The sequence below is a fragment of the Streptomyces sp. 3MP-14 genome (assembly GCF_006334905.2).
Classification (GTDB): Bacteria; Actinomycetota; Actinomycetes; order Streptomycetales; family Streptomycetaceae; genus Streptomyces; species Streptomyces triticirhizae.
Genome location: NZ_VDLZ02000015.1, coordinates 114,594 through 171,321, shown reverse-complemented (window position 1 = coordinate 171,321; position 56,728 = coordinate 114,594). Strand labels below are relative to the sequence as shown.

Genomic DNA, 56,728 nt, shown 5'->3' with positions numbered 1-56,728 from the left:
GGTGGTGGCGGCGAACTCCTCGGCGTTCCCGGTCTGCGAGGCCCACAGCACCACGACGCGGCGCGCCCGTTCCTCGGCCGGCAGGGGCCCGGCCGGCGCGCGGTCGGCGGCCGGCGCGCGGTCGGCGGCCGGATCGGGAATGGCCGGCGGTGCCGGGACGCGGGAGAACATGCCGGCCAGGACGCCGTTGAGCCACAGCGCCCGCTCGGGCGCGACGGCCGCGTCCGGCGGCAGCACCGGCACGGTGCCGTCGGGCGGGGCGAGGGCGAGGCCCGAGAGATAGCCGGCGAGATAGCGGCGCTCCCGCTCGGTCGGCTGCTCGGGCGCCAGCTCGGCGATGCCGCAGAGCGTGGCCAGGGCGTGAACGGCGGCCTCGGTCCGTTCCGTTGGCGCGGTCCGGGCCGCGCCCGCCGTCGTCGGGCGCGTGTCCGGCCGGGCGGGCGGAACGGGCGCGGTGGTCGGGGTGAGGGTGACGGCGCAGACCTTGAACTCCGGCTGGAAGGAGACCGGGTCGACGGCGTCGCTGGTGACGGCGTTGACGCTGAGGTACTCGCCGAACAGGTCGTTCCAGTGGAACGGCGCGAAGCAGGTGCCGGGCAGCACCCGGTCGGTCACCACGGCCGGCAGCACCGCGCGGCCCCGGCGGGAGGCGACCTCGACGTGGTCGTCGGCCGCGACGCCCAGCGCCGCCGCATCCTCGGGGTGGATCTCGACGAACGGGCCGGGGTTGAGCCGGTTCAGCTTCCCTATCTTTCCGGTCTTGGTGAGGGTGTGCCACTGGTGCTGGAGGCGGCCGGTGTTGAGGACGAACGGGTAGTCGTCGTCGGGGAGTTCGGCCGGCGGCAGATGGGGCCTGGCGTAGAACCTGGCGCGCCCGCTCGGGGTCGGGAAGGCCAGCCGGGGTCGGCTGCCGTCCGCGCGTTCGAGCGGGGCCTGGCTGGTCCCGTCGTTGAGGTAGCGGATCGGGTTGCGGTCCGGCCCCTCGGCGGTCGCGGCCGGCCACTGGACGGGCGTGGCGCGCAGCCGCTCGTAGCTGATGCCGCGCAGGTCCCAGCCGGTCGCCGGGTTCCACGCCCGTTTGATCTCCTCGAAGACCTCCTCGGACGAGGCGTAGCTGAACCCCTCGACGAAGCCCATCGCGCGGGCCACCCGGGCGATCAGCTCCCAGTCGGGCAGCGCCTGCCCGGGCGGGTCGACGACGCCCTGGACGAGGGTGAGGTTCCGCTCGGAGTTGACCATCACGCCGTCGGACTCCGCCCACAGCGTCGCCGGCAGCACGACGTCGGCGTAGGCGTTGGTCTCGGTCTCGGCGAACACGTCCTGGGTGACGACGAGTTCGGCGGCCTCCAGGCCCGCGATGACGGTCCTGCGGTTGGCGACGGAGGCGACCGGGTTGGTGCAGATGATCCAGCACGCCCGGATCTCGCCGGCGGCCATCCGTTCGAACATCTCGACCGTGCCGCGCCCGGCCTCGGTGCGCAGCGAGCCCTCGGGGATGTTCCACAGCCGCTCGACGAAGGCGCGTTCGGCGTCGACCAGGACCGAGCGCTGGCCCGGCAGACCGGGACCCATGTAGCCCATCTCCCGGCCGCCCATGGCGTTGGGCTGGCCGGTGAGGGAGAACGGGCCGGCGCCCGGACGGCAGATGGCGCCGGTGGCGAGGTGCAGGTTGATCAGGGCGTTGGTGTTCCACGTGCCGTGGGTCGACTGGTTGAGGCCCATCGTCCAGCAGCTCGTCCACGCGCCGGCCTCGCCGATCCAGCGCGCGGCCCGCCGGATGTCATCCTCGGCGAGGCCGGTGATCTCCGCGACGCGCGACGGCGGATAGTCGGCGAGGAGGGCGGGCATCTCCTCCCAGCCCTCGGTGAACTCGGCGATGAACTCCTCGTCGGTGTGGCCGTTCTCGACCAGCTGGTGGAGCAGGCCGTTGAGGAGGGCGAGATCGGTGCCGGGCCGGATCGGGAGGTGCAGGTCGGCCCGTTCGGCGGTCGCGGTGCGACGGGGATCGACCACGATCAGTCGGGCGCCGGCCTTGACCCGTTCCATCATGCGCAGAAACAGGATCGGGTGGCAGTCGGCCATGTTGGAACCGATGACGAGGAACGTGTCCGCGTGGTCGAGGTCCTGGTAGGAGCCGGGCGGGCCGTCCGCGCCGAGGGACAGCTTGTAGCCGGAGCCGGCGGAGGCCATGCACAGCCGGGAGTTGGACTCGATGTGCTGGGTGCGGACGAAGCCCTTGGCGAGCTTGTTCGCCAGGTACTGCGCCTCAAGGGACATCTGCCCTGAGACGTAGAAGGCGAGGGCGTCGGGGCCGTGTTCGTCGAGGATCGCCCGCAGCCGGCCGGCGACCTCGGCGACGGCCCGGTCCACGTCGGTCTCGGCCGGCTGGGCGCCGCGCTCGGCGCGGACCAGGGCGGTGGCCAGCCGGCCGGGCGCGGCCAGCATGTCGGCGCTGGTGGCGCCCTTGGTGCAGAGGCGGCCGAAGTTGGCGGGGTGCGCCCGGTCGCCGGTCGCCCGGGTCGCGCGGCGGCGGCCGTCCGCGCCGTCGCGGGTCACGTCGAGCACGATCCCGCAGCCGACGCCGCAGTACGAGCAGACGGTGCGCACCCCGCCGTCCTTCGCGCCAGCCGCCACCGAACCTCCCTCCCCGGCCCGTCCGTTGCCGGGCCGCCCGGCTGTCTGTCGGGCCGCCCCACCTGCTTGGGCGGCCCACCCGCCGGGGCGGCCCGTGATCAGGAACGGTAGGAAGCGCGCATTACCGGCCCGTCACGCGGCGGGCGCGCCGGGGATTACGTCTCCCGCACGGGGCGGGGGCGCGGACTGTGAGCGGGGCGGGAGACGGGCGCGGCCGCGCGTTCGGCCTGTTGGGTGATCCGATCACCATCCGGTCCCCGGTTGGCCCCCCTACGGGGGCAGCGGCTCGTCACAGAGAGCGCAGAAGAAGTACGCATCGCGCACGATGTTCTGGTGTCCGCCAGATGCCCGGCAGGCCCGACGTACGGATAGGTCCTCACCCGTCTCCACCGGGTGGCTGCCGACGCGTCATCTCGTCGAGCGACGAGGCCCCTGCTTCCCTGACGAAGTCGCCCGCGGTCCGAGGTAGCAGAGGCGCCGGGTTTCCCGGTCCCCAGTACTCCCAGCCATCGAAGAAGTTGTGCCCGGCGACAATCGTGCGCACGTCTCCCGACACGTCCCGTTGTTCGCGGAGTTCCAACGTCTCGGTCAGTTGACGCAGCAGGTGGCCGACGTCGGCGTCGACCGCTGGGCTGTGGCTGCTCCAGATCCGGGTCCACGACTTCGGCCGGCTGTCGGGGCAGTCGGCCAGCCCCACCCAGGCCCGGTCCCCGGCGGTGAACACGTAGGCGGTGAGGGGGTGCTCCATGAAGAGCCTGACGCTTCGGCAGGTAGTCATTCGCGTATGAGGAACTCGATCAGGACATCTGGCGACATCTCGCCCCGGCCGACCCTATCGGCGCTATCGGCATCTTCCGTGATGGTGCTGCCCCCACGGGGTCGCGCTTCGCTGCCAGGCGATCGTCCCATTCTCGTCGACCACGGTCGAACATCTCGACCCCGCCGGGCCCGCCTCCGTGCGGAGCGCGGGAACCGGCGGGGCCGGGGGTCAGGGCGTGACGATGGGGAAGTCGCGGTCGCCGGGGTCGAGGACGGCCGCGAGGCGGTGGAGTACCGAGGCGTCGCCGTCGATCCGGATGCCGGCGTCGGCCAGCCGCTCCGGCGTCTGGTCGCCGAGGGCGAGCGCCGGCAGGGCCCGGGCGGTGGCGGTCAACGTGACGTCGGCGGGCTCCCGTTGGGGCGCGGTGGTGTGGGTGAGCACGCCGTTGGCCAGCCGCAGCCGGTACCGCTCGGCGGAGTCGGTGAGGACGACGTCGATGTCGAGCCGCTCGTCCCAGGCGTTGGGCCCGTCGATCTGGATGGCGAGGGCGTCGAACAGGAGCCCGGGGGTGAGGTTTCCGACCATGTCGACCGAGGCCGCGACGGTGGGGGTGCCGAGCCGGCCCTCGCGCAGTTCGGTGGCGCCGGAGAGGTAGACGTTGCGCCAGGTGCCGTTCTCCGCTCCGTAGCCGAGCTGCTCGTAGGTGTCGGCGAGGAGTTCGCGCGCGGCGGCGTGGTCGGGCTGGGCGAGGACGACGTGGTTGAGGACCTCGGCCGCCCAGCGGAGGTCGCCCGCCTCGAACGAGCCCCGGGCCCGCTCGACCACGGCGTCGGCGCCGCCCATGAACGCGACGTAGCGCCGGCCGGCCTCGACCGGGGTGTGCTGCCACAGGTGGGCCGGGTTGCCGTCGAACCAGCCCAGGTAGCGCTGGTAGATCGCCTTCAGGTTGTGGCTGAAGGACCCGTAGTAGCCGCGCGTGGACCACGCCTTCTCCAGGGCGGGCGGCAGCGGGAGGTGTTCGGCGATCTCGCTGCCGGTCCAGCCCTTGTTGATCAGGCGCAGCGCCTGGTCGTGGAGGTAGCCGTAGAGGTCGCGTTGGAGGGTGAGGAACCGCCGGACGCGTTCCCGTCCCCAGGTGGGCCAGTGGTGCGAGGCGAACGCCACGTCGGTGGCGTCGCCGAACAGGTCGATGGTCTCGGTGAGGCACCGCGACCAGACGTGCGGGTCGCGGACCAGGGCGCCGCGCAGCGTCAGCAGGTTGTGCAGGGTGTGGGTGGCGTCCTCGGCGAGGCACAGGGCCGCGAAGTCCGGGAGGTGGATGAGCATCTCGGCGGGCGCCTCGGTGCCGGCCGCCATCTGGAAGACCATCCGGACGCCGTCGACGGTCTCCTCCTGCCCGGTGGTCGTGACGGTCACGGTCGGCCGGATGAGGCTGATGGTGCCGGTGGAGGTGGTCTGGCCGAGGCCGGCGCCGACCTGCCCGCGCGGGCCACGGGCGAGCGCCGCCCCGTACATGTAGGCGGCGCGGCGGGCCATGGCGGTGCCCGCGTACACGTTCTCGGCGACGGCGTGTTCGGTGAACCCCTCGGGCGCGAGCACGGGCACGCGGCCGGCGTCGACGTCCTCCTGGGTGGTGACGCCCTTGACGCCGCCGAAGTGGTCGACGTGGGAGTGGGTGTAGACGACGCCGGTGACGGGCCGCTCGCCCCGGTGCTCGCGGTAGAGCGCGAGGGCGGCCTCGGCGGTCTCGGTCGACAGGAGCGGGTCGATCACGACGACGCCGGCGGTGCCCTCGACGAACGTGACGTTCGACAGGTCGAGGCCGCGCACCTGGTAGACGCCCTTGACGACCTCGAAGAGGCCCTGCTGGGCGACGAGTTGGGACTGCCGCCACAGGCTCGGGTTGACGGTGTCGGGGGCCTCGCCGGTCAGGAAGGCGTAGGCGTCGTTGTCCCACAGGACCCGGCCGTCCTCGGCGGTGACGGTGCCCGGCTCGCGGCGCGCGATCAGCCCACGCGTCGCGTCCTCGAAGTCCTGGGTGTCGGAGAACGGCAGTCGTCCCCGTAGCTCCGACGCCGCTCGGGCGAGGAACGGCTGGGCGGGCTTGGCGGGAGCAGCGGGCTGGGCGGCAGAGGCGGGCTCGGCGGGCTCGGATGCTGGGGTCATGCCGCCATGGAAGTGCCTGGGGGGCTCCTGGCCGCTCGCACCACACCTCGTGACCACCCGTCTGCCGGATCGGACTGGTGCCGCTCGGCCCCGTGTGGGGTTCAGTCCCGGCCGGCGGCCGGGCGGGTGGCGCGCCAGGACAGGAGTGCTCCGGTGGCGCCGTAGGCGAGGAGCAGGGTGCCGTCCCTGACGCCGCGCCGCCGCTCCAGGGACTGGACCTGCCGCTGCTGCTCGTAGCTGCGCGTTCCCACGGCGACGGCCCCGTCCAGCACCGCGCACTCGGCGTCTCCCGGCCGCATCGGTCCTGGGTGTTCCTCGCCGTCCTCGCCCACGTTCTCGCCGGGGCACACGACCTCGCTCGACGCGGTGAGGGCGCCGACCAGGTCGGTCGCTCCCCAGAGCGCCGGCACGAGGAAGAACGCGAGGAGGGCGACTCTCCACCGCACGGAACCCCCACACCACCCCAACGAGCAACCGGAACGGGGGCGTTCGGCCCGTACGCGGAACCCCCCGGCCCACCGTATACCGGCCCCGCCACCGCGTGACCGCCACCGCGTGACCGCCGCCACGTGACCGGCGTCACACCCGCGTGGTGTCAGGGATCGGGCCGGTGTCTCGTTCAGGGGGCACGCGAACGAGACAGGAGCAACGCCATGAAGCACCGCATCGTTGTCCTCGGGGCCGGGTATGCCGGGGCCTTCGCCGCCGGGAACCTGGCCCGCCGACTCTCCCCCGCCGATGTCGAGGTCACCGTCGTCAACGCCGATCCCGTCTTCGTCGAGCGGATGCGGCTTCACCAGTTCGCGGCCGGCCGGGATGTCGCGTTCCGCCCGCTCACCGAGGTGTTCGCCGGCAGCGGGGTGCGGCTGCGCGTCGCGCGGGTCACCGCCGTCGATCCCGAGCGCGCGACCGTCGCCGTGACCGACGAGCAGGGGGGCGGCGCGAACGGGGAGGGCGAGATCGGGTACGACACGCTGCTCTACGCGCTCGGCAGCTCCGTCGCCGACCACGGCGTGCCCGGCGTGGCCGAGCACGCCTTCGACGTGACCGGCCGGGCCTCGGCGCGGCGGCTGCGCGAGCGGCTGGCCGGGCTGGGCGCCTCGGGCACGGTGCTGGTCGTGGGCGAGGGGCTGACCGGCATCGAGACCGTGACCGAGGTGGCCGAACGCCGGCCCGACCTCTCCGTCGCGCTGGCCGCCCGGGGCGAGTTGGCCGCCTGGCTCTCGCCGAAGGCGCGCCGCCATGTGCGGCGCGCCTTCGACCGGCTCGGCATCGCCGTCCACGAGCACACCTCGATCGCGGCGGTCGAGCCGACGCAGGCGATCGCCGCCGACGGCACGGCGCTGCCGGCCGAAGTGACCGTGTGGACGGCCGGGTTCGCCGTGCACCCGCTCGCCGCCGCCAGCGGCCTGGCGGTCGCGGAGACCGGCCAGATCCTCGTCGACCGCACCATGCGCTCGGTCTCGCACCCGGACGTCTACGCCGCCGGCGACGCGGTGCACGCGATCGGCGAACACGGCCAGCCGCTGCCGATGTCCTGCGCCTCGGCGGGCGTGACCAACATGCAGGCGACCGGCGCGATCATCGCGCGCCTGACGGGCCGCGAGGTGCCGACCGTCGACCTGAAGTACTTCGGCAACCACATCAGCCTCGGCAGGTGGGACGCGGTCTTCCAGATGGTGGACGGCGAGGCGCGGGCCAGGTCCTGGTCGCTGCGCGGCCGTGCGACCTCGCGGCTGAAGGCGGGCGTGCTCCTGGGCGCCGGCTGGGGCGTCGCGCACCCGACGTTCGGGATGCCGAAGCGCAGGCGCCGCGTGGTGGCGGTCCCCGAGCGGGCCGGGGTGCGGGGTGCCGCCTAGGCTCGTGCGCATGGACAGCGTGGCCGTCGAACGCTTCGAGGCCAGCCGGGGCCGGCTGGCCTCGCTGGCGTACCGTCTGCTCGGCTCGGCCGTCGACGCGGAGGACGCGGTGCAGGACGCGTTCCTGCGCTGGCAGGCGGCGGATCGGGAACGGATCGAGGTGCCGGAGGCGTGGCTGACCAAGGTGGTCACCAACCTGTGCCTGGACCGGCTCCGTTCGGCGCGGGCGCGCCACGAGCGCCCGGCCGGGGACTGGCTGCCCGAGCCGCTGCTCGACGGGGACCCGATGCTCGGCCCGGCCGACACCTTCGAACAGCGCGAGTCGGTGTCGCTGGCCGTGCTGACGCTCCTGGAGCGCCTGGCGCCGGTCGAGCGCGCCGTCTATGTGCTGCGGGAGGCGTTCGCGTACAGCCACGCGGAGATCGCGGGGATTCTCGACATCACCGAGTCGGGGAGCCAGCAGCACGCGCACCGGGCCAGGGTCCGGATCGCCGCCGAACGCCGCCAGGACCGCGAGGCCGATCCGGCGTCGGCGCGCCGGGTCGTCGAGGAGTTCCTGGCCGCCGCCGTGTCGGGCCGCACCGAACGCCTGGTCGCGCTGCTCACCGACGATGTCACGGCGGTCTCGGACGGCGCCGGTCTCGGCGGCCGGCTGCTGCGGCGCAGCACGCCGGAGCGGGTGGCGTCCTTCGTGCGGGCCGGCTTCCAACCGACGGACGCGAAGCGGCGGTTGGCGGGCGGCTCGCCCACGTTCCACTTCGTGACGGTCAACGGCTCGCCGGCGGTGCTGGCCGTGGTCGGCGAACGGGTCGTCGGCAGCGTGGCGTTCGAGGTCAGCGGCGGCCGGGTCGCGGCCCTGCACGGCATGGCCGGCGCCCGCCGGCTCGCGCGCGTCAACGCGACCTGGCGGGAGCACGCGGCCGGGGCGCCGGCCGTCGCGACGTGGTGAGGGCCCCGGCCTCCGGCCCCCGGCCCTCGGCTCGGGAACGGCGTAACGGTCGCGCGACAGTCCCGCCGGGGCCCTGGAGTGGACATTCACCGCACTCTTAGGTTCGGTGCATGACCACCAAGGACGAGCGAGGCGAACGGGGCCGCCGGAGCGAACGGGGCCAACGGAACGGCCGGGCCGGCCGGCGGGGCTACCCGTACCGGTTCGGGCCCGCCTTCATCGCGCGCTGGGAGAAGCGGCTGAGCCGGACCATCCTGATCGGCCTCGCGGCCGGCGTGGCGCTGGTGTTGGTGGGCCTGGCGCTGGGCGGCAGCTTCGACGGCAGCGTGCCCGAGGACGACCCGAGGTGGAACCTGGTCTGGGCCGTGCTGATCGCCGGCGTCGCGGTGGGCGGACTGGCCGTCCTGGGGCCGCTGTTCCTCGCGTTCGTGCTCGGCGGCCTGGCGATCCACCGGTTCGGCTGGATACCGGGCCTGGTCACCTACCTCGGGATGCTGGCGGCGGCCACCGGCGGCGGGCTTGACGAGGACGTGCTCGGGGCGTGGCTCGACGGCTGGCTCACCGAGGCCGGCGTCGCCGCGCTGGTGGTGGGCGTGCTCGGCTTCTTCCTGGTGGGCCACCTGGCGCGGGTGCCGATGACCGTCGCCGGCGTCCGGGTGGACCGGCCACACCCGGGGGACCGCGACTGAACGACCCCACGGCGCCGGCTCGTCGGCCGGCGCCACGGGGCCTGAGTCCGAAGGTCAGATGAACGCCGCGTCGGGGCGGTCGGCGTTGACGAGGAGGGGGAGGCGGCGGCGCTGGCCGGCGGCGATGATGGCGTACTGGTAGAGCGCCGGCGGCTCGTGCAGCTCGCGCATCGGCACCCAACTCGCGCCCTCGGCCGGGTCGTTGGACGGCAGCTCCGGGATCACCCCGCCGTCCAGGACATAGGAGAAGCCGGTGAGCGCCCCGTCGTCATCCGTGGTCGGCGTGACGGCCAGCACCTCGGAGAGCGAACGGTCAAGCCCCGTCGTCTCGTTGAGGACCTCCCGCGCGGCGAGGATCGCGCAGCGCCCCTGCGGGACGGTGCCGTGCGGCAGCACCCAGCCGTCGTCCATCCCCTCCCGCTTCCCCCGCACCATCAGCACGTGGTTGGTCGCGGTGGTGGCCAGGATGTGGAAGGTGAACGGAACGGGCGAGGTACGGATGGTCGTGCGCATGAGGGTTCCTTGTTCCTTGCTGTGAACGGGTTGAACGGACAGGTCGGGTCGGATGGCTAGTAGGTGAGGGCGGGCAGCAGCCCGGACAGCGCCGTCAGCAGGCACATCAGGCCGACGAACGCCGGTCCCAGGACCCGCGCGGTCCGGTCGTCGGCCGGGGCCGGGGTCTCGTCCGGCCGGGGCACCACCCGCCAGTGCTTCTCGGTGCGGGCGAGATAGAGCGTGTGGTCCGGGTGCTCCTGGGTGTGCTGCACACACCACACCGCGATGGGCGTCGGGTCGTTGTCGAAGAGCGGCGAACGCGCGTCGCAGGTCATGCACTCCGCGCCGTGGATGCCCTCCGGCACCCCCGGCCCGCGCTCCTCGCACAGCACCCAGTCGGCCGCCCTGATGATGATCTCGGTCATCCCCCGTCGTTTCCTTTCGTTGGTTGGTAGGCGTCGGCAAGTCGTCGCAGGCGCCGCCCGAACGAGGTGCGCGGCCGCCGGTAGCGCGCCTTCCACCCCGACTCGGTGAAGTCCCAGGCCATCGCGTGGAGTTGGTCGAGGCAGCCGCCGCAGGCGTAGAGCGGCGCGTTGGCCCCCACGGTGGTGACCGCCCCGATCCACACCACGGCCGTCACCTGGTGACCGCAGAAGAACCAGCACGGACCGATGACCCAACCGCCGGCGCCCGGACGCCCCGGCAGCGGGAGGAGAAAATTCCACTCCCTGTTCATCAGTTCGCATCCTCCGCACAGCCGGCGGCGCAGGAGAAGGCGCAGGTGAACCAGACGACCTTGCCCTCGGCCGGCCCGGCCGGCGTCGCGTACCCCCTCGGGTAGCACCCGACCGCGTCGACCATCTCCCGCAGCAGCCACAGCCCGCGCCCCGACTCCGCGTCCCAGTCCGGCTCGCGGACCACCGGCATCTCCGGCGACCCGTCCGCCACGGCCACCGTGACCTGCCGCCCGTCGCAGACGACCCACAGGCGGCAACGGGGAACGGGAACGTGGCGGACGACGTTCGCGAGGAGTTCGGAGAGTCCCATCCGGGCGACCTCCACCGCCGCGTCCGACGCCCCCCACGACCGCATCACCTGAGTCACCGTCCGGCGCCATGTCTCGATCCCCCGCGCGTCCGCGAGGACCTCGCAGCTGAAGAGAGCGGACGGTGGTTCCTGAAGGGTGCTCGGGTGCGCGGACATCGGGCTTCCTCTTGCTTCCTGTGACGATTCGACTACAAGCCTCGGCCGATGGCGCTACGCTGACCAGGGGTTTCGCGATGCCCCTTGACAGGACAACAACCATCACTCAGTAAGGGGGAGTTGATGGCTAAGGAACGGCCGGTCCTCAAACAGCTCACGCCGGCCCGCATGAGGTACGCGGAGGAGTTGGCCAGACTCCGAGAGGAGGCCGGCCTGTCGCTCGGGGAACTGTCGGAGCAGGTCAGATTCGATCGCTCGTACCTGAACCGCCTGGAGCGCGGGGAACGGCTCGGCGACCTGGACACGGCCCGGCGCCTCGACAAGTTCTACGGCACCGGCCGTGGCTTGCAGAACCTGTGGTGGCTCGCCAAGGACGAGGCGTATCCCGGGCGTTACCAGCGGTTCATGGAGCTGGAGGACCGGGCCCGGATCATCCAGGAGTACACCTCCCAGACGATCCCGGGAAAGCTTCAGACCGAGGAGTATGCGCGGGAGTTGCTGTGGTCGACCCCGCACCGGCCGGACGAGGAGGAGGCGCTTGAGGAGCAACTGGCGCTGCGTATCGCCCGTCAACTGCTGCTGCGCCGGGATGCCGCGCCGGCACATGTGCGCTTCGTGCTGGACGAGGCGGTCTTCGCGCGGCCGTTGCGTGATCGCCAGGCGTGGAGGCAACAGCTGCAAAGGCTGATCGACGACGCGGCGTTGCCCAATGTGACGCTCCAGGTGTTGCCGTTCAGCACCGGGGTGCACGATCTGCTGGGCGGCTCGCTCGCCCTGCTCTGGCTGCCGGACGGGTCCTCGGCCGCCTATCAGGAGCACTCCAAGGGCGGCGAGGTCGTCGAGGAGCCGGAGGAGGTCAGCCAGTTGAAACTCTCCTACGATGAGGTCTGCGCACGCGCGCTTTCCCAGGAGGACTCCCTGGAGTTCATCCGCACCCTGATGAAGGAAATCTAGAGATCATGCGAGCCTCGCACCCCGACCTGAGCGCCGCTCGCTGGCGCAAGTCCAGCTACAGCAACGGCGGGAACAACAACTGCGTGGAGGTGGCCGACGGCTACCCCGGCATCGTCCCGGTCCGCGACTCCAAGACCCCCGACCACACCCCCCTGGTCGTCTCCACCCACGCCTGGCAGACCTTCATCGGCCTCGTCACGCGCTGAACCAGCAGAGGAAGGCTGAGAGAACTTGCCGATCTCCCAACCCGACCTGAGCGCCGCCCCCTGGCGCAAGTCCAGCTACAGCAACGGGGGAGACAGCAACTGCGTGGAGGTGGCCCACGGCTACCCCGGCATCGTCCCCGTCCGCGACTCCAAGACTCCCGACCACACCCCCCTGGTCGTCTCCACCCACGCCTGGCAGACCTTCATCGGCCTCGTCACGCGCTGAGGAGACGTTCCCCCTCCCGGAAGGGCCCCGGCCGCGCGGCCGGGGCCCTTTTCGTTGTCGGCCTTCGACGCTTTAGAGAGCGCAAAGCGCGGCGAACTAGGGTCCTGGACCTCGACCGTTCGCGGATGTGCACACTCCGCCCGCCTTCCAGGGGTGCCCATGCTCTCGGCCAACCCACCGCTCCCCTACGAGCCCGCCGGCGGGCTCACCGGCTGGTCGGCCGATGTCGTCGACACCATCGGCGCGCCGGGGGCCGGACTCATCGTCGCGCTGGAGAACTTCTTCGGGCCGCTGCCGAGCGAGATCCTGCTGCCGATGGGCGGGTACGCCGCCGCCCAGGGCACGATGAACCTGTGGTCGTTGATCTTCTGGACCACGCTGGGATCGGTGGTGGGTTCGCTCGGGCTGTACTGGGCGGGTGCCAAGCTCGGCCGGGACCGGCTGTACCGGATCTGGGACCGGACTCCGCTGCTGCGGACGTCCGACCTGGAACGCGCGGAGGTGTGGTTCGCCAAGCACGGCCGAAGTGCCGTGGCCTACGGGCGTGTTCTGCCGTTGTTGCGCGCGCTGATCTCCGTGCCGGCGGGTGTGGAACGGATGCCGTTGACCATCTTCGTGGCAATGACCGCGCTCGGCAGCCTGGTGTGGAACTCGCTGCTGATCATGACGGGCTACTGGATGGGCGACCAGTGGTACCGGATCGAGGAGTACGTCGGGACGTTCAGCCGGGTGTTCGTTCTCCTCCTGCTGCTGTGCGTCGTCGCCCTCGTCGTGCGGCGGGTGCTCAGGAACCGCGCCAAGCGGCGCCAGGACGCGACTCCCTGAAGTCACCTGCGGTCGGCGAGTCGCGGGGGGTGGGGCGGGCGCGCGGAATGGCATGTCGCGGCGTCGGGGAGCGGGGTAGCCTCGGGGGCCCGAGGAGAGACCGCCCGCGAGGATGGAGTCGTATGGCCGTCGGAGACCGGCACGAGACGGATCTGGACCCCTGGCGCGGGCACTACGCGGAACGGGCGGCGGGGATGGTCGCCTCGGAGGTGCGGGCGCTGTTCGCGGTGGCGTCGCGGCCGGAGATCGTGTCGCTGGCCGGCGGGATGCCGAACGTGGACGCGCTGCCGCTGGAGACGTTGGGCGAGCTGATGGCCGAGCTGACGCGGGAGCGCGGCGGCACCGCGCTCCAGTACGGCTCGGCGCAGGGCGACCCGGGGCTGCGGGAGTCGGTCTGCGGGGTGATGTCCCTGGAGGGCATCGACGCGCACCCGGACGACGTGGTGGTGACGGTCGGCTCCCAGCAGGCGCTCGACCTGATCGCCCGCGTCTTCCTCGACCCGGGCGACACGGTGGTGGCCGAAGGCCCCACCTATGTCACGGCGTTGGGCGTGTTCGCGGCCTGCCAGGCGCGGGTGGCGCAGGTGGCGATGGACGAGGAGGGCGTCGATCCGGGCGCGTTGGCGGAGACGTTCGGGCGGCTGGCCGCCGAGGGGCGGCCGGCGAAGCTGTTCTACACGGTGCCGACGTTCCAGAACCCGGCCGGCGTGACGCTCTCCGCCGAGCGGCGCGCGGCGGTGCTTGAGGTGTGCCGGCGGGCGGGCGTGCTGGTGGTCGAGGACAACCCGTACGGGCTGCTGCACTACGACCAGGGCGAGCCGATGCGGGCGCTGCGCGCGGACGACCCGGCGGGCGTGGTCTATCTGGGCTCGTTCTCCAAGACGTTGGCGCCGGGGCTGCGGGTGGGGTGGGCGCTGGCGCCTTCGGCGGTGCGGGACAAGCTGGTGCTGGCCGCCGAGTCGGCGATGCTCTCGCACTCGGTCTTCTCGCAGCTGGTCGTGGACCGCTATCTGCGGACCCAGCCGTGGGCGGAGCAGCTGAAGGAGTTCCGGGAGATGTACCGGGAGCGCCGGGACGCGATGCTGGGCGCGCTGGCGGCGCACATGCCTCGGGGCGTGCGCTGGACGTCGCCGGGCGGCGGGTTCTTCGTGTGGGCGTCGCTGCCGGAGGGCCTGGACAGCAAGGCGATGCTGCCGAGGGCGGTGGGCGCGCGGGTCGCGTACGTTCCGGGCACGGGCTTCTACGCCGACGGCGGCGGTCGTTCGCACCTGCGGCTGTCGTTCTGCTATCCGCCGACCGAGCGGATCGAGGAGGGCGTGCAGCGGCTTGCCTCGGTGATCGGCGAGGAGTTGACGCTCCGCGACACGCTGGGGCTGTCGCCCGGCGCGGAGCGGTGAGCAGCGCGACGGGGCCTGTTGAACGTGGTGAACGTGGCGGCCCTGGTGGACGTGGTGGCCCTGGCGGCCCCGGTGGACGTGGTGAGGGAGAGATGAGCGATCTGGAGCGGGTGGTGGTGCTCGCCGGCGGGCTGAGCAACGAGCGTGAGGTGTCGCTGCGTTCGGGCACGCGGGTGAGCGCGGCGCTGCGGGCGGCCGGCGTCGAGGCGGCGGTGTGGGACGTGGACGCGTCCCTGATCGACGAGTTGGCCGCCGATCCCCCGCAGGTGGTCTTCCCGCTGCTGCACGGGGTCGCGGGCGAGGACGGCACCGTCAAGGAGATCCTGGAACTCCTGGGCGTTCCCTATGTGGGCGCCGCGCCGGGGGCGTGCCGGACCGCGTTCGACAAGGCGGTGGCCAAGGAGGTCCTGTCCCGCGCCGGGGTCGCCACGCCGGCCTCGGTGACGCTGCCGAAGGCGGCGTTCCACGACCTGGGGGCGACGGCGGTGATGGCCAGGGTCGTCGAACGGCTGGGGCTGCCGCTGTTCGTCAAGCCCAGGGCGGGCGGCTCGGCGTTCGGCGTCACGCGAGTGGAGCGGGCGGAGGAACTGCCGGGCGCGCTGATGACGTGCTTCGGGCACCACGACGAGGCGCTGGTCGAACGGGCGGTCGCCGGAACGGAGATCGCCGTCGCCGTCGCCGACCTCGGCGAGGGACCGCGCGCGCTGCCGGCGGTGGAGATCGCGGCCGACGGGCTCTACGACTACGCGGCCCGCTACACGGCGGGGGCGGTGCGGTTCCATATCCCGGCGCGGGTGCCGGCGGCGGTGGCCGAGGAGGCGGCGCGGGTCGCGGTGCGCGCGCACCAAGCGCTGGGGCTGCGGCACCTGTCGCGCACCGACGCCATCGTCGACGCGGCGGGCGGGGTGTGGGTGCTGGAGACCAACGTGGCGCCGGGGTTGACGGAGACCAGCACGTTTCCCCTGGCCGTGGAGGCGGCGGGCCTCGACTTCGGCCTGTTCTGCCGCGAGTTGGCGGCGAGTGCGGTGCCCTCGGCGCTGGGGGCGCCGGGGGCGGGGGCGCGGTAGGGGGTGGGTGGCCGGTTTCGTTTGCGGGCCGGTGGCCGGTGCGGGGCAGCCCGACTGGTCGTTTCGTTGGTCGACGAGGCTTGTTGTGTGTGGTTGGGGTTCTGGCGCGGGCTACTAGGCCGGGCCTAGATGGCGCACGTTCGGCCGGGTGCGGGCGTAACGAATGCCGGCAGGAGGCTGGCTGGGAGGGGGGGCGCGGCTTCCGGGAGGTGGAGTTCGTTGCCGCCGAGGTGGTCGGGAGTGCGGTGCGTGCCCTCCGGGCGCGGGGACCGCGCCTTTCGGGAGGGACGGTTGGCCGCTGGGGGCGTGCGTGGCGCGCACCGGCTTCGCCGGCCTGCCCCGGCATGTCGCCCGTCTCGGACGTGGCCGATCGTCGGACGACTGAAGGGGGACGGGCCGCCGCCTCACCCCTGCTGGCATGACGGGGCGGCGGTTAACGACCACGCTGCCGCGCGAACATCGCCTGCCGGTGGGGTAGTCCGCACCTTGTCGGCTTCCGGGCAGGGGGGGTGGGGGCCTCTTTCTGTAGGTGCCCGTCTAGAGTTGAACGATCTGTTCACTTCCAAACGGGCACCTATAAAAAAGGTCCCCCCACCCCCCGGCGCCCGCCTTCGGGAGTCGACGGCGCGCGGACTACCAAGACGGCAGACGATGTTCGCGCGGCAGCGTGGTCGTTGACCGAAGCCACCCATGACCGTCCGCTCCAACCAAACAACCGGCACCGTCCCCTTCAGTCGCCCGACGATCGGTCACGTCCGAGACGGACGACATGCCGGGGCAGGCCGGCGAAGCCGGTGCGCGCCACGCACGCCCCCAGCCGCCGGCCGTCCCCCGAACAAGGCGCGGTCCCCGCGCCCGGAAGGCACGGTCGCCAGAGCTGATCCCCGCTCGGCAACGAACTCCACCTCCCGGAAGCCGCGCCCCCCTTCCCAGCCAGCCTCCTGCCGGCATTCGTTACGCCCGCACCCGGCCGATCGTGCGCCATCTAGGCCCAGCGTCGTGGTCCGCGCCAGAGCCTTCCACCCCCGTGGCGCGTCTCGTCGACTAACAGAACGACCAGTCGGGCTGACCCGCACCGGCCACCGACCCGCAGACAAACTCCGCACCCAACACACCACCCCGTTCACCCCGCTAGGGCGGGCCCCCTCCGCTGAGTGCCGGAGGGCTGGCCGAATGGATCGTCGAGAACGCCCGGCGGTCCGCCGGAAGCACCCGCTGAGAGGCGCGGCGGACGGGTCCGGGCCGAAGTGACCCACCCGCCCCGTCGCGTCAGCCGAACCACACAGGAGCCATGGGTGAAGGATCAGGAGTTCATCGCGCACTTCGACGGGTCTCCCGAAGTCACGGTGTGGGCCCGTCTTCGCATCGGCCCTCTCATGGCCATCGCGCACGAGTTCGGTTACGAACTGGCCTCGTACCGGCCGGGACTGCGGGGCGCACCGAGTTCCTTCACCTTCACCCGGGACGACAGCGAGCTGGCGCGGCGGCGCGCGGCCTGGGCGCACTACCACTACCGCATCAACGGCGCATGGTGGGCAACGACCACTCCCGGACCGTCGTTGACGGCGATCTCGCCCATGCGGGCCGGGGAAGCACGCTTTGGGCTCTTCCTCTACGAGCTGTGGCCACCGCGCAGATATCTGGTGAGGATCGCCGCCGTCGCCGGGGCGGCCTCGGTGCTGGGCGTGGTCCTGCTGTTCGTCGCCTGGCCGGGGGCGTTGGCCTGCCTCGCCGTCGTCCTGCTGTGCGTCGGGCTCCTGATCTGGGGACCGGGCTGGCGGGCGCGCAAGGAGGCCGAGTACCGCAGGACGCTGGAGGACTTCGAGCGGCAGCGGGTCTACTGGAGCTACCAGCAGCACGGGGATGCGGCCGACAGCGGCTGACGGCGCCGGATCGGAGCCCTGCGCTACGGCGCCCCGCGCAGCGAGGTGACCAGGAGGGCGAAGAGCACGATGCCGGTCAGGGTGAGCGTGCCGGAGCCGACGTAGCGCCAGTACCAGCGGCGCAGCGGGGAGGCGTCGGCGGGCAGGGCGCGCAGCGTCTCCGCCGGGGACGCGGCGAACGCCGCGCCGAGGCGGCGCCACAGCGGGCCGCCGAAGATCAGCCACAGGCGTTGGGTGTGGAACGCGGGATGCCGCCACGGCGGCACCCCGGCCGCCGCGAGCCGGGCCCGGCGGTAGGCCAACTCGGCGCGCCAAGCCCGGCGTTGGGTACGGGTCACGCGGCGCGGCGTCAGGAAAGCGCGCAGCGCGCAGATCCGCAGCGCCGGCGCCCAGCCGACCAGCAGCACCGCACCGGGCAGCAGCATCGGCCACAGCCAGGGCTCCGTCAGCGTCCCGGCCGCGACGCCCGCCACCACCAGGGTCTCGGCCACCACCAGCGCCAACGCGCCGATCGCCCAGGCCAGATGGCGGCCGAGGTTGCGGAACGCGGCCGAGCCGTCGGCGCCGTCGACGAAGCCGGCCGCCGCGTCGGCGGCGCGCACCGCGCCGTAGACCTCGCGCACGGCCGCCCACTCCTCCTCGACGCCGCCGCCGGCCGCCGGCGGCAGCGCGTAGAGCGCGTCCCACGCCTCGTCCCGGCGTCGCGTCGCCGCGCGGTGCGCGGCGGCGACCGACCCGTGGTGCGCGGTCAACGGCCGCAGCACCCGCCATGTCCACCGGCCGGCGACGCCGGCCAGCGGCAGCCCGGGCAGCAGCAGCCACCACAGCTGGTCGACGTCGGCGAGCGGCAGGACCAGCGCGGGAACGGCGACCGCCGCCGCGCCGACCGTCGCCGCGACGCCCGCCAGCACCCGGCCGGCCGGCACCTCGTTCACATGGCGGGCCTCCAGCTCCACCAACTCCGCGACGGCGCCCCGCAGTTGGGTCACCAGCTGGTCGTGGGTGCTCACCGCGCCCCGTCCTCGTCGGCGCGGGGTGGCGGCACCGGAGCGTCGGTGGCCTCGGTCTCCGGCGGGCGGCCGGCCGCCGCCGCCCGGTCGGCGGCGGTGTCGAACGCCAGGGTGCGGCCGATCCGCGCGAGGTGGCCGCCGAAGAGTTCCAGGTGGTCCAGGGTCGGCGTGAACAGCGAGACATAGAGCGTGTAGCCCCGGGGCGCGGGGACGACGAGCTGCATCGCGGCCACCCCCAGCGTCAGCCCCAGGCCCGGCTCGGAGCCGGGGATCTTCAGGGAGCGCAGCGAGGTGAGGGAGACGCCGGGCCCGCACGGCAGGCGGGTGGCGAGGAGGGTGTCCTGTGACCCCTGCACGCCCTTGGCCAGCGGGGTGTCGATCTCGGTGAGCGCGTCCTGCGGCAGGTCGTCGAAGAGCCCGGCCCGGTTGGCGCGGAAGATGGCCTCCGCGATCACCAGGTCGCTCTCGTGCGCGGTCCACTCGACGGAGAACGTCAGGACGCCGACGACGAGTTGCTCCTCGCGGTGGCCGATGCACAGCGCGGTGCGCACGGTGTTGCGCGGCACGAAGCGGTCCATGACCTCGCGCATCGACTCGGCCGCCGCCGCCAGGTCGTCCTCGTCGCTGGCCGGCAGCAGTTCGCGGAGCGCGGCGCGCCAGGCGTCGGGGGCGTCGTTCTCCGGGAGGGTGACGAAGTCCTCGGAGACCTCGCAGGTGAAGTCGTAGTCGAACGGCTGGCCCCGGTCGGGGCCCCGGTCGGCACCCGAAGAGGCCGCACCCGAAGAGGCCGCGTCGGAGGGAGTGGTCATGCGGCCGTCCCGAGGTCGCTCTGGTTGAGTCCGTTGAGGAAGCCGCCGCGCGCGGCGGTCAGCCGCTCGGTCGCGTCGACGGTCGGGAGCGCGGGCTGGTCCTGGGCGGCGGCCCGCGCGTTGTCCCGTTTCCGGGCCTCGATGAGGTCCTGGATGGGGCCGACGAACGGCACGCTCCAGTTCCGGTAGAGGTCGGTGGCGGCGGCCGCGTTGCCGGCGCCGGAGCTGCCCCAGCTGATCAACCGCCCGGTGAAGATCAGGTGGTAGCCGCGCATCGTCAGGCCCACGCCACGGAAGTACTCGGCGATGCCCCAGAAGCGGCCGGCGCCGCCGAGCATCGACCAGTTCCACGGGGTGACGGCGTGCCGCAGGCTGCCGAGGCTGAAGAACCGGCCCCAGCCGGAGGCCCGCATCCCCTGCCCGGCCGCCACGGTCAGCCGGCCCGCGTCGATCATCCGGCCGCCGACGATGCCCAGCGCGCCGCCCGCCACGCCGATGGCGTCGCAGATGATGGTGTCCCAACCGACGTCCGCGCCGCCGATCTTGGCCGCCACATGGAAGCCGAACGCCAGCGCTGAAGCGCCCAGCGCGATCCAGGCGAGCGGGCCGAGCGGCGTGAAGCACGCGACGATGAGGCAGACGACGCCGAGCGCCGTCGCCACGTTGGAGAAGAAGTCGCCGATCGCCTTGAGGCTGTCGGGGTCGCTGAGCGCCCGGCCGACCTCGACGAAGAAGTCGCCGATGCCCTCGAACGCGCCGACCACCGAGTCCCACAGCCCCGGCTCGGGCGGCGCGGCGTCGGCGGCGTTGCGCAGCTGGCGGGCGGTGTCGTCGGCGTGGGAGGTGTACTCCAGGTTCAACGTGCGGGCGCGCTCGCGGATGTCCGCCAGCGCGGCGTTGGCGCGGTCGAGCCGGCCGCGTTCGGTCTCGGCCTCCTGGTCGTGCCGCTCCCGTTCCTCGTCGGTCAGGTCGGAGGTGTCGGTGGGCAGCGCGTCCACGCCGGCCTGGGCGGCGCTGACGGAGGCGGCGGCGCCGGCGGCCTCCTCCTCCAGGGCGCGGGCCCTGGCCTGGAGGGTGTCGAGCTGGGTGACCCAGGTGGACAGCGCGCGGCTGGCGGTGTCCAACGCGTTGACGGCGCGCTCCAGATAGGGCGGGACCTCGGAGAACGCGTCGGAGAACGCGTCGGCGGCCCGCCCGACCCAGACGCCGCTGTCGGTGTTGATCGACAGCAGGGTGCCGTGGGTGAGGGAACTGGCCGTGGTGATCTGACGCAGGGTCTCCGCGACGCGCTCGGCGGCGGAGACGTCACCGGGGCACGGATCGAACCCCAGATGGGGGAAGCCGTCGCTCATTCTTTCTCCTCCTGGGCGGTGGGGCGGAGCGGGCGCCTGGCCGGCGCGGAGCGGGAACCGGGGCGGAGCGGTAACGGGAGCGGGGTGGGAGTCTGGGCGGCGCTGGGCGGTAACGGGAGCGGGGCCGGTGCGGGGCGGGGCGGGGCGGAGGCGAGGTTCGTGCGCGTTCGGGGAGTTCGGCGCGGAGTCGGAGAGTTGGACACGGCGCCCGGAAGGGCGGTGCGCGTGCGGGGAGTTGGCTGCGACGCCCGGGAGGGCGACGCGGCTCGGCCCGGCAGGGCACTCAGCCCTGGTCGGCGTTCCTGAGGGTGGCCTCCAACTCCTCGTCGGTCGCGGCGAACGTGTCCGCCGCGTTGTTGGCCACGTCGCCTATGCCGCGGGTCAGGTCGGAGAGCTGGCCGAAGCCGTAGTCCCAGGAGTCCGCGAAGTCCTCGCAGCGCGAGGTGAGTTCGGAGGTGCCGAGCCGGGAGGCGTCGGTGCCGGCCAGTTCCCTGGCCGCGTTCCGCATGTCGTCGCCGCTGCCCACGAGCCGGCTCGCCATCTCCCTGACGTCGTCTTCCAGAAAACGGAGAAAGGACACCGTTCCTCCACGCAGCGTGGTCGCCGGGGTTGGGAGTGACGGCATGGTAACAGCCGGGGCGACGGAACCGGCATGGGCGGGGCGCGCGGCAACGGGTGTGCGCCGGCGCGGGCGCGTCAACGGGCGGGCGCCGGGCGCGGGTTGCCCTGGTGGGTGAACGCGGCCCACAGGTGCGGCCGGTGCAGGTCGGGGCGGCCGGCCTCGCGGCGGAGCGGGTCGGGGAGGGTGGGCGGCGGCTCGCGGTGCGGGTCGAGCATCCACAGCTGGGCGGCGCGCAGCGCGTCGGGCGGGGCAAGGCCGCCGGCGGTGAGGTGGTGGTGGAAGACGGCCATCAGCACGGCCGTCGCGCCGTCCACCACCGCCCACCGGGACCCGACGACATCGGCCGCGCCGCAGGCGACCAGGGCGGTCGCGAGGGTCAACGCCTCGTCGTGGCGGCGGGTGCTGAGGTCGGTCTCGCAGGCGCTGAGCACGATCAGGGGGCCGGCGTTCGCCTCGCCCGGGGCGTCGGCGGGGCCGCCGGCGACGGTGTCCAGGATCTCGGAGACCGTGAGCCGGCCGGCGTCCGGTGGCGCGCCCGGCGGTTGGGCCAGCCGCAGCGCGGACGCGGTGGGGCGGGGCGCGGCCAGGGCGTGGCAGGCGAGGTGGATCAGCTGGGCCGGGTTCGCGCCGCCGGGCAGGGCGGCGAGCAACTCCTCGGGCGTGCCGGCGGCGTCCGGCGGCTCGTCGCCGGCGGGGAACTCGCCGTAGCGCGACGCGGCCGGGTAGCAGGCGGCGCGCAGCGCGTCGGCCTCCATCTCGGCCCAGGGCAGGGTCAGTTCGGGGTCGGCGAGCAGCACCTGCCGCCCGGCGGCGGGGGGCGTGCGCCGGCGCGCGGCGGCGGCCAGGAACTGGGTGCCGGACGGCGCGTAGCTGAACACGGCCAGCTCGCAGGCGTAGCGGGCGCGCGTTCCCGCGCCGGGGCCGCCGGGGCCGCCGTCGCTCGCCGGCTGGCGGGCGGCGTGCCAGGGGACAACGCCGAGTTGGCCGCAGGGCACCAGGACGATCCGGGGCGGGCGGCCTCTCGGCGTCGGGCCGAGGGCGGCGAGCACCGGGCCGACGGCCGCGCCCCAGGCCCAGTCGCAGAGCGCGGCGAGGGCGGCCCGCCACCGTTCCTCGGCCTCGGCCCGGCCGTCGGCGCCCGCCGCCGGGTCGTCGAGCGACCGGGACCGTGCGGCCGCCGCGTCGAGGTAGCGCTCCAACGGCGGGCTGCCCGGCAGCGTCAGCTCCGGCAGCGGCAGCCCCCGGGGTTCGGCGCCCGGGCGCAGGATCAGGGCGCGTCCCGGGATGACCGCGCCGGCGGTCTGTCCCGGCAGCAGATAGACCAACGCGTCGGTGCCCGTCGCGGCGAGGCCGGCGGTGAGTTCGCGGGTCGTCGCCGTGCGCAGCAGCCGGCGCGCGAGCGTGAACTCACCGCCGCGCCTGGGGCGCACGCCCAGCGCGGAGAGCGCCGCGCGGCGCAGGCCGCTGGGGATCGGCGCTGCGGAGCCGTTCGCGGTCCGCGCGCGCCACCGGTCGGCCAGCTCGGGATGGCCGGCGGCGTCGAGGAGTCGCGGCAGGGTGCGGGAGGCGGCGATCGCCTGGAGCACCAGGGCGCGGCCGTCCTCCAGCGCCAGCACCGCCTGGTCGGGCGCAGACGGCGCGAGGGGGTACGCCAACCGCCGCGAGAGCAACGCGCCGTTGAGCGCCACGGACAGGCCGTGGTCGGTACCGGACTGGAGAAACACCTCCACCGCCAGCTCGCTCATCGCCTCACGGGTGACGTTCCAGAACGACGCGATGTCCCCGGGGAATTCGGGGCCCCGGCGGAGCGAACGGAGAGTGTGGGCCTCGGCGAGCTTGATCAGGACCTCGACCCGCTCCGGACCGCCGTGGCCGAGCCCGATCAGCGCCCGGGCGCGGGACAGTTCGGCGATGGCGTCGTCGAGCACGGCCGGGTCGCTCTCGCCGTGCAACGCCAGGAAGAGCTGGGCCAGTCCCAGCTGGGCGCGTCGGTCATACTCGTGGTCGGCGTGAACGGTGGGCCGGCCGAGGTCCGCGCGCGCCTCGGCGATCATGCTCCGCAGGGCCGCTTCGTCCATCGGGCCACCCGACATCGGGTGCGGCGTGGCCGTTCCGAGGAAGCGCAGTCCGGTGATCTCCTGCTCGCTCGCCTGCCGTTGCTCGACCGGCCGTTCGATCAGCTCCGCCGTCTCGGCGAGCCGGCGCGCCACCTGGTCGCGCCGCTCGCCGTCCGGGGGCAGGGCGGCGAGGCGGGCGCGGAGGTCCCGGGCGAGCCCGGGCAACGCCTCGTGGTCGCCGGTGCGACGCGCGTGGCGCAGTTCGGCGTCGGCGGTGCTCAGCGCGATATCGAGCGCGAACGGGGCCTCGGGCGCCAGCGATCCCTCGCGTTCGAGCGCGGCCGACAGCTCGCGCAGCAGGGCCAGGGACGCCTCGGCGTCCCGGAGGCTCCCGTCGTGCCCGGCCCTGTCCAGCACGTTCGCCAGCTGCTGACCGAGACTCAGGAACCACCAGGAGTCGGGAGACACGGCGGACAGGGCCTCGCTGAGCAGGGTGGCGGCGTCGTGGAGGAACCCGGGGTCGCCGGAGAGGGTGGCCAACAACAGGTCGCGGCGAGCCGCGGACCCCCGTTCCCGCAGGCCGGCGTGTGCGAGGAAGTCCCGGACCCGGTCGGGCCCCCGCTCGTTGACGTGCGATACGAAGCCCGGCTCGGCCGCCAGGCCGACCGGCCACGCCTCGAAGGGGTTACCGGACGTGGCGTAGGGGTCGGCCAGGGGACGCTCCACCGTGTTGAAGTCGACCAGTCCGGGCTCCCGCGTTCCCGCCCCGGCCAGCAGCCAGCCGTGGAGCCTGGCGATGTTGGCCCGCGCCTCGGCCCGTTCGGCGGGCAGTTCCCGCAGCGCGCGCAGGGCCAGTTCGGCGGCGTCGCGGATCTGGCCGGCGTCGAACCGCTGGGCTTCGGCGACCCGTCGCAGCGGGAGAAGGGCCCCGGGCGGCAGCCCCATCTCGTCGCCCGGCCCGGCGCTCGCGTCGGCATCCAGCCAGGTGGCGAACCAGACCAGCACGCGGGTGAACGGCCGGATGCCGCAGGCGCCGGCCAGGGTGACCAGGTCGCGGACGGCATCCCTGAGGGTGTCCTCGGGCGCGGCCGTGGCGGAGCGGTTCACGACGGGGCCGTCGGCGGCGAGGCCGTCGGTGGCGAGGGCGTTGGCGGCGAGGGCGTTGGCGGCGAGGCCGTCGGCGGCGAGAGCGTCGGCGGCGGGGGCGCGGGCTGTCCCGGGGCGCGCGGCGGTCAGCACCCGGTCGAACACCCGCCTGAGGTACTCGTTCGCCCGCGCGGCCGCCGGGGCCAGCGGGGTCCGGGCGATCCGGTCGAGCACCCGCGCCGCCTCGGCGAGGTTCCGGAGCTCCGACTCGGACACCACCCGCACGTCGCCGGTGACCAGCAGCGCGTCCAGCAGCGCGGGGCGCACACCCCGGAGCACGGACCTGGCCCAGGGCACCAACAGGAGGACCAGCGCCATCCGGGCCTCCACCACGTACCGAAGCTCCAGCGGCCCCTCGGCGTCGGCCCAGCGCAGGCGGCGGAGCGCCTGCGCCCGGTCCTCCGGGGCCGCGTCGGCGCCCGCGCCGAGGCAGCGCACGCCGAGCGCGATGCCCAGGCACACGGACACCAGGTTGCTGTTCTCGCCGTGACGAGACAACTCCGCTTCTACGGCGGTCAGTTGGTCGATGGCCGGCGCCAGCGACTCGGGCGGCGGCCAGCCCTCGTGGTCGGTCCCGCCCAACGCCCGGCGGGCCTCCTCCACGGCTGCGGCCACCCGCGCCTGCCGTTCGTTGGCGTCACTGGCGCCGCGCGCCGTCGGCTCGTCCGTCATGGGATCGGTCCTCACGCGTCCGGGTCGAGGCGGAGGTCGCGGCGCATCGCCGTGCGGAGGGCGGGGAGGGTGGTCTCCCACAGGTCGGTGATGCGGGCCTGGGCGCTGGCCGGGGTCTCCTCGGGGGCGGCGGTCGCCGTGGTGAGGCGCATCAGGACACCGTAGGCGGCGTTGAGCGTGTGGTTGACCTCCTGCGCGGCGGCCAACACGGGGGCGGGGGCGATGAGTTGGATCTCGGCGTAGCAGTCGGCGTGGGTGGCGCGGGCGCGGCGCAGGTCCTCGGTGGTGGCGCGCAGGTCCTCGGCGGCGCGGGCGGTGTCGCCGGCGCCGCGCAGCGCGTGCAACTGGTCGGTGAGCGCGGCGACATAGCGGCGGGCGGCGGTGTTGAGCGCGGTGTAGGTCGCGCGGTTGGACTCGGTGGAGCTGCGGCGTTCGAGCCGGTTCAGCTCCTCGGACAGGGAACGGTGCGCCTGCCGCTGGGCCAACAGCGCCGAGATCAGGGTCCCCAGCACGGCGACCACCGTGATCAACAGCGATTCGGTCGTCGCGTTCACCGTTGGTCACCCTCCGTTGTCAGTGGTGTCTGGTTTGCTGTCTCCCAGTCAACAGCCGGTTCCCGGGCGTGAGTGGCGGCACAACTGGTCGATGGTCGGGCGTTTTTCGTCCGATCCCGGTGCGGGGCGGGTGGGGGCGGTCGGAAGTGGCCAGGATGAGACGGGAAGCGGGACGCGAACGATCGCGGGGAGGGGGACGACGGATGGACGCCGAGGTGGTGCGGGCGCTGGAGGCGGCGGACCGGTTGCTGCCCGCGACGGGCGCGGGCCTGGCGGGGGCGGGCCCGAGCGCCGAAGGGGCGGGCCCGAGCGCCGAAGGGGCGGGCCCGGGAGCCGAAGGGGCGGGTGCGGGCCCGAAAGAGGGGGCGGGCCCGCGCCCGGACCTCGACGCGACGGTGGCCCGGCTGGCGCGCGCCGAGCGGGAGTTGGGCGGCGGTGACGAGCCGGGGGCGGCGCTGCTGTGGGCGCGGCTGGGCGGCCTCTACGGCCGGCGGTATCTGTTGGGCGTCGGCACGGAAGCGGACCGGGAGGAGGGGACCCGGCTGCTGCGCGCGGCGCGCGCGGTGGCCGGGCCCGGCGCGCTGGACGAACGGGAGCGGGTGCGGGCGACGTGGGTGCTGGCGGCACTGCGGCTGCCGATGCCGCAGCCGGGGCCGGGGCCGGGGCTGGAGGGCTGGATACCGGACGCGGAGCGGATCATCGCGTGGGGTATGCGCCCCACCCGGCACACGCGCCAGATCCTCGCCGAGGCGGCCGAGGCGGAGGCGCTGCTCCGCGAGTTGGAGGCGGCCCGGCTGCCGGAGCCGCTGCCGAAGGAGGTGGCGCGGCTGCGTTCGACGCTCGCGCTGATGCGGACGCTGCTGGGCGCCGGCGACCTGCCGGGCTTCGTCAACCTCATGGATCGGCTGCTCCGGGAGCGGCCCGAGCTGACGGCGGTACGCCCGCTGCTCCAGGGGATGTTGAGCATGGTGCGGGGCCATCCGGCCCTGGCCCAGCCCCCGGCCCTGGAGCCCGCGCCGGCGCCAGCCCTGGAGCCCGCGCCGGCGTCGGCGGCGAAGGAGCCGGATGAGCCCGATCCGACGGAGGTCGCGGCGCTCGCGATGCTCGCCGAGATCGGCGCGCCCGGCGCGGTGGGCACCGCGCGGCTGCGCGAGCTGGTCGAGACGCTGCGCCCGGCGCCCGGGGGCAGCGGCGATCCGGCGAGGGACGCCATCAACCTGAGCCTGCGCGCGATGGGCGACGCGATGCTCGCGCTGCGCACGGGCGAGACCGACCGTGTCGACCGCGCCTATGCCGGGCTACGGCGGGCCGCCGCCCAGCTTCCGCCCGACCACGAGCTGGCCACGCTGCTGGCGAGCCTTTCCGGGCTGATCCCCTCGGTCGCGACGATCACCCGGGGCAACCTCAGGGACGAGGAGGCGACGGCCCGGGTGCTGGGCGCGTTGAACCCCGAGCCGCTGTGGGACGCGCCGGCGCTGTCGGGCCCGCCGCACGCCCGCCGACTGGCCGTGCTGTCACGGACCTTGGTCCTCGGGCTGCGGCTGCGGCGGCTGTGGGGCGAGTCGGACGCACCGGCTGAACGGGGCGGATGGGGCGGATGGGCTGCCTCGGACGGTCCTGGCGGGTCGGACGGTGCTGGCGGGCCGGGTGGGAGCGGCACTCCGGACGAGGCCGCGATCGTCGACGCGTGCGTCGCGGAGCTGCGCGCCCTGCTCGCGCAGGTGGACCGGCGCGATCTGGTGTATCCGCACGTCGCGGCCCATCTGGCCGTCGCCCACGCGCTGCGGGCCTGGATGCGGGCCAGCGTGCGGGACCTGCGCGCGGCGCTGCGCCTGGTCGAGGAGATCAGAGCCGACGAGGCCACCCTCCCCTTCGTGCGGCAACTGTTCGACTCCGGTTGGCCGTTGATTCTGGCCGGCAGCCCGACGCTGAAGCGCGACCCCGACCTCATCCTCCAGGCCGTGGCGGCCAGCCGGGCCGCGCTGGACTCGGTGGAGTCCAGCCTCGTCAACCAACGGGCCATGACCCTGCGGAACATCGCCGAGGCGCTGCTGACGCACCACGAGCTGACCGGCGACCGGCGGTCGTTGGACGAGGCGGTCACGGAGAGCCGGCGGGCACGGGCCGCGCTGGTCGCGCGCGCGGACAGCGCGGGCACGCGGGACGTGCTGTGGACACTGGCCCGGGCCCATGCGCGGCGCGCCGACCGGGGGTTGGGGGATCTGCGGATCGCGGTCGAGGCCGGGCGGCTGGCGCTGCGCGTGGTGAGCGACGACGTGCTGATGCAGGTGGGCGCTGAGCACGGCCTGGAGACGGCGCGGCACGGCGCCGACCGGGCGTTGCGCGTGGCGGGCTGGGCGCTGGCGGCGGACGACGCGGCGGGCGCGGTGCGGAGCCTGGAGGTCGGCCGGGCGCTGGTGCTGCGGGCCGCCGCCGTCGCGGAGGGCGTGCCGGAGCGGCTGGCGGCCCTGGGCAAGGGCGAGTTGGCGGAGGAGTGGCGGCGGGCGGCTTCGGCACCGGCGCCGGAGGCGGAGATGGGGGTGGGCGCTGGGCCGACCGTGCCCAGCCGGCTGCGCCGCCTGGCGCTGGACGCGCTGCGGGCGGCGCCCGGCGGCCCGGACGAGCTGGCGGCGGTGCCGGAGCCGGCCGAGTTGGGTGCGGCGGTGGCGGCGTCGGGGGCGGACGCCCTGGTGTATCTGGTGCCGGGGCTCGACGGGCGGGACGGCGCCGCGCTGTTGGTGCGCGGGCCGTGGAAGCCGGTCGTCGCGTTGCCGCTGCCGGGGCTTTCGGCCGCCGGGCGGCGGCCGTTGGAGGCGTATCTCACCGCCGCCGCCCGGCGGTCGGGCCAACGCCGGGCGCGCGAGGCGGAGGCGCCCGAAGCGGAGGCCGGCTGGGAGGCGGCGCTGGAGGAGCTGTGCGCCTGGGCGGGCCCGGCCGTGGTCGGGCCGCTGCTGGCGCGGCTGGCGGCGGACGGCGCGCGGCGAGCGCCCGTTCGGCTGGTGCTGGTGCCCTGCGGGAACCTGGGCGTGGTGCCCTGGCACGCGGCCCGGCTGGCCGGCGGCCACGCCTGCGAGGTGGCGGTGTTCAGCTATGCCGCGTCCGGGGCCCAGTTCCTTGAGGCCGCCGGGCGGGCGCGGCGGCCGGTGCGGGAGCGGCCGGTGCTGGTCGCCGACCCGCGCCTCGACCTGCTGTGGGCCGCCGACGAGGTGCTCACGCTGCGCGCCGCGCACTACCAACGGGCCGCGCTCTACGGGGAGTTCGTGACCGGGCGGCCGCCGGGCGGGACCAGCGGCGCGGGCACGCCCGAGGAGCTGCTGGCGCTGCTGCCCGGGGCGGAGGGCGGGGCGAACGGTGCGGGGCCCGCCTCGTTGCTGCACATCGCCTCGCACGGCGAGGCCGGCGCGCGGCCGACGGTCTCCGCGCTGGCGCTGGCGGGCACCGGCGGGGACGAGACGGGGGACGGCGGGCTGTTGACCGTCACCCGGCTGTTGGACCGGCCGGGCGGCGGCCCGGCCCCCGGCGAGCCCGGTCCCCTGGTGGTGCTCAGCGCCTGCGAGACGGACCTGAGCCGCCGGGACCACGACGAGGCGCTGACCCTCACCACCGCGCTGGTGGCCCGGGGCGCCACGGACGCGGTCGGCTCGCGCTGGACGACGGGGGACGGCGCCTCGGCGCTGATGATGGTGGTCTTCCACCACCAGCTGGCCGTCGAGGGGCTGGCCCCCGCCGACGCGCTGCGCGCCGCGCAGCTGTGGATGCTCGATCCCGAACGGCGCCCGCCGCCGGGCATGGACGGGCAGTTGGCGCGCGAGGCGCGGCGTCCCTCGCTCGAACGGGTCGCGGAGTGGGCGGCGTTCGTCCACCAGGGCAGCCCGCGCCCGAACCCGCGCAGGGGCCCGGCTACGAAACCATCGACCGCCCCACCAACGAACTCAGCGACGGACTCAGCGACGGACTCAGCGACGAACTCAGGGAAGGACGAGGGGAGATGACCGGGTGAACTCCGAGGAGCTGATCGAACTCCTCACCCGCCACCAGGACCATGTGCGCGAGCACCTGACGCCCGACGAACGGCATGAGCTGCGGGACGCGCTCGCCGCGTTGGAACGCGCGGGGAACGAGGAGAGGGCGCGGCGGCTCGCCGTGCTCCGGATACGGCGGGTCCTGCTGGCGCTGCCGCTGGACAGCCCGGTGCGCCGGGCCGTCAACGACGGGGTGCGGCTGTTGCCGGGCGGCGTCGACGAGGTCGCGGCCGAGCGGGTGGCGGAGCTGGCCGCGCTGATCGCGTCCTGGGACGCGCCGCCCGCCCTGGGCCGGGACCCGGCGGGCGACGGCGAAGGCGTCACGCCGGAGGAGATCCTTCGGGCGGCGCGCCGCCGGCTGTTGGCGGCGCCGTCCCGGCCGGCCGACCAGCTGGCGCCCGAGGCGGCCGAGGGCCTGATCCGGCTGCCCGATCCGGAACGGGGCGCGCGCTGCCCGGAGTTCCAGTTCGGCCCGGACGGCGGCCCGAGGGCCGTGGTCCGGCGGGTCAACGCGCTGCTGCTGGCCGACGAGGACCCGTGGGGCGCCGCCGACTGGTGGTTGGGCGGGAACGTGTGGCTGGAGGGCACCCCGGCCGAACTGGTCGGCGAGATCCCGGACTTCCTGCTGGTCGAGGCGGCGCGCGCGCTGGTGGAGGGGGACTGATGCCCGAGTACGCGCCCCCCGACGGGCTCACGCCCCGGCTCGCCGCGCTGCCCGCCGGGACCCGGCTGTGGCGCTGCCACCGCACCCGTTACCCGGCCACCGCGTTCAACCCGGTCGCCGCGCACACCCACTTCGGCGGGAACCGCTTCGACGGCACCACCAGCGACCCCTACCCCTACCTCTATGCGGCGGACGAGCCGGCGACGGCGCTGGCGGAGGTGTTCCTGCGGTCGCGGCCGTTCGGCGGGCCCAGCGGGGAGCGGCTCATCCCCCGGGCGCAGTCCGACGGTTACGCCCTGTCGCTGCTGACCACCACGGCGCCACTGGCGTTGATCCAGCTGGTGACCGAGGAGGATCTGGCGGCCGTCAAGCAGGACCACTGGCTGCTGGAGGCGGAGGGCGCGGGCGCCCCGCAGACCCGGTACTGGGCGCAGGCGTTGCGCCGGGACGCGCCCGCCGCGCAGGGGATGCTGTGGCAGTCGCGGCGCCGCAGGTCGGGGCTGGCATTGGTGCTGTTCGGCGACCGCTGTCCGGCGGGCGCGCTGGCGGCGGAGCCCTCGGAGACGTTCGACCTGTCCACGCCGGCGGGCCGGGACCGGGCCAACGGCTGGCTGGCGCCGCTGCTGGCCGCCATCCACCCGTGAGAGGAGCGGAGTTGGGGCGGCCGACGGGCCGGCCGGGCCCGAGGCGGGACGGGCGGGGCCCACGCGGACCGGTCAACGGGGGCCGGCGCCGTGGAGGCGGACCGTGCCACGGACCCGGCGGCCCAGGCCCACCTCGTCGTGGTCCGCCAGCCGCCGGGGCGCGCCCGGCTCGACGCGCTGCCCGTTGAGCCAGGTCCCGTTGCGGCTGCCGGCCGGGGTGCCCTCGGCGAGCCAGGCGGTGCCGTCGTGTTCGACAGAGAGGGTGGCGTGGCGGCGGGAGACGCCCCGGGCGGCGGCGAGGTGGGGCGCGGTCGCCGGGGCCCAGCCGGCGTCGCGGCCCAGCCGCAGCGGGCTGCCCGGGCCCGCGACCGCGCGCAGCGGCGGGACCTGGAGGGTCAGCACCAGATGCACGCGGGGGCTGCCGCAGACCGGGCAGGGGTCGAGGCTGGCCGGGGCGGGCTGATCGCAGTTCCAGCAGGTCACCGACTCGGCGTCCGGAGCCGGGTCCGGGGCGGGGCTCGGGTCGGGGTCGAGGTCGCGGTCGCAGTTGGGGTCGAGGTCGCGGTCGGGGTCGAGGTCGAGGTCGGGGGCCAACGGCGGTGCTTCGGGCGGCGGTTGGGGCGCTGTCGTGGGCGGCGGCGCGGACGCGGGCGGCGGCGCGGACGCGGGCGGCGGCGCGGCGTCCCGCCCGTCGTCGGCGCCGGGGACGAGGCCGGGGCCGGGGCCGCCGGGGAGGTCGTCCCCGCCGGAGATGTCGTCCCAGTCCTCGTCCCAGTCCCCGTCCCAGGGGTCCTCCCCCGCGCCCCCGGTCATGACGGCGGCGGCCGTTCGATGTCGAGGCGCAGCCGCACGGTCCCGTCCGGCCCCTCCTCCACCGAGGCCACCGTGACCACGCTCTGCTCGGGCACGTCGCCCGCGTCGAACAGCGCCCTGGCCAGCGGGTTGACCAGGGTGGTCTCCAGTTCGTTGCCGATGCCGCGCCCGCCGTTCTCCAGCCGCGCGGTGCAGCGCTTGGCGAGCTGCTCGCGCGCCTCGGCGTCGAGGCGCAGCCGGAGCCGCTGGTCGTCGCGGAGCCGGGCGGCGATGTTGGCGATCTGGAGGTCGAAGATGGTGCGCGCCACCTCGGGGCCGATGAAGTCGAAGACCACGACGTTGCCGCCGAGCCGGTTCATCAGCTCGGGCCGGCCCACCACCTCGGTGAAGTGCCGCTCGACGTTGGCGTGCACGGTCGCCGCCAACTCCTCGTAGGGCGTGCCGGGTTCGACCACCCGGCGCTTGAGCCCGGTGGCCGGGTCCTCGGCCAGGACCCCCAGGTTGGAGGTGAAGATGATCACGCACTCGCTGAAGTGGGTGGTGATGCCCTGCCCGTCGGTGAGGCGGCCGTCCTCCAGCACCTGGAGGAACTTGTCGAGGACGCCCTTGTCCGCCTTCTCGATCTCGTCGAAGAGGATGACGCGGAACGGGTCGGTGCGCACCGCGCTGGTCAGCTCGCCGCCGGCCTCGTAGCCGACATAGCCGGGCGGCGCTCCGACGAGCCGGTCGGCGGAGTGCGGCGCGGAGAACTCGCTCATGTCGAACCGCAGGCAGGACTCCGGGCCGCCGAAGAGGACGGTGGCGACGGACTTGGCCAGCTCCGTCTTGCCGGTGCCGGTCGGGCCGGCGAAGAACAGCACGCCGCGCGGCCGGTGGCCCGGGTTGGCGGCCTGCGCGCCGGACAGGCCCAGGGCGGCGCGCTTGAGGATGTCGGTGGCCTTGACCACGGCGGGCTCCTGGCCCTTCACCCGGGACCGGATGAACGCCTCCCCCTCGCGAATCCGTTGCCTGACATGCCCGCGTCGCCAGGGGTTGTTCTCCACGCCCAGCCGGTAAACGCGCACGGCGTCCGGCATTCGGGTCGGCGGCCAGGACCGGTCGGCGGCGAGCCGTTCGCACTCGCGCATCGCGCGGAGCGTCAGCCCGTCGGCCGCCCGCGCGAACCCGTCGACGGCGCGCTCCAGTTCGGGCACGAGCGCCGGCGCGCCCTCCGGCGTGGCCTCCGGTGTGTCCGCCGGCGCGGAAGGGGCGCGGGCCCCCTTGCGCAGCAGGGGCGGCAGCGGCTCGCGGGGCTCGCGCGCCGGCGCGAGAACGGGGCCCGCGCTCTCGACGCCCGTCGCCTCGGCGACGGCCGCGATCCGCAGACGGGCCAGCCGGCCGCGTTCCTCCAGGTCGGGCAGCGGCACGCCGATGGTGCGGACGCGGTCGCTGCCGGCGACCAGCCAGGTCGGCAGGTCGCGTTCCCCGTCGGCCAGCCAGACCACCGGGTTGTAGAGGGAACGGCCGGAGCGGTGATGGGGCAACGGCCGTACGTCGTCCGCGAGTTTGAGGCAGCTGAGGAAGAAGTCCCGTTCGGCGTCGCTGAGTCGGTTGACGTCGGTGGCCAGCCGCGCCGCGTAGTCGATCAACACGGCGAGCCGCTGCGGGTGTTGCTCCGTGGTCTCCGGCGTGACCTCGGGTCGGTCGGCGCCCGGGCGGAACCGCTGCGGGGTCTCGACGCCGGTGGCGAGGGCGCGCAGCAGGGGGCCGAGTTCGTCGATCCTGGGCGCGCGGTCGGCGCGCACCAGCCGCCCGTGGTGGAGGCGGCCCACCCGGCCCCGGCCCAGCAGCTTCTCGACGTCGGGCAGCGCGCTGCCGGGGTGCACGGTGAACCCGTCCACCGCGTCGTAGCGCACCAGCGCGTCATAGCCACGGGCGCGCAGCAGGTGCCAGAGCAGCCCGGCCATGTCGGTGGTGCGGTCCTCGCCCCGGTGCACGACGAGATAGTCGTCGCGGACGTTGCCGTGCAGCACGAACTGGGAGTGCACGGCGAGCGTGCCGTCCAACTCCTCGGCGAACGGCGGGAGTCGGCGGCGCGTGGACTGCTCGCGGCCGGCGGCGCTCAACGACGTTCGGTCCCTTCGTCACGGCTCCGGTAGCGCGGCGCCCTCTCGCCCCGGGCCCGGTCCCGCTCGCCCCGGGCCCGGTCCCGCTCGCCCGGGCGCGGGTCCTGGCGGCCGGTCGTGGCGGGGCGGCCGTCCGGGCCGGGGTGGCGGATGCCGGCGACGGGGTGCTCCTCGTGGAAGCTGACCTCCAGCGGCAGCCCGGCCGCCTCGGCGGCGTCGGCCAGGGCGGCCAGCAGGGCGCCGGCCTCCCGGCAGCGCGCGCGGTCCAGGGCGCGCGCCGCCTCGGTGTCCTCATGGTGCTCCCTGACCCGGTGCATGGTCAGCGTGCGCAGCGTCCCGGCGCGGTCGACCACCAGGCGCAGCCAGTGTTCGTCGCCCCAGTCGGGCGGCGCCCACTCGATGTGATGGATGCCGGGCCGCACCTGGGTGACCGTGGTCGCCGCCAACTCGCCCTCTTCGCCGTCGCGTTCGTGGTGCCGGCCCTGTCGGGCCAGGGAACGGCGCAGGAGTTGGGTGACATAGAGGCGCCGGAGCGCGGTCTCCCGTTCGGCGACGCGGCCGGCGATCTCGGCGCGCTGCCGCGCGGTGACGGCGGCGCCCCGTTCCACCACGGCTTCCAGCAGGGCGAGTTCGGCGGCTGGCACCGGCGGCGGCGACGGGTGACCGTCGGGCAACGGCGGCAACGGCTCGCGCAGCAGGCGGAGTTGCTGGGCGGCCCACTCGGCGGTCTCGCGTTGGTCGGCGGCGCGCCAGTTGGCGGTGAACGCCAGGTCGCGCGCCTCGGCGAGATGGCGGGCCGCCGCGACCGGTCGGCTCGGGGCCAGCTCGACGGCGTGGGCGACGGCGGCCTCGACGCGGGCGCTCTCCTCGGGTGAGACGTTGAGGTCGAGCCCGGCGAGGAGTTCGGCGCCCAGCGCGGTGGCCTGGTCGGCGGTCAGGAACTCGGCGTCCGGCAGCGGCGCGCGGTAGGCGGGGAGCGCGCGGGCGGCGGCCGCCTCGGTGTCGGCGGCGGCATAGGCCGCGAGGGCGCGTTCGCGCCGGGCGCGCAGCGCCTCGGCCCGGCGCGCGGCCTCCTCCGCGCGCTGCCCGAGCGCGCCGGGCGTGCCACCGTGCTCGGTGGCGGCGCGCAGGCCGGGGGGCGTGGCGCGCAGCGCGCGCCGGGCGAGGGCGGCCTCGGCGGCGCGCGCGGCCCGGTCGGCCTGCCCGAGCCACGCGTACACCTCGGCCAGCCGCATCCCGCACGGGTCGAGCGCCGGCGGCAGCGGCGGCTGGCCCGGCCCGGCCGGGCCCCCGTCGCCCGGCCCTTCGGGCCCGCCGCCCTCGGCCGCCGTCCTGGCCCGCAGGGTGTCGAGCCGCGCGTTGGCCCGGGCCACGGCGAACACGGCGTCTCGCCACAACTCCTCGACGCAGCGCGCCCGTTCGCGGTCCTCGACGCGTTGCCGCTGCGCCTCGGCGGCGCGCACGGCGGCCTCCGCGAGCAGCTGGGTGCCGGCGAGGGCGGCGCGCGTCGCCAGCAGCGCGCCGCTGAGCGCGCCAAGCCCGATCAGCGCCGCCCCGGCCAGCTCGACCAGCTGCTCGGCGACGACCTCGCCGGCGTCGCCGACGTCGCTCATCGAGGGCAGTGCCACGGCCGGCCCGGCCGAGTCCGCCGCCGCGAAGCCGATGTCGGGCGCCAGGAACAGGATGTCGGGCACGGCCATCCCCGCGCTCATCGCCGCCTCCCCCGGGCCGAGCCCGCCGCACGCGCCGAACCCGCACGGCCCGCACGGCCCGCACGGCCCGCCGAGGCCGACGAGACACCGCGGCGGTGCCAGGTCCACCAGCCGACCGCGAGCACCGAGGCGAGCGGCCAGAGCCAGGCGGCTGCGGTCACGGTGGCGATCAGCAGCGCGAGCACCCCGGTGAGCGCCAGCGCGCCCAGCAAGCGGTGGCGGCGCGCGAAGCGGCCCGCGCGCCCCGCGCCGTCGATCAGCCGCCCGGCGAGGGAGTGTCGGGGGTGGTAGGTGAGCGCCCCGATGCGGCGGGCGACCAGGAGTTCCAGCGCCAGCACGACGGCGAAGCCCGGCGGCGCCGCGCCCCAGGCGAGCGCGACGCTCCGCTGGGAGGCAAGCCCCGCGACGTCGGCGACGCCGATGACGAAGAGCCAGGGGAACGTCACGGCGAGCGCGCCGGCCGCCGCCCAGCCGAGGGCGACGGGCAGCTGTTGGGCGTTGAGCCAGGCGACGGCGCGCAGATAGTCGGCGTCGCGCCGGCGCCCCTCGGCCCGGGCGCGCCGCTCGGTGCGCGCGGCCCAGGCGTCGTTCTCGGCCAGGCCGCCGAGGCGTTCGGCGAGCAGCAGCCGCAGCAGGTCGTCGCGGTCGGCGACCAGCCAGCCGTACCAGGGCACCGGCTCGGGCAGCCGGCGCAGCCGGGCGGTGACGCGCCGGTCCAGCAGCGCGCGGCAGCGCTCGGGGGCGGCCGATATGTGCAGGAGTTGCGCGGTCAGGCGCGCGTCCATCGCCGTGCGCCCCGGCTGCTCGCGCAGGCGCCGGCGCAGGGCAGGAAACTCGGCGCAGAGCGCGTCCACGCCCGGTTGCCAGCGCCGCAGCGCCTCCCGCCAGTCCCGGTCGACGTCGGCCAGCCCCTCGCCGCCCGGCCTGGACTCCAGAAGGGGCAGCACCGGGTGGCGGGCGAGGTCCTCGACCACCGACAGTGCGCGTTCCTCCTCCTCGGCGCGGGCGGCGAGGTCGGCCAGCCCGGTGGTCGGGTCAACTGCCTCGCCACGGAAGGTCGGTTCGAGCGTCGGGACCAGCCAGGAGACCAGCCGGACCAGGGTGGTGGGGGCCGGCGTCCGCACCAACAGCTCGGCCAGCGCGGCCAGTTCCTCGCGGTCGGCGTCGTCGTAGCGGGGCGAGGCGGCGAACGGCCGCAGCCAGTCGACCAGCGCGTTGCGGGTGCGGCGCCGGGCGAGGGCGCGTTCGGTCTGGCGCCAGTAGGTGTCGAGGGCGAGGCCCAGCTCGGCCGGCTCGGTGAACTCCCGCCCCATGAACGGGAACGGCTCCCGCGCCGGCTCGGGTGGCGCCGCCCGGGACGGCGCGGCCCACTCGCGGTTGTCGATCGGCGGCGAGCCGCCGGCCAGCCACTCGGCGACCTGGTTGGCGCCCCAGCGGGTGTCCGGGTCGCGGGTCAGCAGCCCCCGGCAGAGGTCGCGCAGCCGGGGCTCGGTCACCAGCGACAGGTCGGGCGGGCCGGCGGACAGCGCGACGGGGACATAAGCACCGTGGGTGTGCGGCACCGGGTGGGCGCCGCCGGCGAGTTCGGCGAGGATCATGCCCAGCGACCACCAGTCGTCCGAGGGGTGGATCACCTGGTGTTGCAGCGCGGCCTGCGGGGAGAGATAGCGGAGCGTGCCGCCCCAGGCGGCGCGTTCCGTTGGCCACACGCCGGCGCGCGCGCCAGGACCGGTGCCGGCTCCCCCGCCCGCGCCCACGCCCGTTCCCGCGCCGGCCCGCGCGCCGGCGCCCGCGCCCGGCGTCGCGCGGCGCGGCTCGGCGCGGGTCGGCTGGGCCAGGGCGAAGTCGACCAGGGTCAGCCGGGGATCGGCCGGGTCCAGCGAGCCCAACACCAGATTGGCCGGGGTGACGTCGCGGTGCACGAAGCCCCGGGCGTGCAGCGCGGCGAGCGCCGCGTGGGCCTGCCGAACGACCGCCCGCACCAACGCCGTTGGCGCCGGGCCAGGATGGTCGCGACGGTAGCGGGCCAGATCCGTGTCCCCGTGCGAGGGCGCGATCTCGTACGGATGGCCCTCGGCCTGCCCGGTCTCGGTGAGGTGGGTGGCGTGCGGCAGCCGGGTGGTGCGCAGCAGGTGCTGCACGTCCGGGTTGGGCGGCGCGGCCCGGTCGTACCACTTGAACACGTGGTCGCCGCCGCCCCCCGGCGCCTCGTCCCCCGCCCCCCGGGGCGTCCGCAGCACGCGCAGCACGATCGCCCGCCCAGGTCCGCCGGTGCGGCTGAGGGCGCCGGTGAGCCGGTAACGGGCCGCCAGCGCCGGCGGCAGCCGCCCGGCGTCCCGCCGGTCCTCCCCCTCGTCCGCCAGTTCCTGCTCGGTCTCGGTCGCATCGGTCATGCGGCCCCTCCCTCATTCCCCGCAGTGCGCGAACCGGGAATCGCAGCGTAACGAGAATGCGCGGCCGCTCCCGGTGCATTCCCGGGCGTTATCCGGCGGATTGCCGGGCGCCCCCGGGCAAATACCGGAACCGCGCGAAAGAGTGATGCCATGACGGGCACAAGAGACGGCGAACGCGACGGAGTTGGCCGGCGAGAAACGGAAGCGGAACGGGAACCCGAGGCCGGACGAGAAACGGAAGCGGAACGAGCGCCCGGGCCGGAATCGGCGCCGGAGGCCACCGCACCCGAGGTCGTGGCGCGGATCAACGCCACGCACTTCCCGGTGACGGTGCTGGGCCCCGGCCGGCGGCTGGGCATCTGGTTCCAGGGCTGCCCGCTGGCCTGCGCCGGCTGCATGTCCCGGCACACCTGGGACCCCGAGGGCGGCCGGGAGGTCACCGTCGGGCAGCTGCTCCGCCTGTGGCGCCGGGCGTTGGCCGCCGGTGCCGAGGGCCTGACGGTCAGCGGTGGCGAGCCGTTGACCCAACCCGCCGCGCTCGCCGCCCTGTTGGCCGGCGCGGCCAGGGAACGCGCCGAGGCCCCCGCTGACCTGCTGGTCTACACGGGGTACACCGAGGGCGAGTTGGCGGCCGACCCGGCCCGGCGGGCCGCCGTGCGGCACGCCGACGCGCTGATCACCGGTCGCTATGTCGCCGCCCGCCCCACCGACCTGGCCTGGCGCGGCTCGGCCAACCAACGGCTGCTGCCCCGCACGCCGTTGGGCACCGCCCGCTACGCCCCGCACCTGGCGCGCCCCGTCGCGGGGCGGACCCTCCAGGCCGCGCCGCGCGACGACGACGCGTTCGCCCTGATCGGCGTGCCGCGCCCCGGCCAGCTCGCCGCACTGGAAGCCCAACTGCGCGCGGCTGGAACGGCGTTGACCCACACCAGCTGGTGCGCCGAGTGAACGCGGTGGCCCGGCCGCGCCGCGAACCGGCGGGGTGTGCCGGCGCGTTCTACAGGTCGGGCAGGTTGGTGATGGCCCGGGCCGTGACGCGGTTGCGGACGACCAGATGGACCGTCCAGTCCGGGTCGCGGGTCAGCTCCTCGTGGATGGCCCAGCCGATCCAGCTGGCGCTGGACTCGACGGAGACCCCGCCCCGGCCCGACCCCATCAGCGGGAAGCAGATCGACCGCAACGGCGGGTCGAACGCGGCTCGTTCGGCCCGCGCCAGCGCGAACGCCTCCCGGACAGCGCGCGCGATATTGGCGGGCGCCACCTCGTAGCCGTCCCGGCCGGCCAGCGGAACGGCCACCGCCGCGTGGTAGATCCGCCGCACGCCCTGCTCGGCCATCGCACCCGATGAGGTGGCGGCCACGGTGCCCGGCCTGACCGGCAGCCCGGGGCGGCCGAACCGCCGTACCCAGGCGTTGAGTTCGCGCACCAGCACGTCGTCCACGATCTCGCCCGAGGCGTCCCGGACGGCGCAGGCGCGGCGCAGCGTGCCGGAGAGGGTGGGCCAGAAGGTCTTGGACATCTCCAGATAGACGTTCTCGGAGGAGACGATGACGTCCACGTCCCGCAGCAGGTCGACGGGCGAGACATGGAGCACGAACGGCGTGGGTGCGTCGGCCACCGTGGTCTCGACGGTGAACGGCGGTGCGTCGTCGTCCCGTTGGGTGGTCCCGCGATGCGACTCCGGTTCGGGCGGCCGCTGTTCGCCGGTGCCGCCGGTGCCGCCGGTGCCGCCGGCGCCCGCCGGTGAACTCGCGGCGCTCACGGGCGTGTTGCGCCGGCGCACCCGCTCCCGGCACAGCCCCAGCACCGCCTCCGCCGTCTGGTCGACGACCTGCACCTCCTGGCGCCTGCGGAACGTCTCGGTGCTGACGCCCACCACCTCGGCGGCGGCCCTGCGGCGTTCGAAGGCCGTGGCCCCCCGCAGGCCGGGGACCAGCCCGTAGGTGCGGGCGGCCGCCCGGCCCAGGGCGTCCTGGTCGCCGAGCCGCCGCACCGCCTGCCGCAGCAGCTCCTCGATCCCGGCCGGGACGTCGTCGGGGCCGGTGCTCAACCCGCAGGTCTCCGCGGCGGCGCGCAGCGCCGGCAGGCCCAGCACGCGCACGTTCGCCAGCCCGGGACGGCGCAGCGCGCGCAGATCCTCGACGAGCGCGGCGTGCGCGGGGAGGCTCAACTCCGATTCCAGACCCATGCGTACCAACATAGAGCGTGCGGGCCGCCTCGGGGAGACGATCCAACTCCCCTCGCCCGGCGTTCTCTTGCGCGGCCGCCCGGGCAACGGCGCGCCGGGCGGGGCGGCCGCGCGGGCGCCTTCCGGGCGAAGGTCGGTCGAATGCCGGGTGCTTTCCGTTTCGCGCCCGACGCGGGGCCGAAAAGGGCTGACGCTTCCTTATCACGCATGGAATCTCCGGGGCGGGCCGTGTCATCGGTCAGCCGGACGGATCGCGCCGGCGGGGAGTTTCGCCGGGTCGCCATGCGTGGGAGAGGAGGGCTTTCGCCGTGATCAGAACGGAGAACGTGAACCGGGTCGCCCGGCTGGCGGCAGTGGGCGGGGGCGCGCGGCTGCGGGCGCGCGCCCAGGGGCGGCGCGACGGGCGGCGCGGGCTGCCGCACGTTCCGCCGCCGGGGGCCGCGCCGGTGGCACCCGAGGCCGCCGTCAGCGCCTATGTCGCGGAGCAGCGGGCGGGCGCCGGGCGCGCGGTCGAGCAGCTCAGGTCCCGCTTCCTGGACCGGGAGTGGCGGCTGGCGACGGCCATCAGGTCCGAGGCGGTGCGGGTGACGGACTACTACGACCGCCTGGGGCTGACGGCCCCGGCGGCACTGGCGCGTTTCGGCCAGCGGGTCGGCGAATGGCGCTCCAAGGCGGACGTGTGCCGCCACCGGGCGACGGCCGTCGTCGAGCAGTACAACCAGCGCGTCGCCTGCTACTGGGACGCGGTCCGCCGCCATCACCGGGACGTGCCGGACCCGGCGCCGCCCTATCTGGCGCACTGGGCGCCCGCGCCGATCGCCCTGGACGCGAGCTGGGAGCGGCCGATCGCCTGGCTGTGGGCGCTGGAGGACGAGGGCTCCGCCACCGCCCGCGCCGTCGAACTGTTGAACGCCCAGGGCCGTGACGCCCGTTCGGGAAGGGGCAGCGCACGATGACGCGCACGACGACCGAGAACCACAGGCGCCATCCGCTGGCCGTGCGCCGGCGCATCCGCCGGCTGGCGGCGCTTGCCGGGGCGGCGGCCGTGGCCGCGACCGCGACCGCCGGCTGTGGGGCGATCGGCGACGCGCTCGGCACCTCCGTTGACCGCTACGAGGCGGCCTGCGCCCTGCTGGTCGACGGCTCGGGCTCGGCGGGCGAGGCGCCCGACGGGTTCGACGCGGAGGCCAAGTTGGCGTCCTCGCTGCCGGACTTCCTGGCCGACCGGGAGTGCCGCACGCTGGCGTACGCCCCCATCACGCGCGCCTCGGAGGGCTCGCTCTGCCAGGCCGAGCCGCTGGACCTCGACCCGGACGCGGACGCCACGCTCGACCGCGACGAGCTGCGGGCTTCCCAGCGTGCCGTCGCGTCCGGGCGCGCCCTCGAACTGCTGGAGTGCGCGCGGGAGCACTCCCCCGGGTCCGATGTCATCGGCGCCCTGGACCGGGTCGCCACGGCGGCGCCGGCGGACGGCGAGGCGTTCTCGGTGCTGGTGGTGAGCGACTTCGTGCAGCGCGACTCCTCGTTCGAGCTGCCGCACGAGGACCTGACGACCCCCGAGTCGCGCGCCGCCCTGCTCGACGACCTGGCCGAACGCGGCCGGCTGCCCGAAGGGCTGGCCGGCGCCACGGTCTACCCCAGCGGCTACGGGATGCGGCTGAGTCGGGACTCGGACGCCTACGCGGACTTCGACGCGTTCTGGACGGAACTGCTGGAGGGGCGGGTGGGTGCCGATGTCGACGCCACGTACCAGCGCTGACCCGGGCGGCGGCCGCCGGCGCGGCTGGCGCGCCGGCGCGCGGTCGGGCGCGCGATCCGGCGCGTTGTCCGGCGCTCAGCAGGCGACGGGCGCCCGCCGCGCGCCCGGCGCGGGGGCCGAGGACCGGGGGCGCGCGGCGCTGTTGGCGCGCTGCCGGCGCGAGGGCCGCCGGGCCGCGCGCTCCCGGAGCTTCGACGGCTGGAACCTGGTCAGCTACGGAAGGCTGCCCCGGCTCGCCTCCCTGGCGGCCGAGCGCGACGCCGTGCGCGAGCGCCTTGAGCAGCGCGCGAAGCGCGAGAGCGGCGCGGCGCGGCAGGACGCCGGCCAGGCCAGGGCCGAGGCCGAGGCGGCCAGGGCCGAGGCCCGAAGGACGGCGGAGGAACGCGCGGAACGCGAGGCCCATCTGCGGGTCACCCGGGCCCAGTTGGACCGGCTGGCCCGCGAGGCGGCCAGCCGCCGCGCCGCCAGGGACGCGCTGACCCGCTGGGCCGAGGCCCGCCGCGCCGAGGGCCGGCGTGGCGCGGCGGCGCCGGGCGCCGACGACGCGGACCGCACCCGGGACGGCGACCGTGCCGGGGACGCGGACCCCGCGCGGGACGGCGAACCCGGGCGGGGTCGGGACACCGACCTCGGGGCGCTCGCCGACGAGGACGAGGGCCGGGCCGGCGCCGCGCACACGCCGGCGCGCGGCGCCCCCGACGCGCCCCCGGACCCCGACGACGCCCCCGGCGGCCACCCCGACGAAGCCGCCGACACCGGCCTGTACGACGAGCCGGCCGCCGGCGCCGCGCCGACCCCCGTCCAGTGGGAGGGCGAGAGCCGCGCCGGGCTGTCCCGGGGCGCGACCCTCGCCCTGCTGGTCTGCCTGGCCCTGGTCGAACTCCCCATCTACTGGACCGCGTTCCGCCGCCTGCACGGCGTCGGCGACGCCTCGTCCAACCTGCTGACCGCGACGTTCACCTTCGCCGTCGGCACGGTGATGATCGTGGTCCCGCACATCCTGGGCCGGCTGCTGCGGTCGCTGCCGGCGACCGGCGCGCCCCGGATGCTGCGGCTGCCGGGGATCGCGCTGCTCGGCGCCTGGGTCTACGCCTGCTGGGTGCTGGGCGACCTGCGGGCCAGCCTGCTGGCCGAGGAGCGCGAGCCCTACCTCGCCAACCCCGAGGACGCGGCGTTCCTGTCGCCCGAGCAGCGGCAGGGGACCAGCGTGCTGGAGGAGTTGAACATCGGTGAGCTGACCATGACCCTGATGTTCGTCTCGCTGCTGCTGCTCTCCGGCGGTGTCGCGTTCCTGCTGGGGCTGAGCCTCGCGCACCCGTATCTGGCCGCCTACCGCGCGACGTTCGACGCGCGGCGCCGGCTGGCCACCGCCGAGGGGGCGGCCGTGGCCGCCGCGCACCGGGCCGCCGAACGGGCCGAGGCGCACCACGACGACGAGGCCGCGCGCCGGGAGGCGTGGGACGCGGCGCTGCGCGAGGTGGACGACCTGTACGAGGCGGCGGCGCACGCCTATGTCGACGGCCTGGCCTCGGCGGCGCGCGACCCGGCCGTCACGGAGGCCGCGATCCGCCTCTCCGGCACCTGGCCCCTGCTCCCCCGCACGGCCCCACCGTCCTGAAACCGTTGAACGCCGTCCCGCCGCGCGGCAGACGCCGCCGACGGCGAACGCGCCGGCCCCGTTCGGCCGTTCAGCCCTTCGGCAGGGCGGCGGCGAGGAGGGCGAGCAGTTCGTCCCGGTGGCGCCGGGCCGTGCCGGTAGAAGGGGTTGGGCACGAATCACGTGGTAGCCGTGCGAGGCCGACTCGTCGGCCCTCTCCCGCAGGTCGGCCGGCGAACGTTGGTGTCACCAACGCTGCCGGCGCCGACGCGACGCACATCGTTAGTCCGACTAACGCAAAGGGCTAGGATGGCCGCCATGACCAGAGCCGAGGGCGCCGAGATGCCCCACGACGACCCGCCGGGGACGCCCGACAGGCTGCGGCGGCGGGCGAGTCGACAGCTGGTGCGACTGGCCGCGCGGTCCGACCGGCTGGTGAACGAGGGGCTGGCCCGGGTCGACGCCCGCAAGTGGCACTACGCCGTGCTCGCCTCGCTCCAGGACCTCGGCCCCGGCAGCCAGGCGGCGCTGAGCGAGCGCACCGGCATCCACCGCAGCGACATGGTCGGCGTGCTCAACGAGCTGACCGAGCGCGGCCTGGTCGAACGGACCCCCGACCCCGACGACCGCCGCCGCAACACGATCACCATCTCCGGCCGGGGCCGCCGCCAACTGCGCCGCCTCGAAGCGGTGTTGGACGACCTCGACGGCGAGCTGTTCGCGCCGCTGAGCCTGGCCGAACGCGAGGAGTTCCTCCGCCTCCTCAACCGGCTGCTGGACCACCACGGCCGCCGGGACTCCTGACGACGACGCGGCGACCGGCGCGCCCCGGCCCAACCAACCTCCGCCCCAGCCGGCCCCCGCGCCACTCGGGCCACCCGGGCCACTCGGGAGCATCGAACGGGTCTGGTGCGCGCTGTCGCGCGGGTGTCGCGCACCCGCCGGCCCACGGACAGGGGAACGTGGCACCGGTCGGGTGCGCCGGGAGACGGCCGCCGACCGGACCCGCGTCCAGCGACGACCACGAGAGGCACCTTCGTTGAGAATCATCGCCCTGGAGGAGCACTTCGCCGACCCCGCCGTCAGCCGGGCCGCGGCGCCCGCGTCGAACGCCCTGAGCCCCGACTTCACGACCGCCTACGACCCCGCGCTCGGCCTGCCCTACTCGCCGCCCGGCGAGGTGCTGACGGACCTGGCCGAACGGCGGCTCGCCGACATGGACGCGGGCGGCGTCACCCTTCAGGTGCTGTCCTGCCTCGGAGCCCAGCAGGTGCCGGCGGAGGTAGCCCCCGAGTTGGTCCGCGCCGCCAACGACAGGTCGGCCGCCGCCGTGCGGGCCCACCCCGACCGCTTCGCCGCCTTCGCCTCCCTGCCGACCACGTCCCCCGAGGCCGCCGTCGACGAACTGGAGCGGTGTGTCAGCGAGTTGGGCTTCGTCGGCACCATGATCTTCGGGCGCACCGAGGGGGGAGTTCCTGGACGCGCCACGCTTCGACCCGATCCTGGCCAGGGCCGCCGCGCTGGACGTGCCGATCTTCCTGCACCCGGGCGTGCCACCGCGCGAGGTCACGGAGAGCAACTACCTGGGCGGCCTGTCGCCGGTGGTCGCCGCCCGCCTCCAGACCGCCGCCTGGGGCTGGCATCAGGAGACGGCCGTGCACTTCCTGCACCTGGTCCACTCCGGGGTACTCGACCGTTACCCCGGCCTCCAGTTCATCCTCGGCCACTGGGGCGAGATGATCCCCTTCTATCTGGAGCGGATCGAGGAAGCGCTCCCACAGCGCGCCACCGGGCTCCAACGCTCCTTCGGCGCGTACTTCCGGGAGAACGTCCACATCGCCCCCAGCGGCCTCTTCCAGCAGGCCCAACTGCGGTTCTGCCTCGAAACGGTCGGCCTCGACCGCATCGTCTTCGCGGTCGACTACCCCTTCGTCGGCAACGAGGGCGTCCTGCCCTTCTTCGCGGAGGCCGACCTCTCTGAGGACGCCAAGCACCGGATCGCCCACCGGAACGCCGAACGCCTGCTGCGCCTGTGAGGCCGCCGCCAACCGCCGTGAACGGTCGCCCGCCGACCGCCGCGGAGATCGCCGCTGACCGGTCAACTTCCGTTAACGGACGGCCGCTTCGCGCCCCGTCGGCGATCCCGGAACGACCCGGAAGCAGAAATTGAGCCGCACGGGGACTGTTTCCACGGTGTGTCCGGGGGTAAGGTCCCCGTAACCTTGGGAGCGCTCCCAAACCGGAAAACAGTTCAACCCCCCACTCCACTTCCGGAAGACGGAGAACGCACGCATATGTACGCAGCAACCCCCGTACGTCGCTGGACCGTTCGGCTGGCGGCGCCCGCCGTGGCCGCAGTCGTCGGCCTCATCGCCCTGTTCCTCAGCCCGTGGGCCCAGTCGGCCAGCGCCCATGGCTCGATCGTGGAGCCGGCCGGTCGCGCCTACGGCTGTTGGGACCGCTGGGGCGACGACCACATGAACCCTGCCATGGAGCAGGAAGACCCGATGTGCTACCAGGCCTTCCAGGCCAACCCGAACACCATGTGGAACTGGATGAGCCTGTTCCAGGAGAACCTGGCCGGGAACTGGCAGAGCAAGATCTCCAACGGCAACCTGTGCAGCGCGGGTGACGCCCAGGGCGGCCTCGCCAGCTCGCTGGACAACGTCGGCCCGTGGACCACGACCGACGTCGGCAGCAACTTCAACGTGCACCTGTACGACACCGCCAGCCACGGTGCCGACTTCTTCGAGGTGTACGTGACCAAGCAGGGCTTCAACCCGGAGACGGACGCCCTGGGTTGGGACGACCTGGAGTTGGTGGAGACGACGGGCAGCTACCCGCCGGCCTCCGACATCGAGTTCAGCGTCAGCGCCCCGGGGCGCAGCGGCCACCACATCGTCTACACGATCTGGCAGGCCTCGCACCTGGACCAGACGTACTTCATCTGCAGCGACGTCAACTTCACCTGATCCTCGGGTGGTTCGTCGCCGCTGACGGCACAGCGAACCCGCCGGGCCCCTCGGGCCCGGCGGGTTCGTCGTTCGGGTACATTGCCGCTCGCGAGCCGACCGCGTGCGAACGCCCCCGATCAGGAACGGTGTCACATGAGCAACTCGTCCTCCCCCGTGCCCGAGATCGACATCTCGTTGCCGCATTCCGCCCGGGTGTGGAACTACTGGTTGGGCGGCAAGGACAACTACGAGGCGGACCGGAACGCCGGCGAGGCGTTTGTCGCCGCCTACCCGGGCATCCGGGACATCGCGCGCAGCTCGCGCTACTGGCTGGCGCGGGTGGTGCGGCATCTGGCGGGCGAGGCGGGGGTGCGCCAGTTCCTGGACGTGGGGACCGGGCTGCCGACGGTGGACAACACGCACGAGATCGCCCAACGGACCGCGCCCGAGGCGCACATCGTCTATGTGGACCACGACCCGCTGGTGCTGGCCCACGCGCGGGCGCTGTTGACGTCCAGCCCGCAGGGCGCGACCAGCTATGTGCACGCCGACGTGCACGACCCGGCGACGATCATGACCGAGGCGGGTCGGCGGCTGGATCTGTCGCGGCCGGTGGCGCTGATGCTGATCGGCATCCTGGGGCATGTGCGGGAGTACGAGGAGGCGCGTTCCATCGTCGACCGGCTGATGGCCGCGCTGCCGTCCGGCAGCTATCTCGCGCTCTACGACGGCACGGACACCGACCCGGAGTATGTGGCGGCGACCGACGGCTACAACAGCAGCGGCGGGGTGCCGTACATCCTGCGCTCCCCGGAGGCCATCGCCGGCTACTTCGAGGGGCTTGAGCTGGTGGAGCCGGGCGTGGTGGAGCTGTCGACGTGGCGGCCCGAGCCGGGCACGGCCGAGCTGGTCACGCCGGTCGCGGCCTGGGGCGGCGTCGGCCGCAAGCCGTGAGCCGGGGGCGCGAGGGTGAGCGGGCGGCGTCGGCCGTGAGCCGGCGGCGGCGCGGCGGCCGGCGGGGTCACTCCACGATCAGCCAGACCGCGTAGGCCACGAAGAACGCCACGACCAGCGCCGCCACCACCAGCACCGCCGTGAGCGGGCCGGCCGCCCAGCCGCCGACGGGGTTGTGGGACTCGTCGGGGCCGGTGAAGGAGGTCCCGCCCTCGGCGGGCGGGGTCTCCCCCGGCGGCGTGGTGCGGGGGCGGGTGGCGCCGCCGGGCCGGTACCCGGGCGTCAGGTAGGGATCGGGGTCCGGATTCGTCGTTCGCATGGCGCCCGGGTACCAACCTGGGGCCGGGCCACACCTCGCCCGGGCCCCGACCTCCGGGCCCCGGGTGCCCGGGGTCGGGCGGCCCGCGCCCGAGGCCGCTACCGGCCGGTCACTCGTCGGCGGTCGCCGCGTTCTCGATCAGCAGGTTGTCTATCAGCGCGTCGAAGCCGCCGGTGGCGCCGTTCCGGTCGTAGCCGACCAGGATCGTTTCGATCGTGGCTCCTTCGAGTTCGGGTCCGAACGCACTGGTGATCGTGGTCCAGTCGCCGACCGTTCCCTTGGGCGCCGCCGGGTGCATGTCCACGCCGTCCTGGGTGGTGGCGGCGCTGCCGCGCAGGGTGCGGCCGTCGTCGAGCACCAGGTCGACGGCGACATGTCGGCCGCCCTCGTCGTTCGGCAGGAAGTCGTAGGAGAGGCGGGTGGCGGCGGTGACGGGGATCGAGACGTCGAGGGCCCGCAGATAGGCGTAGGAGTGGGCGGGGTCGGGGGTGGCGCCGCGCAGCCGGAGGGCGGAGGCGCCGGTGGCGGCCTGGTCGCCGGTGGCGACGCGGAGCGTGGGGCCGCCCTCGCCCTCGGGTCCGGTGACATTGGCGGTGCCGCCGGGCCCTGGGCTGTCGAACCAGGTGGGCTGGGCGTCGACGTCCCGCTCGAAGCCGGTGCGCAGGTGGACGGGGCCGAGGCTGAGCGGGACCGGCATCTCGGGCGTCGCCGGCTCCTCGCCGGTGATCACCCGGCTGGCGTGGGCGGCGAGCCGGAGGTAGAAGTCGGGCGAGGCGTAGACGCCGTCGGCGCTGGTGGTCTGGAAGTACTGGTCGGTCGGGATCATGGCGGAGTCGGAGGCGGCCGGCGCGATATTGGTGGCCTCGTCGTACTCGTCGAACATGGCGATGAACGCCTGCGGTATGCCGAGTTCGGCGACGCCGAGGGTCTGGCGCCAGAGGAACCGGCCGGTCTCGCGCGGTATCTGGTTGCGTTCGCCGCCGTTCCAGTTGGCCCAGGAGAAGCCGGGGTAGATCACCGGCAGGTACTCCTGGCCCCGGGAGGCGAGGTCGTCGCGGTCGTCCCGCATCCGGTCCCGCAGGTCGGAGGCGTTGCCGACGAACCACGGGGAGAGCATGTCGAAGGAGCGGTAGACCTCGGTGAAGCCCGGCTTGGTGTCGGTCTCGGTGCGCCAGCCCCAGGGCACGGCGCCGATCACATAGGCGCCCTGGTCCTGGAACCACTCGACGACGCGCTGCGCGGTGGCCGCGTCGCCCGGCCGGTTGAGGAAGCCGAAGCCGAAGATCGCGACGACGGGCCGGCCGTCCTCGTGGGCGTAGGAGGGCGAGTCGGTGAGGGCGAGGGTGCCGGTGGCGGTCTCGGTCCAGTCGGTCTTCAGGGTCTGCTCGACGTTCTCGTCCGTCAGCCCGCTGATGTCGTACTCCAGGTAGAAGCCGACGTCGTGGCGTTCGGCGGCGTCCCTGGCGCGGGCGGTGATGGCGTCGCGCTGCGCCTTGCGTTCGGGGACGACCATGTCCTGGCCGAAGCGCTGGAGGGCGGCGCCGTCGATGCCGTACTCGGCCATCCAGGAGAAGTGCTGGTCGGTGACCTCGGCCGGATAGGAGGAGAACAGCGTGGCCGGTTCGCCGCTGCCGAGGCCCGCGTAGCCGGTGGGGAAGTGCGCGGAGGCGGGGTAGGCGGACATGTCGGGCCACATCTCGAACGTCTGGTTGCCCGGGGAGGGTTGGCTGCCGTTCCAGTGGCGCCACTGGTTGATCGGGGAGCCGTCGCCCTCGGCGGCGAACCAGCCCTGGTAGCCGGCGTAGACCTGGCCGGTGATGCGGTGCTCGCCGGCCGTGGGGGCGGGCGCTTCGGCGGTGGGCTCGGCGTCGGCGTTGGCGTGGGGCAGGCCGACGGCGGCTCCGATGCCGGCGGCGACCAGGAGCAACGCGAGGCCGTGGCGGAGGAGCGCTCTGCTGCGCAACATGGGCACCCACTTTCGGGGTGGTGGGGGGATGGCACCGCCCATGTAAATCCAATGGATTTGCTTAGTCAAGCCTCTGCACTGCGCTACTGGCCGTTGTGAAGGGGCAGTTGGGGGCGCGCGAGGGGCGCGCGCGGCAGGTAAGTATTTTTCAGGGGCGGCGGGCCAGGACCAGCCGGCAGCGCGGGGTGCCGTCCGGGCGCTCGCCCAACTCGGGGAGCGGCAGCGGCACCGTGCCCACCGCGAAGCCCGCCTCGGCCAGTTCGGCGCGCGCCACGGAGAGCGGAAAGGTGCGGTAGTACATCACGAACGGCGGGCGCCACAGCGCGTTGCGCACCCGCATCGCCGCGTCGAAGCCCCAGGTCAGCCAGTACCCGCGCGAGCCGACCCGGGGCGGCGCCGCCACCGGGAACGCCAGCAGGCCGCCGGGCCGCAGCGCCTCCCGCGCCGCCGCGAACAGCGCGCGCCGGTCCCCGGCCAGGAAGTGACCGAACGCGCCGAAGCTCACCGCCAGATCGAAGGCGGAGCGGAACGGCAGCGCCCGGACGTCGGCCCGCACCAGCTCCGCCCCGCCGCGTCGGTCCGCCCCGTCCGCCGCGCCAGGCCCATCCGCCCCGTTCGCCTTGCCGCGTTCGTCCGCCTCGGCCGCCACCGCCAGCATCCCGGCGCTGCGGTCCACGCCGACCACCCGCCGCGCGCCGGCCGCCCGCAGCACGCCGAGCCCGGCGCCCGTGCCGCAGCACAGGTCGAGCCCGGCCTCGAACGGGCCCAGGGCGGCCAACTCCCTTGCCGTGGCGTCGAGTACGACGTCGGGGGTGCGGAACGGGGTGTGGTCGAACTTCGGCGCCAGCAGATCGTAGCCGCGCTCGACCGAGGAGAGCGCCTGAACGGCCAGCTCGCGCGCGGTGGGGCCCTGCGGGGAGAACACCCGGCCGAGCCTACCGCCGCCCCACCGCGCCGTGCCGCCGCGTCAGTGGTGGGGGCCCTTCCGGCCCAGGGTGGTCTCGGCCGTCACGCCGGGCCTGGTCCACTGCGGAACGGGCCGGCTGGTCGGGCCCCACGTGGACTGCCCCTCGACGTCCGTGCGCCAGTACCAGCAAGGGAAGCTGCCCTCGGGCCAGCCCTCCGGCTTCTCCTCCCACGCCTCGCCGCGCCCGTAGACCGTCTGGTCGAGGAGGTTGATCGCCGCGTTGACCCGCTCGGTGCCCCGGCCCGTCGTCGCGTAGGTCAGGAAGACGCGGTCGCCCTCGCGCAGGAAGGTGCGGAGGTACCCCATCTCGCCGCCGATCGGCGCAGGGGCGTCGCGCACCGAGTACCAGGGCTGGGTGTAGCCCATGAACTCGACGAACGGCGCGATCTCCGACCAGGGCCCCACGGTGACGAGGGCGAGCGAGACGCCCCGGACGTTGAGGTAGGAGGCGTCCCGAAGGTGCCAGGCGATCATGGTGCAGCCCTCGCACTGGCCCTGGTGCGGGGCGCCGTCGTACCACATGTGCTGGTAGATGATCAGCTCGTCGCGGCCCTGGAACAGGTCGAGGAACGGGACCGGGCCTTCGGCGCCGACCACCTCGACCGTTCCGTCCACCTCGACCATCGGCAGCCGGCGGCGGGCGGCGGCGATGGCGTCGCCCTCGTGGGTGTGGGCCTTCTCGCGGACCAGCAGCTCGTCGCTGGCGGCCTGCCAGGTGGCCAGGTCGACGACGGGCGGCCGGCCGGGCCGCTCGGCGCTGGGGGTGTCGGGCGTGGTCGTCATCGGGTCCTCCGTGGAGTCGTCGTGCCCGCGCGACGGGGGACCCGTGCCGGTCCCCCGTCGCGCGGGGTTCTCCAGGGGAGACCGGCGCGCCGGCCGGAACTCATCGCCGGCGGCCAGGTTGGCGCCCGAACGGCAGGTCAGCCGACGACCGGGCCGAGCAGCACGCGGTCCACGCGGGGCGTCGGGCCCTCGGGGCCGGTCAGGGTCAGCGGGTGTTCGCCGGCGGCGAGGTCGACGGGCAGCGCCAGGGTCCAGAAGTTGTCCCAGGACAGGGAGTTGCGGAACGTCATCCGCTGCGCCGGCCCTTCGCCGACCCGCAGCAGGGCGGTGCGGGAGATCACGTCGGCGTTGTAGGCGTGGCCGTTGTCGGCGCGGTCGTCGTGGGCGTAGCGGACCACCAGCAGGTGGCGTCCGGCGCGCGACGCCCGCACGGTCCAGGTGGCGGAGGCGCCTGGGCCCTGGAAGGGCGCCAGGCAGCTGCCGCCGGTGGCGTGTTCGCACGCCTCAAGCCGGGCCCCGCCGGCCAGCCGGGCCGCCGCCGCCTCGTGGGCGGCCAGCCCCTCGGTCTCGCCGTGCCCGGCGACCTCCAACGCGGCGACGGCGCCCGGGCCCCGGGCCGTGATCCGGTTGTTGCCGGCGGCCAGCAGCAGCCGGGCGGGGCGGCCAGGGGCGAGGGGCACGGTCGCGCCGTGGAGCGTCACGGTCAACTCACGGTCGGCGCCTCGGCTGGTGACGGTGTGATAGCCGTCGCGGGGCGCGAACACGTCGAAGGTGACCGAGTCCTCCTCGCCCAGCACCAGCGTGCCGGCCTCGCCCGGGGTGGGGTAGCGGTAGGCGGGGTCGCCGGCGACATCGGCGAGGGTGGCCTCGTAGCGTGTCAACGGCTCGGTGTGCGGGGCGAGTTCGACGCGGTCCAGCGCGATCTCGCCGCGTTCCCAGGCCAGGGTCAGGGCGTGCGGTCCCGCGGTCAGCGGCAGTGGAACGGTGCGCAGCCCGGTGTGGCCCGCGTTGAGAGTGGCCGGGAACTCCACGGAGCCGACCGGCCGTCCGTCCACCGACAGCCGCTGGCGGGCGGGCGATCCCGAGCCGTTGCCATAGCCGAAGGACACCGCGTAGGTGGCGTCCTCGGGCACCGAGACGGCGAACTCCACGGCGCTGTCGGGGCCGTTGAGGCCCTCGACCCGGGCGGCGCCCCAGGCCGCGTAGCCCTGATGGTTCGTCAGCGAGCCCTCGGGCACGAGGGTGCCGGCCGTGACGGCGGCGGAGTCCGCCGCCAGGACGTCGCGCCAGGGCACGCTCGGCGCCGGCGGCGCCTGCCCTTCGGGGGCCGGGGTGAGGACGACGCGGTAGGCGGACTTCCGGTGCGCGCCGCGCACGGCGACGGTCACCGTGCCGTCGTCGGCGACCTCGGCCGTGGTGCGGGCCAGCACCCGCGGTGCCGGGTGCGCGCCCTCGTAGCCGGACCAGCGGGCCTCGGCCACGGTGACGGTGACCGTCCGGCCCAGCACCTCGCCCGGCACGCCGGCGAAGACCACGTCGAACGCGCCGTCGGCGCCGCCGACCACCGCCTGCGCCTGCCGGCGAGCTGGGTCGAGGGAGGCCAGGCCCGCGAGCGCGTCCACCGTGTCGGGTTCCGGCGGGGCGACGGGAACGCGCTCGCCGGTCATCGCGGCATACCAACGGAAGAACCACCAGCCGCCGTTGGGTATGGCGGTCCGCACGACGTTGCCGTCGAGGTTGCCGGCCTGGTCCCAGTACGCCTGGTTGCCCGCGACCCCGGCCTCCTCGAACATCCCGACCCACTGCACGAGTTGGCCGGGAACGGACAGGTCGCGGCGGTTGCCGTACTCGGTGATGTTGACCGGCAGCGGCCCGATGCCCAACTCCCGTTCCAGTTCCCGGTAGTGGGCGTGGTGTGCGCGGAACTCGGCCAGGGACGAGGGCGACAGCTCGTGCCAGGTGAGCACGTCGGGCAGCGTGCCGTGCCGGGCGGCGTGGGCGAGGAACTCCGGCAGGAAACGCCGGTCGTAGGCCGCCTCGTTGGGGCCGGCGATCCGCAACTCGGGGGCGACGGCGCGGATACGGGCGTGGGCGGCGGTCCAGTCGGCGAGGAACCGGTCACGGCCCGTGGCGTACTCCGCCTCGTCCTCGGCGTTCAACCCGTACCAGATTCCGTCCGGTTCGTTGAACGGCACCAGCACGAAGCGTTCGCTCTGCGGGTGGGCGGCGATCCGGCGGGCGATGGCCGCCAGCCGGGGCAGATAGTCGTCGATGCCCAGATCCTCGTAGGGCCAGTGCCGGTAGTCGTCCTGGCCGAGCACCAGGATCTCGCCGCCGCCGTTGCGGAGGAACGCCGAACTCACGGTCAGCGCATCGCCGTTGGGATGCTGCTGCCCGCCCTCCGGCTTCTGGGTGACGCTGCCGAGGCGCAGCGGGGCGAGCGCGGCGTCACCCGGCACGCCGTCGTCGCTCAGGCCGTAGAGCGCGCCATTGGCGGCGTGGGTCAACGGGCCGGCGGGCCGGTCGAGTTGGACGGTGAGCACGGGGGCGGCGCCGGCCCGGGGCGGGGCGGCGCGGTCGCTGCGGACGGTGCGGACGGTGGTGATGGCCATGGCTGCCGCTCTCGTTCTCGGGTAACCCGCCTACTGCGGGGCGGAGTTGACTGGCGGAGTTCGGTCGACGCCGACGGCGGTGCGGGACCCCGGCGGGCCCCGGCCGGCGGGCTCAGGCGCGGGGCGCTGGGCCGGTGCTCTCCCGGGCGATCAGCACGGGCTCGGCCACCGGGTGCGGGGCGACCGGCTCGCCCTGTTCCATCAGCCCGTGGAGCAGCGCGAACGCGGCGCGCCCCACGCCGGCGAAGTCCAGGCGCACGGTGGTCAGGGACGGGGAGAGGAACGCGGAGTGCGGGGCGTCGTCGAAGCCGGCGACGCTGACGTCCTCCGGGACCCGGCGGCCCGCCTCGCGCAGCGCGCGCAGCACGCCGAGCGCGAGGTCGTCGTTGCCGCAGAGCACGGCCGTCAACTCCGGGTCGCGCGCTAAGCGTTGACCGGCCGCATAGCCGTCGGCCGGGGTCCAGCCGGCCACCACGGGCTCGGGCGCCGGCGCGCCGGCCCGGCGCAGCGCCTCGCGCCAGCCGGCGACCCGCGCGGTCGCGTCCGGGGTGGCCGTCGTCGAGGGCAGCGCCAGATGGCGGACCGTGGCATGGCCGAGGTCCAGCAGATGGCGGGTGACGGCGTGGGCGGCGGCCCGGTCGTCGGTCCAGACCCAGGGGCTGCCGGCCGGCGGGGAGCCGTCGGGCGTCTCGACGACGGCCACCATGGGCGTTCCCTCGGGGACCGCCTCCAGCGCGCGCACCCCGGGCCGGTCGTAGGCGATCACCACCAGGCCGCTGCCGGAGTCGGCGGCGCGCCGCACCGCGTCCCGCACCACGGCCGGCTCGTCCGACTCCAGCACGCTGACGCCCACGGTGAACGAGGCGCCCCTGGCCGCCTCCTCGACGCCCTGGAGCACGGCGGCATAGCCGTGGTGGGTGGTGTTGGAGGTCAGCACGGTCACCCCGCGCACCCGCCCGACGGCCAGCGCGTGGGCGGCGGCGCTGCGGCGGAAGCCCAGCTCGGCGATGGCGGCCTCGACCCGCTCCCTGGTGGCGGGCCGCACGCTGGGGTGCCCGTTGATCACCCGCGACACGGTCTGGTGGGAGACGCCGGCCACGCCGGCGACATCGCGGATGCTGGGGGGCCGCCCCGAGGGGGTTCTTGCCCGGCCGGTGAGGGACATGGCAGGATTGTGACCGGTCACAAGGGGACGGTCAAGACACCGTCCCCTCTGTTCGTTGTTGGCACGCCCTGTTGTTGGCACGCCGCCGGGAGCGAGTGTGCCAGCCGAGACGTCGAAGAAGGAGGCCGCCCCCGTGTCCGACCAGACCGCCGCCGCGACACCCGCCGTGAGGTGGGGCCATGAACGGCTCACGTTCGAGTTGGCCGTCGATGCCGAGGGGGCGCCGCGCGTGACGCGGCTGGGGCCGCCCGAGGGGCCGGCACCCACCCCGGGCGCCGCGCTGCCGCCGGTGGAGATCCGGCTGTTGGGCGAGGGCAGCGAGTGGTCGGGCCGCCGGGGCGTCGAGACCACGGTCGGCGGGCGCCTGCGGCTGCGGGCGCACTCCCGGGAACGGGACGGCGACTGGCACCGGCTGCGGATCGAACTCCACGACGCGGCAACGGGGTTGACCGCCGAGCTGCTGTTGGAGTCGCCGGAGGGACGCTCGGTGGTCCGCTCCCGGGTGCGGGTGACCAACGAGGGCCCGGCGCCGTTGACGCTGCTGGACGTTCCGGCGCTCTGCCTGGGCGGGCTGCCGTCGGCCGACGACCTGGACCTGTGGTGGGCGGACAACGACTGGCTGGCGGAGGCGCGTTGGGCCACCCAGCCGCTGCGTGAGCGGCTGCCCGACCTCAACTTCGGGCTGCACGCCAGGGACGGCCGCAACCGGGTCGGCTATGCCAGCCGGGGCAGCTGGTCGACCGACGGGCACCTGGCCATGGGTGCGCTGACGGCTCGCGGCGCCGGGGTGGGCGCTGGCGCCGGCTTGGACACCCGCGTGCGCGCCGGCGTGCGCGCCCGCTCGGGCGCGGGCGTGGGCGCCGGTCCCCGCGCCGGCTTGGACGCCGGCGCGGCCTGGCTGTGGCAGCTGGAGTCGGCCACCGGCTGGCTCTGGGAGGTGGGCGAACGCGGCACCGGCACCTATCTGGCGCTCCACGGCCCGACCGACGCCGAGCACCAGTGGCGCGAACCCCTCGCCCCCGGCGCCTCGTTCACCACCGTCCCGGTGGCCCTGGCCTTCTCCCCGGCTGGGCTGACCGGCGCGATCGCCGAACTCACCGCCTACCGCCGGGCGTTGCGCCGTCCACACCCCGACCACCGAACGCTGCCGATCATCTTCAACGACTACATGAACACGTTGATGGGCGACCCGACGACGGAGCGGCTGCTGCCGCTGGTCGACGCGGCGGGCGCGGTCGGCGCGGAGTACTTCGTGATCGACGCAGGCTGGTACGACGACGACGCCGACGGCTGGTGGGACACCGTCGGCGCCTGGCAGCCGGCCGCCAGCCGCTTCCCCGGCGAGCGCGGCATCCACCAGGTACTGGACCGCATCCGCGAGCGCGGCATGGTCCCCGGCCTGTGGCTGGAACCCGAAGTCGTGGGCGTCCGCAGCCCGTTGGCGGCCCTACTGCCCGACGAGGCGTTCTTCCAACGCGACGGCATCCGCGTCCGCGAGCACGGCCGCTACCACCTCGACCTACGCCACCCGGCAGCCGTCCGCCACCTCGACGAGACCGTCGACCGCCTCGTCACC

At 74.9% G+C, this 56,728-nt stretch carries 46 protein-coding genes and 1 pseudogene (2 of these 47 only partly in view); 22 read left to right on the top strand and 25 right to left on the bottom strand.

Features of this window, described 5'->3' with window-relative positions; all coding sequences use genetic code 11:
• The 4 genes from FH609_RS23800 to FH609_RS23785 all read right to left on the bottom strand — a co-directional run.
• Window positions 1-2,634, bottom strand: partial view of a bifunctional nitrate reductase/sulfite reductase flavoprotein subunit alpha gene (locus tag FH609_RS23800; RefSeq protein ID WP_139667507.1) — the 5' portion only. 1,596 nt of this gene lie to the left of the window's left edge; only the first 2,634 of its 4,230 coding nucleotides appear in the window; it begins with the start codon at window positions 2,632-2,634; the stop codon falls past the left edge of the window.
• A 376-nt stretch (window positions 2,635-3,010) separates the two neighbouring features.
• Window positions 3,011-3,412, bottom strand: coding sequence for a hypothetical protein (locus FH609_RS23795; RefSeq protein WP_139667506.1), 402 nt, complete (start codon window positions 3,410-3,412; stop codon window positions 3,011-3,013).
• Between the two features lie 210 nt (window positions 3,413-3,622).
• Complete coding sequence (locus FH609_RS23790) at window positions 3,623-5,560, bottom strand: alkyl/aryl-sulfatase (RefSeq protein ID WP_139667505.1); 1,938 nt, start codon at window positions 5,558-5,560, stop codon at window positions 3,623-3,625.
• A 101-nt stretch (window positions 5,561-5,661) separates the two neighbouring features.
• Window positions 5,662-6,006 carry a hypothetical protein gene (locus FH609_RS23785; RefSeq protein ID WP_139667504.1) on the bottom strand — a complete coding sequence of 115 codons (345 nt, stop codon included), beginning with the start codon at window positions 6,004-6,006 and terminating at the stop codon, window positions 5,662-5,664.
• Window positions 6,007-6,213: 207 nt separating this feature from the next.
• Here FH609_RS23785 and FH609_RS23780 point away from each other — a divergent pair, with 207 nt between their 5' ends.
• The 3 genes from FH609_RS23780 to FH609_RS23770 all read left to right on the top strand — a co-directional run bounded on the left by FH609_RS23780 (window position 6,214) and on the right by FH609_RS23770 (window position 9,057).
• Window positions 6,214-7,419, top strand: coding sequence for an NAD(P)/FAD-dependent oxidoreductase (locus FH609_RS23780; protein WP_139667503.1), 1,206 nt, complete (start codon window positions 6,214-6,216; stop codon window positions 7,417-7,419).
• A 10-nt stretch (window positions 7,420-7,429) separates the two neighbouring features.
• A complete protein-coding gene (locus FH609_RS23775; RefSeq protein ID WP_139667502.1) occupies window positions 7,430-8,368 on the top strand; it encodes a sigma-70 family RNA polymerase sigma factor in 939 nt (312 codons plus the stop codon).
• A 110-nt stretch (window positions 8,369-8,478) separates the two neighbouring features.
• Complete coding sequence (locus FH609_RS23770) at window positions 8,479-9,057, top strand: hypothetical protein (protein WP_139667501.1); 579 nt, start codon at window positions 8,479-8,481, stop codon at window positions 9,055-9,057.
• Window positions 9,058-9,111: 54 nt separating this feature from the next.
• On the opposite strand, the gene FH609_RS23765 is transcribed toward FH609_RS23770, so the two are convergent.
• Genes FH609_RS23765 through FH609_RS23750 form a run of 4 tightly spaced genes read right to left on the bottom strand, consistent with a single transcriptional unit; the run spans window position 9,112 to window position 10,755 of the window.
• A complete protein-coding gene (locus FH609_RS23765; protein WP_122181710.1) occupies window positions 9,112-9,570 on the bottom strand; it encodes an NUDIX domain-containing protein in 459 nt (152 codons plus the stop codon).
• Window positions 9,571-9,626: 56 nt separating this feature from the next.
• Complete coding sequence (locus FH609_RS23760; protein ID WP_139667500.1) at window positions 9,627-9,977, bottom strand: hypothetical protein; 351 nt, start codon at window positions 9,975-9,977, stop codon at window positions 9,627-9,629.
• Window positions 9,974-10,288, bottom strand: a complete 315-nt coding sequence (locus tag FH609_RS23755) for a hypothetical protein (protein ID WP_139667499.1) — start codon at window positions 10,286-10,288, stop codon at window positions 9,974-9,976. Before FH609_RS23755 ends, FH609_RS23760 begins: the two co-directional genes overlap by 4 nt.
• On the bottom strand, window positions 10,288-10,755 hold the full coding sequence (locus FH609_RS23750; protein WP_139667498.1) for an ATP-binding protein: 468 nt from the start codon (window positions 10,753-10,755) through the stop codon (window positions 10,288-10,290). The genes FH609_RS23755 and FH609_RS23750 overlap by 1 nt, the downstream gene beginning before the upstream one ends.
• Window positions 10,756-10,878: 123 nt before the next feature.
• Between FH609_RS23750 and FH609_RS23745 the strand changes: the two genes are divergently transcribed.
• The 7 genes from FH609_RS23745 to FH609_RS23715 all read left to right on the top strand — a co-directional run bounded on the left by FH609_RS23745 (window position 10,879) and on the right by FH609_RS23715 (window position 17,313).
• Window positions 10,879-11,709 (top strand): helix-turn-helix domain-containing protein, encoded by an 831-nt coding sequence (locus tag FH609_RS23745; protein ID WP_139667497.1) that lies wholly within the window; start codon window positions 10,879-10,881, stop codon window positions 11,707-11,709.
• Between the two features lie 5 nt (window positions 11,710-11,714).
• Window positions 11,715-11,915, top strand: a complete 201-nt coding sequence (locus tag FH609_RS23740; protein ID WP_139667496.1) for a DUF397 domain-containing protein — start codon at window positions 11,715-11,717, stop codon at window positions 11,913-11,915.
• 25 nt (window positions 11,916-11,940) lie between these two features.
• Window positions 11,941-12,141, top strand: a complete 201-nt coding sequence (locus FH609_RS23735) for a DUF397 domain-containing protein (RefSeq protein ID WP_405378939.1) — start codon at window positions 11,941-11,943, stop codon at window positions 12,139-12,141.
• Window positions 12,142-12,300: 159 nt separating this feature from the next.
• Window positions 12,301-12,966: a DedA family protein gene (locus FH609_RS23730; protein WP_139667495.1), complete on the top strand. Its 666-nt coding sequence runs from the start codon at window positions 12,301-12,303 to the stop codon at window positions 12,964-12,966.
• Window positions 12,967-13,088: 122 nt separating this feature from the next.
• Entirely contained in the window at window positions 13,089-14,363 is a 1,275-nt protein-coding gene (locus FH609_RS23725) for a PLP-dependent aminotransferase family protein (RefSeq protein WP_226961902.1), read from the top strand.
• Window positions 14,364-14,455: 92 nt separating this feature from the next.
• The gene (locus FH609_RS23720) at window positions 14,456-15,430 is read left to right on the top strand and encodes a D-alanine--D-alanine ligase (protein WP_139667494.1); all 975 of its coding nucleotides are present in this window, start codon (window positions 14,456-14,458) and stop codon (window positions 15,428-15,430) included.
• Window positions 15,431-16,725: 1,295 nt separating this feature from the next.
• Window positions 16,726-17,313, top strand: a complete 588-nt coding sequence (locus FH609_RS23715) for a DUF4175 domain-containing protein (protein WP_139667493.1) — start codon at window positions 16,726-16,728, stop codon at window positions 17,311-17,313.
• Window positions 17,314-17,336: 23 nt separating this feature from the next.
• Here the strand turns inward: FH609_RS23715 and FH609_RS23710 are convergent, their stop codons facing one another.
• The 6 genes from FH609_RS23710 to FH609_RS23685 form a co-directional block, all read right to left on the bottom strand.
• Window positions 17,337-18,323 carry a hypothetical protein gene (locus tag FH609_RS23710; protein WP_139667492.1) on the bottom strand — a complete coding sequence of 329 codons (987 nt, stop codon included), beginning with the start codon at window positions 18,321-18,323 and terminating at the stop codon, window positions 17,337-17,339.
• Window positions 18,320-19,132 carry a hypothetical protein gene (locus tag FH609_RS23705; RefSeq protein WP_139667491.1) on the bottom strand — a complete coding sequence of 271 codons (813 nt, stop codon included), beginning with the start codon at window positions 19,130-19,132 and terminating at the stop codon, window positions 18,320-18,322. The genes FH609_RS23710 and FH609_RS23705 overlap by 4 nt, the downstream gene beginning before the upstream one ends.
• On the bottom strand, window positions 19,129-20,484 hold the full coding sequence (locus FH609_RS23700; protein WP_139667490.1) for a putative T7SS-secreted protein: 1,356 nt from the start codon (window positions 20,482-20,484) through the stop codon (window positions 19,129-19,131). The genes FH609_RS23705 and FH609_RS23700 overlap by 4 nt, the downstream gene beginning before the upstream one ends.
• Window positions 20,485-20,767: 283 nt before the next feature.
• Window positions 20,768-21,064: a hypothetical protein gene (locus FH609_RS23695; RefSeq protein WP_139667489.1), complete on the bottom strand. Its 297-nt coding sequence runs from the start codon at window positions 21,062-21,064 to the stop codon at window positions 20,768-20,770.
• Between the two features lie 116 nt (window positions 21,065-21,180).
• The gene (locus FH609_RS23690; RefSeq protein WP_139667488.1) at window positions 21,181-24,981 is read right to left on the bottom strand and encodes a CHAT domain-containing protein; all 3,801 of its coding nucleotides are present in this window, start codon (window positions 24,979-24,981) and stop codon (window positions 21,181-21,183) included.
• An 11-nt stretch (window positions 24,982-24,992) separates the two neighbouring features.
• Window positions 24,993-25,535 carry a hypothetical protein gene (locus tag FH609_RS23685; RefSeq protein WP_139667487.1) on the bottom strand — a complete coding sequence of 181 codons (543 nt, stop codon included), beginning with the start codon at window positions 25,533-25,535 and terminating at the stop codon, window positions 24,993-24,995.
• A 203-nt stretch (window positions 25,536-25,738) separates the two neighbouring features.
• Between FH609_RS23685 and FH609_RS23680 the strand changes: the two genes are divergently transcribed.
• From FH609_RS23680 to FH609_RS23670, 3 genes are read left to right on the top strand one after another with little or no spacing between them, the layout of a single operon-like run.
• The gene (locus tag FH609_RS23680; protein ID WP_139667486.1) at window positions 25,739-29,527 is read left to right on the top strand and encodes a CHAT domain-containing protein; all 3,789 of its coding nucleotides are present in this window, start codon (window positions 25,739-25,741) and stop codon (window positions 29,525-29,527) included.
• A 4-nt stretch (window positions 29,528-29,531) separates the two neighbouring features.
• Window positions 29,532-30,221 carry a hypothetical protein gene (locus FH609_RS23675; RefSeq protein WP_139667485.1) on the top strand — a complete coding sequence of 230 codons (690 nt, stop codon included), beginning with the start codon at window positions 29,532-29,534 and terminating at the stop codon, window positions 30,219-30,221.
• Window positions 30,221-30,865: an RES family NAD+ phosphorylase gene (locus FH609_RS23670; RefSeq protein ID WP_139667484.1), complete on the top strand. Its 645-nt coding sequence runs from the start codon at window positions 30,221-30,223 to the stop codon at window positions 30,863-30,865. The genes FH609_RS23675 and FH609_RS23670 overlap by 1 nt, the downstream gene beginning before the upstream one ends.
• A gap of 72 nt (window positions 30,866-30,937) precedes the next feature.
• Here FH609_RS23670 and FH609_RS23665 read toward each other — a convergent pair whose 3' ends face one another.
• The 4 genes from FH609_RS23665 to FH609_RS31880 are packed head-to-tail and all read right to left on the bottom strand — an operon-like array spanning window position 30,938 to window position 37,888.
• Window positions 30,938-31,678: an FHA domain-containing protein gene (locus FH609_RS23665; RefSeq protein ID WP_193317881.1), complete on the bottom strand. Its 741-nt coding sequence runs from the start codon at window positions 31,676-31,678 to the stop codon at window positions 30,938-30,940.
• On the bottom strand, window positions 31,675-33,783 hold the full coding sequence (locus tag FH609_RS23655) for an AAA family ATPase (protein ID WP_139667482.1): 2,109 nt from the start codon (window positions 33,781-33,783) through the stop codon (window positions 31,675-31,677). Before FH609_RS23655 ends, FH609_RS23665 begins: the two co-directional genes overlap by 4 nt.
• On the bottom strand, window positions 33,780-35,495 hold the full coding sequence (locus tag FH609_RS23650) for a hypothetical protein (RefSeq protein WP_139667481.1): 1,716 nt from the start codon (window positions 35,493-35,495) through the stop codon (window positions 33,780-33,782). The genes FH609_RS23655 and FH609_RS23650 overlap by 4 nt, the downstream gene beginning before the upstream one ends.
• Window positions 35,492-37,888 carry a serine/threonine protein kinase gene (locus FH609_RS31880; RefSeq protein WP_226961901.1) on the bottom strand — a complete coding sequence of 799 codons (2,397 nt, stop codon included), beginning with the start codon at window positions 37,886-37,888 and terminating at the stop codon, window positions 35,492-35,494. Before FH609_RS31880 ends, FH609_RS23650 begins: the two co-directional genes overlap by 4 nt.
• Before the next feature lie 150 nt (window positions 37,889-38,038).
• Between FH609_RS31880 and FH609_RS23640 the strand changes: the two genes are divergently transcribed.
• Complete coding sequence (locus tag FH609_RS23640) at window positions 38,039-38,836, top strand: 4Fe-4S single cluster domain-containing protein (RefSeq protein WP_139667480.1); 798 nt, start codon at window positions 38,039-38,041, stop codon at window positions 38,834-38,836.
• A gap of 49 nt (window positions 38,837-38,885) precedes the next feature.
• Here the strand turns inward: FH609_RS23640 and FH609_RS23635 are convergent, their stop codons facing one another.
• Window positions 38,886-40,076: a macro domain-containing protein gene (locus FH609_RS23635; protein WP_139667479.1), complete on the bottom strand. Its 1,191-nt coding sequence runs from the start codon at window positions 40,074-40,076 to the stop codon at window positions 38,886-38,888.
• Between the two features lie 308 nt (window positions 40,077-40,384).
• Here FH609_RS23635 and FH609_RS31235 point away from each other — a divergent pair, with 308 nt between their 5' ends.
• From FH609_RS31235 to FH609_RS23600, 7 genes and pseudogenes are all read left to right on the top strand, one after another.
• The gene (locus tag FH609_RS31235) at window positions 40,385-41,032 is read left to right on the top strand and encodes a hypothetical protein (protein ID WP_193317880.1); all 648 of its coding nucleotides are present in this window, start codon (window positions 40,385-40,387) and stop codon (window positions 41,030-41,032) included.
• Window positions 41,029-41,835 carry a hypothetical protein gene (locus tag FH609_RS23625; RefSeq protein ID WP_139667478.1) on the top strand — a complete coding sequence of 269 codons (807 nt, stop codon included), beginning with the start codon at window positions 41,029-41,031 and terminating at the stop codon, window positions 41,833-41,835. Before FH609_RS31235 ends, FH609_RS23625 begins: the two co-directional genes overlap by 4 nt.
• Window positions 41,810-43,453 carry a hypothetical protein gene (locus FH609_RS23620; protein ID WP_139667477.1) on the top strand — a complete coding sequence of 548 codons (1,644 nt, stop codon included), beginning with the start codon at window positions 41,810-41,812 and terminating at the stop codon, window positions 43,451-43,453. The genes FH609_RS23625 and FH609_RS23620 overlap by 26 nt, the downstream gene beginning before the upstream one ends.
• 297 nt (window positions 43,454-43,750) lie before the next feature.
• Entirely contained in the window at window positions 43,751-44,236 is a 486-nt protein-coding gene (locus tag FH609_RS23615) for a MarR family winged helix-turn-helix transcriptional regulator (protein ID WP_139667476.1), read from the top strand.
• Between the two features lie 412 nt (window positions 44,237-44,648).
• Window positions 44,649-45,468, top strand: a pseudogene (locus FH609_RS32200) (amidohydrolase family protein).
• A 258-nt stretch (window positions 45,469-45,726) separates the two neighbouring features.
• Window positions 45,727-46,404: a lytic polysaccharide monooxygenase gene (locus FH609_RS23605; protein WP_139667475.1), complete on the top strand. Its 678-nt coding sequence runs from the start codon at window positions 45,727-45,729 to the stop codon at window positions 46,402-46,404.
• Between the two features lie 135 nt (window positions 46,405-46,539).
• On the top strand, window positions 46,540-47,340 hold the full coding sequence (locus FH609_RS23600) for an SAM-dependent methyltransferase (RefSeq protein ID WP_139667474.1): 801 nt from the start codon (window positions 46,540-46,542) through the stop codon (window positions 47,338-47,340).
• A 67-nt stretch (window positions 47,341-47,407) separates the two neighbouring features.
• Here FH609_RS23600 and FH609_RS23595 read toward each other — a convergent pair whose 3' ends face one another.
• The 6 genes from FH609_RS23595 to FH609_RS23570 form a co-directional block, all read right to left on the bottom strand.
• On the bottom strand, window positions 47,408-47,659 hold the full coding sequence (locus FH609_RS23595) for a DUF6480 family protein (RefSeq protein WP_139667473.1): 252 nt from the start codon (window positions 47,657-47,659) through the stop codon (window positions 47,408-47,410).
• A gap of 109 nt (window positions 47,660-47,768) precedes the next feature.
• Window positions 47,769-49,625 (bottom strand): glycoside hydrolase family 71/99-like protein, encoded by a 1,857-nt coding sequence (locus FH609_RS23590; RefSeq protein ID WP_139667472.1) that lies wholly within the window; start codon window positions 49,623-49,625, stop codon window positions 47,769-47,771.
• A 148-nt stretch (window positions 49,626-49,773) separates the two neighbouring features.
• Window positions 49,774-50,550 carry a class I SAM-dependent DNA methyltransferase gene (locus FH609_RS23585; protein ID WP_139667471.1) on the bottom strand — a complete coding sequence of 259 codons (777 nt, stop codon included), beginning with the start codon at window positions 50,548-50,550 and terminating at the stop codon, window positions 49,774-49,776.
• Window positions 50,551-50,592: 42 nt separating this feature from the next.
• Window positions 50,593-51,375, bottom strand: a complete 783-nt coding sequence (locus tag FH609_RS23580; RefSeq protein ID WP_139667470.1) for a DUF899 family protein — start codon at window positions 51,373-51,375, stop codon at window positions 50,593-50,595.
• A gap of 137 nt (window positions 51,376-51,512) precedes the next feature.
• Window positions 51,513-53,987 carry a cellulosome protein gene (locus FH609_RS23575; RefSeq protein WP_226961900.1) on the bottom strand — a complete coding sequence of 825 codons (2,475 nt, stop codon included), beginning with the start codon at window positions 53,985-53,987 and terminating at the stop codon, window positions 51,513-51,515.
• Window positions 53,988-54,099: 112 nt separating this feature from the next.
• On the bottom strand, window positions 54,100-55,152 hold the full coding sequence (locus FH609_RS23570) for a LacI family DNA-binding transcriptional regulator (protein WP_139667469.1): 1,053 nt from the start codon (window positions 55,150-55,152) through the stop codon (window positions 54,100-54,102).
• 133 nt (window positions 55,153-55,285) lie between these two features.
• On the opposite strand from FH609_RS23570, the gene FH609_RS23565 reads away from it, so the two are divergent.
• On the top strand, window positions 55,286-56,728 hold the 5' portion of the coding sequence (locus FH609_RS23565) for a glycoside hydrolase family 36 protein (RefSeq protein WP_193317879.1). The gene runs 777 nt beyond the window's last position; 1,443 of the gene's 2,220 nt are visible here — the first part of the coding sequence; it begins with the start codon at window positions 55,286-55,288; its stop codon lies off the right edge, out of view.

Excerpts from the sequence above, each read along its gene's own strand:
- FH609_RS23795 (WP_139667506.1), bottom strand. The coding sequence starts at position 3,412 with ATGACTACCTGCCGAAGCGTCAGGCTCTTCATGGAGCACCCCCTCACC.
- FH609_RS23790 (WP_139667505.1), bottom strand. The coding sequence starts at position 5,560 with ATGACCCCAGCATCCGAGCCCGCCGAGCCCGCCTCTGCCGCCCAGCCC.
- FH609_RS23780 (WP_139667503.1), top strand. The coding sequence starts at position 6,214 with ATGAAGCACCGCATCGTTGTCCTCGGGGCCGGGTATGCCGGGGCCTTC.
- FH609_RS23775 (WP_139667502.1), top strand. The coding sequence starts at position 7,430 with ATGGACAGCGTGGCCGTCGAACGCTTCGAGGCCAGCCGGGGCCGGCTG.
- FH609_RS23770 (WP_139667501.1), top strand. The coding sequence starts at position 8,479 with ATGACCACCAAGGACGAGCGAGGCGAACGGGGCCGCCGGAGCGAACGG.
- FH609_RS23765 (WP_122181710.1), bottom strand. The coding sequence starts at position 9,570 with ATGCGCACGACCATCCGTACCTCGCCCGTTCCGTTCACCTTCCACATC.
- FH609_RS23760 (WP_139667500.1), bottom strand. The coding sequence starts at position 9,977 with ATGACCGAGATCATCATCAGGGCGGCCGACTGGGTGCTGTGCGAGGAG.
- FH609_RS23755 (WP_139667499.1), bottom strand. The coding sequence starts at position 10,288 with ATGAACAGGGAGTGGAATTTTCTCCTCCCGCTGCCGGGGCGTCCGGGC.
- FH609_RS23750 (WP_139667498.1), bottom strand. The coding sequence starts at position 10,755 with ATGTCCGCGCACCCGAGCACCCTTCAGGAACCACCGTCCGCTCTCTTC.
- FH609_RS23745 (WP_139667497.1), top strand. The coding sequence starts at position 10,879 with ATGGCTAAGGAACGGCCGGTCCTCAAACAGCTCACGCCGGCCCGCATG.
- FH609_RS23740 (WP_139667496.1), top strand. The coding sequence starts at position 11,715 with ATGCGAGCCTCGCACCCCGACCTGAGCGCCGCTCGCTGGCGCAAGTCC.
- FH609_RS23730 (WP_139667495.1), top strand. The coding sequence starts at position 12,301 with ATGCTCTCGGCCAACCCACCGCTCCCCTACGAGCCCGCCGGCGGGCTC.
- FH609_RS23725 (WP_226961902.1), top strand. The coding sequence starts at position 13,089 with ATGGCCGTCGGAGACCGGCACGAGACGGATCTGGACCCCTGGCGCGGG.
- FH609_RS23720 (WP_139667494.1), top strand. The coding sequence starts at position 14,456 with ATGAGCGATCTGGAGCGGGTGGTGGTGCTCGCCGGCGGGCTGAGCAAC.
- FH609_RS23705 (WP_139667491.1), bottom strand. The coding sequence starts at position 19,132 with ATGACCACTCCCTCCGACGCGGCCTCTTCGGGTGCGGCCTCTTCGGGT.
- FH609_RS23700 (WP_139667490.1), bottom strand. The coding sequence starts at position 20,484 with ATGAGCGACGGCTTCCCCCATCTGGGGTTCGATCCGTGCCCCGGTGAC.
- FH609_RS23690 (WP_139667488.1), bottom strand. The coding sequence starts at position 24,981 with ATGACGGACGAGCCGACGGCGCGCGGCGCCAGTGACGCCAACGAACGG.
- FH609_RS23680 (WP_139667486.1), top strand. The coding sequence starts at position 25,739 with ATGGACGCCGAGGTGGTGCGGGCGCTGGAGGCGGCGGACCGGTTGCTG.
- FH609_RS23670 (WP_139667484.1), top strand. The coding sequence starts at position 30,221 with ATGCCCGAGTACGCGCCCCCCGACGGGCTCACGCCCCGGCTCGCCGCG.
- FH609_RS23665 (WP_193317881.1), bottom strand. The coding sequence starts at position 31,678 with ATGACCGGGGGCGCGGGGGAGGACCCCTGGGACGGGGACTGGGACGAG.
- FH609_RS23650 (WP_139667481.1), bottom strand. The coding sequence starts at position 35,495 with ATGAGCGCGGGGATGGCCGTGCCCGACATCCTGTTCCTGGCGCCCGAC.
- FH609_RS31880 (WP_226961901.1), bottom strand. The coding sequence starts at position 37,888 with ATGACCGATGCGACCGAGACCGAGCAGGAACTGGCGGACGAGGGGGAG.
- FH609_RS23640 (WP_139667480.1), top strand. The coding sequence starts at position 38,039 with ATGACGGGCACAAGAGACGGCGAACGCGACGGAGTTGGCCGGCGAGAA.
- FH609_RS23635 (WP_139667479.1), bottom strand. The coding sequence starts at position 40,076 with ATGGGTCTGGAATCGGAGTTGAGCCTCCCCGCGCACGCCGCGCTCGTC.
- FH609_RS23625 (WP_139667478.1), top strand. The coding sequence starts at position 41,029 with ATGACGCGCACGACGACCGAGAACCACAGGCGCCATCCGCTGGCCGTG.
- FH609_RS23620 (WP_139667477.1), top strand. The coding sequence starts at position 41,810 with ATGTCGACGCCACGTACCAGCGCTGACCCGGGCGGCGGCCGCCGGCGC.
- FH609_RS23615 (WP_139667476.1), top strand. The coding sequence starts at position 43,751 with ATGACCAGAGCCGAGGGCGCCGAGATGCCCCACGACGACCCGCCGGGG.
- FH609_RS23605 (WP_139667475.1), top strand. The coding sequence starts at position 45,727 with ATGTACGCAGCAACCCCCGTACGTCGCTGGACCGTTCGGCTGGCGGCG.
- FH609_RS23600 (WP_139667474.1), top strand. The coding sequence starts at position 46,540 with ATGAGCAACTCGTCCTCCCCCGTGCCCGAGATCGACATCTCGTTGCCG.
- FH609_RS23595 (WP_139667473.1), bottom strand. The coding sequence starts at position 47,659 with ATGCGAACGACGAATCCGGACCCCGATCCCTACCTGACGCCCGGGTAC.
- FH609_RS23590 (WP_139667472.1), bottom strand. The coding sequence starts at position 49,625 with ATGTTGCGCAGCAGAGCGCTCCTCCGCCACGGCCTCGCGTTGCTCCTG.
- FH609_RS23580 (WP_139667470.1), bottom strand. The coding sequence starts at position 51,375 with ATGACGACCACGCCCGACACCCCCAGCGCCGAGCGGCCCGGCCGGCCG.
- FH609_RS23575 (WP_226961900.1), bottom strand. The coding sequence starts at position 53,987 with ATGGCCATCACCACCGTCCGCACCGTCCGCAGCGACCGCGCCGCCCCG.
- FH609_RS23570 (WP_139667469.1), bottom strand. The coding sequence starts at position 55,152 with ATGTCCCTCACCGGCCGGGCAAGAACCCCCTCGGGGCGGCCCCCCAGC.